This is a genomic window from Corynebacterium sp. H130 (assembly GCF_037572395.1).
In the GTDB taxonomy this organism is placed as follows: domain Bacteria; phylum Actinomycetota; class Actinomycetes; order Mycobacteriales; family Mycobacteriaceae; genus Corynebacterium.
This window is the reverse complement of record NZ_JBBHLA010000005.1, coordinates 1-57671: the sequence shown is the minus strand read 5'-3', so window position 1 is coordinate 57671 and position 57671 is coordinate 1. Positions and strand designations below refer to the sequence as shown.

Genomic DNA, 57671 nt, shown 5'->3' with positions numbered 1-57671 from the left:
GGTTACGGGAGATGTTCCAGTCGCGAGCCCCCTCCAGCCACTTACCGAACTGACCGTCGCGGATGTGAGACGGCATCCAGTCGATGCCCTCCTTGTTCAGCTCCACCATGCGGTCACGGAACTTGGTCACGGCAACGAACCAGGATGGCAACGCCATGTAGATCAGTGGCTCGCCGGAACGCCAAGAGTGCGGGTAGGAGTGCTCGATGGTCTGCTGACGTACGACTCGGCCAGCAGCCTTCAGATCCTTGATGATCTGCTTGTTCGCGTCGAAGATCAGCTGGCCCTCGTATGGCCCCGCCAGCGAAGTGAACTTGCCGTCCATGCCCACCGGGATCACCGGATCGATACCGTACTCGGCGCAGGCAAACATATCGTCTTCACCGAAGGCAGGTGCCTGGTGAACGATACCGGTGCCGTCCTCGGTGGTCACGTAGTCGGCGACGATCACCTGGAATGCATTCGGCTGATCCAGGAAGAAGTCAAAGATCGGGGTGTACTCGACGCCCTCGAGCTCAGCGCCCTTGAAGGTCTGCTCAACTTCGTACTCGCCCAGTTCCTTAGCGTAAGCACCTACCAAAGCCTCAGCCAGCACGTACTTGGTTCCGTCCTCAGCCTTCACCAGCGCGTAGTCCACCTCAGGGTGAACTGCCAGCGCCAGGTTAGAAGGCAGGGTCCACGGCGTGGTCGTCCAGGCCAGGAGGTTGGCGCCCTTCAGGGCGTCGTTAAGCTCGCCGCCCCGCTTGCCGACGACCGGGAAGGTGACAGTCAGTGTTGGGTCCTGGCGCATCTTGTAGGAGTCATCCAGGCGGGTCTCCTGGTTGGACAGCGGCGTCTGCTCGGCCCAGGAGTATGGGAGGACGCGGAAGCCCTGGTAGATCAGGCCCTTGTCGTAGAGCTCCTTGAAGGCCCACATGACGGATTCCATGAAGTTCAGGTCCATCGTCTTGTAGCCGTTGTCGAAATCGACCCAGCGAGCCTGGCGGGTAACGTACTGCTTCCACTCCTCGGTGTACTTGAGTACGGAGGTTGCGCAGTACTCGTTGAACTTGGCCAGGCCCATGCCCTCGATCTCGCCGGTCTTGATGCCAAGCTGCTTCTCTGCCTCAAGCTCGGCAGGCAGGCCGTGGCAGTCCCAACCGAACACACGGGCAACCTTCTTGCCGCGCATGGTCTGGTAGCGAGGGATGATGTCCTTGACGTAACCGGTCAGCAGGTGACCGTAGTGAGGCAAGCCATTGGCAAACGGAGGGCCGTCGTAAAAAACGTACTCAGCGCTTGATTCGCGATTATCAAAAGATGCCTGGAAAGTCTGATCCTTGGCCCAAAAGTCCAGGACATTGCGTTCCATTTCTGGGAACTTATTTGACCCGCCTGAAAGGTCTTCGCGCGGGTAAACGCGGCCGGTCTCGGTCATTGTTGGGGCTCCTCGCAGCTCGATTCATTTGGCTGCCGGGACGCCCAATGTGGACGCGGTACCACCCCGCTTGGACCCTTTTGAAAGGCCCCGCTTCATTTGGTCTAGAAGGTCTGTCACGGTCCCACCCGCCCGGTTCTACTGAGCCCATTTAAGGCCGTTCTTCCGGAAAGCTCCCCGGTGATAGCCGGATCATTGCTCATGTGGGCTCGATTATATCCGAATCGACAAAGCACCGGAAATAGGTTGCTCAGGTCGAGGGGTATTTTCGGGGAAACCCCGAGTTTAGGAAACTGAGTTTCGGGGCTTTGCTCGGCAAAATTCCGTGATTTGGCCCGAAACTCGGGTTCCTAAAATCCCCCTTCATCCCCTATTTCCGCTTGCTGCGCAGATCCATGAACCACACAATGAGCCCCACGATGGCGAAGATAACCACCAGCATGTACCACATAGGGTCACCGGTAGAGACTCCGGCGACGAAGCATGCAAATGCTGTCATGGCGAGCAGCATGGAGATCACGGTCATGTGGTGATCCTTTCATTGGACAGCACAACTCCCCCTCAGCGGAATCAGTGCTGAGAGGGAGTGTGGTTTCAAAATGCTACTGCTGGTCTGGGTTGCCAGCTGGTGCGGCAGGGCCACGGGAGACGAGCTCTTCGAGCTGGGTCTCGAGGAGCGTCTTCATGCGGGTGCGGTACTCGCGCTCGAAGGTGCGCAGCTCGGAGATGCGGCCTTCCAGGACGGACTGCTGCTGCTTGACCGTTGCCATGATCTCAGTGTGCTTCTTCTCAGCGTCAGCCTGCAGAGCGTTGGCCTTGTCCTCAGCCTGCTTGAGCTGGGTCTGGGACTGAGTGGTGGCGTCGGCGATCATCTTCTCGGAACGCTGGGTGGCGTCGGCAATCATTGCCTTTGCCTTCTGGTCAGCGTCAGCGGTCATCTTGTCAGCCTTGGCGCGTGCCTCAGACAGGGTGGCAGCGGAAGCGGAGTTTGCATCGTTGATGGTCTTCTCTGCTGCTGCGCGAGCCTCGTCGAGCATGGACTTGGACTCTGCACGAGCCTCGGAGGTGAGGCGATCGGACATTTCCTGAGCCAGGCCGAGGACGCGGGCTGCCTGCATGTGAGTGTCTGCGGTTGCGACGCCAGCAGCGCCTGCACCAGCACCGGCAACTGCTGCGGCAGCGGCTGGGGCGGCAGCAGCAGCCGCTGGCTTGGAGGAAGCAGCCTTCTTGGCCTCTTCCTTCGCAGCCTGAGCTTCCTGGCGAGCCTTGTTTGCCTCATCCTGCAGCTTCTTGTTAGCAGCTTCAGCGTCGGCAAGCTTCTTCTCAAACTCTGCGCGGACCTTAGCCTCAGCGTCGGCAGCAGCCTTCTTCTCAATAGCTGCGGTATCGACGGCAGGAGCTGGGGTTGCTACTGGAGCTGCAGTTACCTTGCCACCGGACTTCTCAAGCTCGGCGACCTTCGAACGAAGATCCTCGTTCTCTTCCTGGAGCTGTGCCAGCGTGTCCTCAACGAGGTCGAGGAACTGATCTACCTCATCCTCGTTGTAGCCACGCTTGCCGATTGGAGGCTTGCTAAAAGCGACATTGTGCACGTCAGCTGGAGTCAGCGGCATTGACGGTTCCCTTCGCGATACTTTGCAACCTCCAGCGGGTTGTGGAGGCACGCTGTAGATGATTCCACAGCAAATTTCTTTACAGTCTAGTTAATTCTCCCAAACAACGGTAGCGAAACCCCGATTCACACCGAGAATTCTTTGCGCTTGCTGAATGGAATTTGACATCTAATTTAGCATTTTCCACTAAATCGTGCGGAATGAGCTGCAGTTTCTAAAATGCAGCCAGCAAACCAATAGCAAATTGCAGGCCAATAAAAAGCACCAGAATTGACACATCAAGTGCTACCCCACCCATTCGAATGGGTGGAATCAGTCGCCGCAACGCCTTCACAGGCGGGTCCGTCACCACGAAAATAGGCTCAGCGATCATCGCGAACCATGTCGGCGGCCGGAATTGCCGCGAAAAGGACTGAATCATCTCAATCAGGATGCGGGCGATGAGCAGATACAAATAGATCTGCAGTACCAGCATGAGAATCGAAGTAATAGTACTCACCCGAAAAACCTTACGTTATTGGGGGAAATCTTTCCCCTATAGGGGCACGCCGTCCTGGGGAAACGCTGGAAAACCTGTCTAAAGACGGGAAAGATTTCAGGAAAAGGGAAATCTTTCCCCCATTTGAACCACCCATCCTGGGAAAACACCAGAAAACCTGCCCAAAGGCGGGAAAGATTTCATCCCGCCTCCAACTGGGGAGACGGGATGTTCTAGATAGAGCCGCTGCAGGCCACAGGGAATCCGCGGGGCTTAGCCCAGGCGTGCTGCTCGCTTGAGCTCGTAGCCGGTGATGTTGGCGTTTTCTGGGACGATGGCGAAGACGCGGGTGTCGAGGCGCTCCATGCGTCCGCGGAGTGCGAAGCACAGGCCGGCTGCGAAGTCGACGACACGGCGCGCGTCGGAGCCTTCGAGGTCTTCCAGGTCGAAGACGACTGCGTCGCCGTCGCGGAATGGCTCGCCGATCAGGTTAGCTTCGTCGTAGGCGCGGACGATGACGGTTTCGATGGTTGGCTCGTAGGAGCGTGGTGCTGGCTCGTATGCGCGGGCGGTTGCCTCGGTGGAGTATGCAGGAGCTGCGTCGTAGCGACGCTCATCGCCGTAGTATGCCTCATCTTCGCCGTCGTATGGGGTAAGGCCGAAGAACTCGTTGAACTTTTGGAAAACTGCCATGGTGGTTTCCTTTGCGTCGGTGGTGTGCAGCGTGTTGTGTTTTTTACGGTAATGGTCTAGACCCGAGAATTGCTGTTCCGACACGCACGATTGTAGATCCACACGCAATTGCTTCCGTCATATCGCCACTCATCCCTGCGGAGAATTCCATGGGGCGCCCGTAGGTGTTTGCAAGCTGTTGGTGCACCTCGGATGCTTGGGAGAAGGCATCGCGAGGCTCCCAGCCCAGGGGTGGCACGCACATGAGCCCGGCAAGATGCAGGTGGGGTGCGGACTCGATGGCGTCGGCAAGCTTGGCGACGTCCTGGGCGGCCACTCCCCCGCGCGCAGCATCCCCGTCGAGGCTGAGCTGAATGAGGCAAGGCAAGCTTTCCTCGGACCGGTCGCCGCGTTCGATGGCCAGGCCGACGCCACGGCTGAGGGCGTCGGCGAGGCGGATGGAATCGACGGAGTGCACACAGGAGGCCCATCGGGCTACGGAATTGGCTTTCTTGGTTTGGATCTGGCCGATCATGTGAAATGCCATGTCTGGCAGGGATTCGGCCTTACTACGCGCTTCCTGCTCGCGGTTCTCCGCTACCTCAGTGACGCTGAGCTCATGGAGAAGGGCGATATCGGAGGCCGGATGAAACTTGGTGACCGGCAACAGTTTGACCGATTTCGGATCCCGGCCTGCGGCTTCGGCTGCCTCAACGATCTGAGCCTGAACTTGAGCAAGTCTCGTGGCTAGTTCCTCTTTGCGAGTCATGGCAACCACACGATGCCTGCCTGGCGACCAGTGGTTCCTTCCCTGCGGTAAGAGAAGAAGGATTCGTCATCGATGGTGCACCTCGGGTCAGAATCGATGGCTTGAACTCCTAGGGACAGCAGTTGGCGGATGAGACCTGCGCGGATATCGAGCCCCCAGGTGCCTTTGGTGGTGCGGACCTTCGAGCCGGGAAGGCGGGCCTCGACATCATTGGCCATTGCTTCGGGAACTTCGTAATTTTTGCCTGACGCTGCAGCTCCCATCAGGGCGTGGATTTTCGCCGGGCGAGCTCCGAGCTCCACCATCTTCTCCACGGTCTTGCGCACGATGCCGTTGCGAGCGCCCATTCGTCCCGCATGTACGGCGGCCACCACGCCCGCTTCATCGTCCGACAACAGCAGCGGAACGCAGTCAGCAGTTAGCACCACGAGCGCCAATTGACGCTGGGTGGTGACCAGCGCATCGGTAGCTTCGACAGGTTGGTCGCACGGGCCATCGACCACGGTCACGTTAGGTGAATGGATCTGTTCCATCCACACCAGCCGGTCCTCTGGGAGCTCGAGAACATGGGCGAGTCGTTGCCTATTGGCAGCGACCGCAGCTGGGTCGTCGCCGACGTGGTCCCCCAGGTTGAAAGACTCATATGGGGATGCAGAAACCCCGCCTGCACGGTTGGTAAAAACCTTGCGGACGGGGCGGAAATCTTTAGTCAGGGCCATGCCCCAACAGTTTAGCGGAGGAAGCTAGGTGGCTCGAGATCGTCGCCGAAGTCGTCACGACGGCTGCGACGACCGTAGTCGCGGCCACGGTCACGGTCGCGATCCTCGCGACGGGTGAACATGCCCTCACGGTCGGAACGGAGCTGATCACGAACAGCCTCTTCGCGACGGTCGTACTCGGACTCTACATGTGCAACCGGCTCAGCTGCTGGTGCTGGCGCAGCGTCCTGGAACAGGCCACTGGAAGCAGGTGCAGGAGTAGCAGTTGCAGACTGTGGCTGAGCAGGAGCTGCAGCCTGTGCGTTGATCTGGGCGGTGTTGTTTGCAGCACCGTCAAAACCAGCAGCCACGACGGTGACGCGAACTTCGTCGCCGAGGTTGTCGTCGATGATGGTACCGAAGATCAGGTTGACCTCTGGGTCAGCCTGCTGCTGAACCATCTCGGCAGCCTGGTGAACTTCAAGGAGGCCCAGGTCGGAACCGCCAGCGAAGGACAGCAGCACGCCCTTTGCGCCCTGCATGGTGGACTCAAGCAATGGAGAGTTAATGGCCTGCTCAGCTGCGTTGACAGCACGGTTCTCGCCACGAGCAGAACCGATACCCATGAGAGCGGAGCCAGCGTCGGCCATCACGGAGCGAACGTCAGCAAAGTCAACGTTGATCACGCCAGGCGTGGTGATCAGGGAGGTAATGCCCTGAACACCGTTGTAAAGGACCTCGTCAGCGGAACGGAACGCGTCCATCATGGACAGGGATGCGTCGCCAAGCTGCAGCAGGCGGTCGTTTGGAATAACGATGAGGGTGTCGCAGACCTCGCGCAGTGCCTCGATGCCTTCGATGGCTTGCTTGGTGCGACGCTGGCCCTCGAACTTGAATGGACGGGTAACGACACCAACGGTCAGCGCGCCCTGCTTCTTCGCGATGTTAGCCACGACTGGAGCGGCGCCAGTACCCGTGCCACCGCCCTCGCCTGCGGTAACGAAGACCATGTCTGCACCCTTGAGGGTCTCCTCAATTTCAGACTTGTGGTCCTCAGCGGAAGCACGGCCAACCTCTGGGTTAGCACCAGCGCCGAGACCGCGGGTGGCCTCACGTCCGATATCAAGCTTGACGTCTGCATCAGAGAACATCAGAGCCTGGGAGTCGGTGTTGATGGCGATGAACTCGACACCCTTCAGGCCTTCCTCGATCATGCGATTGACAGCGTTGACGCCACCGCCGCCGACGCCGACGACCTTGATAACGGCCAGGTAGTTGTTCGGTGAGGTCATGTGCTTTTCTCTCGCCTTTCGAAAGTTGTGAAGAAGTCCATTGCAACAAGGGCAACGCAGGTGCGTTCGTGCTTTCCATCTTCACGCACTTTTGCGGAAAACAGTCGGACATTTTGCCCCGCGTGTCGGTACCCTAAACTAAAGGTTTAGGGTTTTGACGTGCTCTTTCCCACCCCAGTTTAAGGGATGAGCGTGACCATGCCAGGCGCACTGACGTTCCAGCGCTGCCCTTCGCGTTGCAGCACGGTAGCCGTCGCGCGAGCCTTGTCATGGGTCTGTTCAGCGGAGCCCCAGTACACTTCCTTGCCACCAGCAAAATACAGCTTTAGCTCGTATTTGCTTGGGGCTTCAACACGCTCAAGCTGGTCTCGAACAGGAAGATCAAGCGCACCGACAACCTTGGCAACGTCAGCAAACACAGCCGGATCATCCTGGGAAGTGCCCGTGACTTCTACCGTGCCGATCGGTGGTTGCTCGATCACGAAGGGGCGGCCTGTGTCGTCGAAAAGGTGCGGCCCATCAGCGCGGTTGGCAAATAGCGTCGCGCGACGCTCCTGCACCGTTACCTTCACAGTGTCAGGAAAACTGCGATCGACGTTTACCTTCGACACCCACGGCATGGTGGCGATGTTTTGGGCCGCCTGCTGCGTATTCACCCGCACCAAAGGGGCACCCTTGACCACGCCACTGGCTGCATCAATATCTTCCGCTGCAGTGTGGACATTGCCTTCAACGCTCACCTTTGCCACCTGGAAGGCGGGCACAAAAAGCAAGGTCAACGTCGCAATAACCGCGAGCAATACTGCTACGCCGGCAGCTCCAAGAATCGCTTTTCCACGTAACTTCATAGGGCTTAGGCCAATTCGAGAAGGATTTCCGAAGCCGCATGCGTCACACTACCCGCGCCCATGGTCAGAATGAGATCGCCTGGGCCAGCGACGGATCGCACAGCTGCTGCAACCTTGTCAAAGTCCGGGACAAACTGAACTGGCTTGGTCACCTTGCCAGAGATGATCTCGCCGGTCACCCCGTCGACTGGTTGCTCACGCGCGCCGTAGATATCCAGGACGATGACCTGATCCGCCAACGACAGTGCCTCAGCGAACTCGTCAGCAAACTCAATGGTTCGCGAGTACAGGTGTGGTTGGAAGGCCACGATGACCTTGCCACTCCGCTCAGCTGCGACCTTCTGCTGCGCCGCGCGAAGAACAGCCTCAACCTCAGTCGGGTGGTGCGCGTAGTCGTCAAAGACGCGCACGCCCTCAAACTCGCCCGAGGTGATGGTGCCACGGTGCTCAAAACGACGACGCACACCGGTGAACTCGCCGAGCCCCTCCGCGAGCTTGTCGACGTCCCCGCCCACCAATCGGCCAGCCAGCAACGCTGCCGCCGCGTTCAAAGCCATGTGAGCACCTGGGATGTGCAAATCAACGGTGAGATCACGCTCTTCGATGCGCATGGTCACGGTCGAGCCGAACTCGGTGGACACGCGATCGGTTATTTCTACTCCGACCGGGATCTCTGGGTGTTGTTTCGCAGCAGCGGTGGTGCCATAGCCCAGCACCCGAATCCCCCGTTTCAGGGTGCGCTCGCCGAGCGCTGCAGCGTGGTCATCATCGAGGCAGACAACCAACGTGCCCGTGTCCGAAATGCGGTCAGCAAAATCATCAAAGACCTGGAAGTACGCCTCGCGAGTCTTGAAGAAGTCCAGGTGATCAGGCTCAATGTTGGTCACCACAGCCACGGTTGGCTCGTAGCGCAACAGCGAAGCATCGGACTCGTCGGCCTCGGCAACGAAGGCATTCCCGGTGCCGTGGTGAGCGTTGGTTCCGGACTTGCTCAGCTGACCGCCGATGGCAAAGCTCGGATCCAGTCCGGCAGCCTGCATGGCCACAACCGTCATGGAGGTAGTGGACGTCTTGCCATGGGTACCAGCCAGCAGCACCTGCTGGTAGCCAACCATCAGTTCAGCCAACAGGTCAGAACGGCGAATAACAGGAATCCCCGCTTCGCGCGCACCCACCAATTCCGGGTTGTCCTGTGGAATCGCAGCGAATGAAGTCACCACGACGGTAGGAAGCTGACCCGACAGCTCCAAATTCTCTCGGGCATGCCCGATTGCAACCTTCGCACCAGCGGAGGTGAGGGAGAAGATAATGCGGGAATCCTTGGCATCGGATCCCGTGACGGTCATGCCACGGTCAAGCAAGATACGTGCCAGGCCGGACATGCCGGCACCGCCAATACCAATCAGATGAACTCGGGAGAGGTCAATGGAAGCAGTCACGATGATCAAGGATCCTTTACGTTTTTGAAATTTAGTTCTTTGCCAGGCCAGCGACGATGCCGGCAATTTCGCTTGCTGCGTGGCCAAAGCCGGTAGCTTGGGCGGCTCGCACCATGTGTGAGCGCAGATCGTCGTCGCGAAGCAATGCGATGACGCTTTCGCCGAGCCGTTCGCCGGTGAGTTCAGCGTCGTCGATGAGTTGCGCTCCCCCGGCCTCGACGACGGGCACGGCGTTGAGTGCTTGCTCGCCGTTGCCGTGCGGCAGCGGGACGTAGAGCGCAGGGATGCCAGCAGCCGTGACTTCAGCGACGGTCATCGCTCCGGCGCGACTCACCACCAAATCGGCGATGGCGTAGGCAAGGTCCATGGTCTCGATGTAAGGCACCGCAACGTAACCAGGGAACATGCGCGGTTCCTTATTCTTCTTGCCGTAGGCATGCAGCACCTGGAAACCAGCCTCGACGATCTCCTCGATACAGTCGGCCAGAGCATTGTTGATTGAACGCGCGCCCTGGGAACCACCCGTGACCAGCAAGGTGCGCTTCGCAGGATCAAGACCCCACTTTGCGTAGCCAGCGGTCTTCTTTTCCCACGACTGCTCCTGTGTCAGGCTCGCCTTGATTGGCACGCCTACAACCTGGCCCTTCATGCCGGAACCGTCAACCGCGTTGAGGCCGAGTCCGCCGAGCTTCACGCCAAGCTTGTTTGCCATGCCAGCGCGGGCATTAGCCTCGTGGACAACAAACGGCACCTTGTTGAGCTTGGCGGCAATATAAGCCGGCGCCGACACATAACCGCCAAAACCGACGACAACGTCGGCTTCGATCTTGTCCAGAATCTTTCGGGTCTGATTCACAGCGCGAACTACTCGAGACGGCAGCTTCACCAAATCGATGCTTGGCTTGCGCGGAACAGGAACTGGATCAATAAGTTCGAGTGGGAATCCACGTCCTGGCACCAGCTCGCGCTCCAAGCCCTTCGGAGTGCCCAGAGCAGTAACCGTGGCGCCGTGCTCTTCTACCAGTGCGTCAGCCACCGCAAGCGCAGGCTCAATGTGACCTGCTGTTCCACCGCCGGCAACGAGAACCGACAATCCTTCATGCGACATTTCTAGCTGTTCCTCCTGCGCTCCGGACGGCTACCGGGTTGTGGCGGAGTCTGCCGAGTCCGCGACCGCTGCCGATAAGCTTGCCGACGTTGTTCACTTCTTTGATCGACGCTACCACCGCGGGATGCCCTCGCGTCCGACCGTTCGGTGCTGCGACGTCGCACCACTGGCTCTCGACGCGGCGACTGCTTCGTGGCCGGTTGGCTCGTCCGAATCGGTTCAATGTCGGAAACATCCGGCTCTCGCAGCATCAACATGCGATCGACGGTTGGGCGACCATAAGACTGCATCGCGGAAATGGCCTCTGGCTCATGGCGTGCGCAGCTAGCGAGCAAGCCCATAGAGCCCAAGGTGATGATCGCGGACGTACCACCCGCAGAGATCATCGGAAGCTGAATGCCCGTAACTGGAAGCAAACCAATGACGTAGCCGATGTTGATGAATGCCTGCGTAACCACACCAGCGGTGAGCGAAGCAGCCATCAAAGCCATGTATCGGTTGTGCGACTTCAGAGCGGTTTGAGTGCCGTAAAAAGCCAGGCAGAGGAACGCCAACACAACCAGTGCGCCGCCCCAAAGCCCCAGTTCTTCACCAACAATGGCAAAGATGAAGTCGTTTTTCGCCTCCGGCAGGTAGAACCACTTTGCGCGGGACTGGCCCAGACCGACACCAGTCGCCGAACCATCGGCCAGAGAAAGAAAGCCCTGATAGGACTGGAAAGAACTCGAGCGAGTGTCGTGGAACCTACCGAACAGTGCGTCGAAGTACACCGTGAAGCGCTGCGAACGGAAACCACCGCTCATAATCAGGTAAATCAGGCCCAGGACCAGGACAATGCCCATGGCAAAGATGTAGTAGAGCTGCACGCCAGCGAAGAACAGGACAAAGGCGACCATGATCAGGAAGGTCAGGCCCATGCCGATGTCGCCTTCCAGAATGATCAGGCCGGTCATGATAGCCGCCACCACGGTGAATTTGAGGAATCGCGAATCCTCCGCGATCTTCTCATCACTTACTCCGAGGAAGGAAGCACCCCACACTGCGATCGCAACCTTTGCCAGCTCGGAAGGCTGGAAGCGCACCGGGCCAAAGGCAATCCAGGACTGCGAACCAACTTCCTCGCGGCCAGTACCGATACCGGGAATCAGCACCGCAATGAGCAGCACGATGGCGATAAGCATCAGCCATGGAGCAAGCAGACGCACTGTCCCCGGCCGGGCACGCATCGCTGCCCACATGGCGATAAGGCCTGCGATCACCATGGCGGCCTGCCTGGTCGCCATGCCCCACACCGAGCTGCCTTCGACAACAGACCAGGTCATGGAGGAACTAAACACCATCACCACGCCAAGGACCGTCAGGAAGCTCACCGCGATGAGAATCATGGTGTAGTTGGCCAGTGGTCGAGAGTTGAGGTCTGCAAACGCCCCAGTTATCTTGCGCCACACACCCTCGCGTTGCGATTTCTCCGGCGTTGTCATGATCTCACTCCCCTCGAAGTTTCTTTAAGTGTCCAGATTACGGGCGGCTTCCGCGAACATGTCGCCTCGCTGCCCCATTCCGGTGTACATGTCTAGCGATGCCGCTGCTGGCGCCAACAAGACCACGTCTCCTGGCCCCATAACACCTGCGGCTGCTGCCACAGCCTGCGTCATCGCCTCTTGCGGATCCGTTGACTCAACGAGCGTGATCGGAATGTCAGGCCGAACTGCGCGCAGCGCGTCGGAAAGCACGCCCTTATCGACACCCAACAGCACCGCATGCTTGATGCGCGCGGCATGCGCCCGAACCAGGTCAGTCACGTCAGCGCCCTTGAGCTGCCCTCCGGCCACCCAAACGATGCTCTCAAGGCCGCGCATCGCGGCATCTGCAGCGTGAGGATTCGTTGCCTTTGAGTTATCGACAAAGCTCACGCCTGCGATTTCGTGAACAACCTGTCCGCGGTGTCCGGAAACCACAAAGCTTTCTAGTGCCTCGGCGATAGCAGTTGGTTCAGCGCCCATCGCGCGGGCCATGCCGGCAGCTGCAAGCGCATCTAGTTGGCCTGCAGGTCCGGCCGGTGAAATTCCGGTCGCTGGTGCGAGCACGACGTTGTCGCCGAAAGCCCGGTCAACGAGCATGCCGTCCTTGATGCCGAGTTGGCCTACTGCCGGCTCCGCCAACGTGAAGCCGACCAGAGTCGTGTCGGTCAGCTGCCGGGAGGCCTCCAAACGCTGCACTTGTTCACATACCGCGGGATCATCCGCGCCGTAAATAGCGACCTTACCTCGAAGGACTTTGGCCTTTGACTCGGCATATTCTAGGAAGCTGCCGTGCCAGTCGATGTGGTCGTCAGCCACGTTGAGGAGGCAACCGACCGCTGGGCTGAGCGAAGCAGACCAATGCAGCTGGAAGCTCGACAGCTCAGCGACGAGAATGTCGATGCGCCCCTGGGCTTGCAACGCATCGCCCACCGCAACGCCAATGTTTCCAACTGAGGCAGCTTTCATCCCTGCAGCTTGCAACATGGCGGTGGTCATGGCCGTCGTGGTTGTCTTGCCGTTGGTGCCGGTGATCGCCACCCAGGTGTGTGGTTCCCCGAAGGCTCCAGCCTGGTCTAGACGCCATGCCAATTCGACATCGCCGATCACTGGGATGCCTGCCATGTGGGCGTCGATAAGCACGGGGGTGCGTGGCGCCCAACCGGGTGAGGTGACCAGCATGCTGAATTCGCGAAGTTGCTCGCGTGCCTCTGCGACGCTCATTTCCGCGATCCCGCAAGCTTCGGCGAGTCGCAGGCGCGCAGTTTCATTGTCGTCCGCCACCGTCACTTTCACGCCGAGTTCACTGAGCATGCGTGCGCAGCCTGCGCCCGACACTCCCGCTCCTGTGACAAGGACGTGGCCTTGAAGTTCGTGTGGAAGCGTGAAAGTACTCATGGATTACACTCCTGAGGCTGCAAGCCAGTCGCTATAGAACAACGCCATGCCAACCATGCAGGCCATTGCTGTGAGCAACCAGAAACGAATAACAACGGTGGTTTCGGCCCAGCCGCCATTTTCAAAGTGGTGGTGGAACGGAGCCATGCGGAAGAAGCGGGTGCCTCGAGTACGGAAGACGAGAACCTGGATCACAACCGACGCTGCTTCAATAACGAACAGCGCGCCGATGATCACCATGAGAAGTTCGGTGTGCGAGGTGACAGACAGACCTGCGACCAGGCCGCCCAGAGCAAGGGACCCAGTGTCACCCATGAAGATCTTTGCCGGCGCAGCATTCCACCACAGGAAGCCTGCACAAGCACCGAAGCCCGCTACGGCAAGAATGGCGAGATCAAGTGGATCACGAACAGCAAAGCATCCTGGTTCAACGGTCACGTCGCAGGAATTACGGAACTGCCAGAAACCGATCAGGGTGTAGCAGCCCATCACCATCGCCGTCGTGCCGGCAGCCAGGCCGTCAAGGCCATCGGTGAGGTTGACGGCGTTCGACCATGCAGAGATGAGCAGGTACATGAACACCAGGAAGATAATGGTTCCGAGGATTCCCCCGCCCACCGCAATGTCGAAGGTATCAATATCGCGGGCAAAAGAAAGATGCGTAGAGGCCGGAGTTTGGCCACTGGAATCCGGGAACTGTAGCACCAAGATGCCAAACGCCAGCGCGACCACAAGTTGGCCAACCAGCTTGGCGGTCTTATTCAGGCCCAGATTGCGGCCCTTGGCCAGCTTGATGTAGTCGTCGGCAAAGCCCAGGATGCCCAAAGCCACAGTCAGACCGAGCACGATCAGACCAGATGCGGTAAACGCCTGCATGCCATTGGTCAGGGCGTACAGGTTGGCGCACACATACGCTGCCACGATGGCGACGAGGATTGCGATTCCACCCATGGTCGGAGTGCCACGCTTACGCATGTGCGAACGTGGGCCATCCTCGCGAATCTCCTGTCCCAGCCCCTCCGCGCTGAAGTAGCGGATGAGCAGTGGTGTAAGGAAGATAGCCACCAAAAAGCTAACCGCACCGCTAATAATGATCTGTGTCACAGTTGTCTACTTATCCTTTAATCTTTGCTGCCACGCCTCGTGACAACTTCACCACACGGCCGCTAGCGGTCCGAACCCGGTTTGCCCAACAATCCCTCAGCAACTCGCCACAGACCTGCAGCGTTGGAGGCCTTCACCAAAACAACATCGCCTGGGGAGAGCTCTCGATCCACCGCATTGATGGCTGCGTCTACTGAGTCGACAGTCAACGTAGTTATACCTTGCTCGTGGGCCGAAGTGGCCAAGGCATGACTGTTGACGTCTGTACCAACTACGATAAGCCTGTCGACCTGCATCTTGACCAGCTCGCCGGCCAGGGCTTCGTGCTCCGCAACTGCATCGTCGCCAAGCTCACCCATTTGTCCCAAGATTGCCCAGCTGTTTACGTCCGCACGGCCATGAGCGGTATAGGACAGCGCAGCGATACCAGCCCGCATAGAGTCCGGGTTGGCGTTGTAGGAATCATTGATAATGGTGACGCCGTCAGCTCGGGTCTGCACGTCCATGCGGTTTGCGGACGCACTTTGGTGCTGCGACAGCGCCTTTGCGACGTCAGCGGCACTCAATCCTGCTTCCAGGCCAACCGCTGCAGCCGCCAATGCATTGGACACTTGGTGTTCGCCAAATACTTGGAGCTTCACTGGGTAGCTCACCTGATCACCCTTGAGACGCAGCTTGAAGCTGGCTCGAGCGACCTCATCAAGGCGGATTTCGGTGGCATAGAGGTCGGCACGTCCCTTGGCTGAGGTGAAAACCACACGGGCCTTCGTGCGACGATCCATGTTGCGGACGAAGTCGTCGTCGGCGTTGAGCACCGCGAGCCCCTGCGCTGGCAGAGACTCCACAAGTTCGCCCTTTGCCTGGGCGATGTTTTCACGGCTGCCGAACTCGCCCAAATGGGCCGAGCCAACGTTGAGAACTACACCGACGTGTGGCGGTGCGATCTCAGCGAGGTGCGCGATGTGCCCAATACCGCGGGCGGACATTTCCGCCACGAGGAACTTAGTGGTCTCAGTGCAGCGCAACGCCGTGTATGGGTGACCGATTTCGTTGTTAAAGGAACCAGGAGGGGCCACGGTTTGTCCGACTGTGCTGAGGACGGTAGCCATGAGGTCCTTGGTCGACGTCTTTCCAGCCGAACCGGTAACACCCACCACGGTCAAGCCGTGCTCTGCTACGCAGGTGTCAATGACGAAGCGAGCCAGCTTACCCAGCCCAGCCAGCACCGACGCCATATCCTGTGCCTTCTCCCCTGCCATCGCGAAAGCGTCAGCATTTGAGGCTGGAACATCTGTGACTGGCACGATGACGGCCGGAACTCCGACCTCACGAGCAGCAAGAACCGCTACAGCTCCCGCTTCCACTGCAGCTTCAGCAAAGTCGTGTCCATCGACACGCTGTCCCGGGAGCGCAACGAACAAAGAACCAGGAGTGAGTTTACGAGAATCGAACTCCACGCTCCCGGTCACAACAGCTGCCGGATCAGCCCCGCCGGCAAGCGTGCCGCCGATGGCCTCCGCTATCTGGGCAAGAGTCAGATTAATCATTCTTGTGCTCCACTTCGTTTTGCACGGGCACGCAGGGCGTCGCGCACATGCTCACGATCATCAAATGGGTGGTTGATGTCCCCAACGAGCTGGCCGTTCTCATGTCCCTTGCCTGCAACAATAATCGCATCTCCGGTGCGTGCCCATTCGACAGCGGCAATAATTGCAGCGCCACGGTCACCGATCTCCTCGATCACCGGGCTGTGGCTGACCATTTTCTCTGCTTCCTTCGCACCAGCCAACACCGCAGCGCGAATCTTCGCAGGATCTTCGGAACGAGGATTGTCATCGGTGATGACCACGTAGTCAGCCAGCTCGACGGCTGCCCGGCCCATCAGTGGACGCTTGGTTGCGTCACGATCGCCACCAGCACCCAAAACAACTGCCACTCGGCCATTGGTCTGCGCCTTAACGCTTTCCAGAACTGCGACCACAGCGGCCGGCTTGTGGGCGTAGTCAACCACAGCGAGGAAGTCCTGGCCTTCATCGATGCGCTCCATGCGGCCTGGCACACCTACCTTGGCGATGCCGTCGATAAATGCGTCGATGTTCGCACCAGCAGACGCGGCCATTGCGACGGCGAGCGAAGCATTCGCTACGTTGAACTGACCGGGGAGAGTGAGATGGACATTGTGGCTCTTGCCATCAATGACAACATCAAACTCCTGGATACCGGCCGGGGAAACGCTGACCTCGCCGATGGTGATGTCGGCAGGCTGGGAGCCGGTGCTCACAGTCACGCACTCCGATCCAGCGATGGTGGTCATTTTCTGGCCCCATTCGTCGTCGACCATGATGACGGACTTTTCCGCACGCAGTGGTGAATCTGCGCGGAAGAAACCGGCCTTGGCTTCGAAGTACTCCTCCATGGTGTTGTGGAAGTCGAGGTGATCCTGGGAGAGGTTGGTGAAACCACCGACGGCGAAACGGGTGCCGGCGATGCGCCCCAAAGAAATAGCGTGGCTGGACACTTCCATCACCACGTGGGTGCAACCCTCATCGCGCATCAGGGCGAAGAGTTCCTGCAGTTTTGGCGCTTCAGGAGTGGTCAATTTGGTAGGAACAGCCTCACCGTTGATGCGAGTGCCGGTAGTACCAATGATGCCCACCTTGTGGCCTTCCGCCATCAAACCAGCTTCGAGCAAGTAAGTAGTGGTGGTCTTGCCGGAAGTTCCGGTGACACCAATGACGGTGAGATCCCGAGAAGGATGTCCGTAGACCGCAGCGCTCACGTCGCCCAGCACCTTACGAATGTCCTCGACTTCAATAACAGGGCGGGTGTCGCCCTTCTTGTGGAGGATCTTATGACCGGCGTGGTCGGTGAGAATTGCAGCGGCTGGAGTACCCTCGGCATACTCGGCGCCATGCGCATGCAGACCCGGCAATGCAGCGAACAGCGATCCCTCTCGCAACTCGCCCGAGTTAAGGGTGATGTGGTCAAAAACCAGCTCCGCCGGCGACGTGCCACACAAATGGCCACCGCTGAGGGTTACGAGCTCGGTGAGGGTAATGGACATGATTCTCCTAGGGTTATTTTATTGTGCTTGCAAGACTAATTGGCCGTCGACAGGTCGCGACAACGGCACGTTGTCCCTGTTCAGCAGCCACGATCCGATGTCGTGGAAAAGCGGAGCGGCGGTCTGTCCACCGTCACCGTGCACACCGCGTTCTGGCTCATCGAGCATGATGGCAATGACGAAACGTGGGTCATCTGCAGGCGCGATTCCGGCGAAAGTAATCCAGTACTTGCTGTTGGAATATGCCTGCGTAGTCGGGTCGACCTTCTGAGCGGTACCGGTCTTACCGGACACTTGGTAGCCCTCGATCCCCGCGCCGACGCCAGTACCCTGCTGTACACCAGTCGGATCCTTTTGGATCACGGACCGGAACATGTCAGTGACTACACGCGCTGTGTTTTCGCTGACCACCCGGGTCTTAGCTGGCTCAGGTTGTTGTTGCTCGGTGCCATCAGGATTGGTGACCTTCTTGATGATGCGAGGCTCAATGCGCTCGCCACCGTTCGCCAACGTCTGGTAGATGCTTGCCATTTGCAGCAGTGTGACAGACATGCCCTGGCCGATCGGCAAGTTAGCGAAGGTACCGCCCGACCACTGGGAACGCGCCGGAAGGAGGCCTTCCGATTCGCTCGGTAACTCAACGCCGGTGGAGCGACCGAGACCAAATTTGTCCAGGTATTGCGCAAAAGAATCCTCGCCCACGCGCTCAGCCAGCATCAGGGTGCCAACGTTGGAGGACTTACCAAAGATGCCCGTGGTCGTGTACTTCACATCGCCGTGCTCCCACGCGTCGCGAACGGTAACGCCGGACATGTGGATGGATCCTGGCACGGTGTGCACTTCATCGGGCGTCGTCAAGCCATTTTCGATCGCAGCAGCTGCGGTGATGATCTTCGCTACCGAGCCCGGCTCAAACGGGTGCGTCACTGCCGGGTTGTCGAAGCTCTTGCCCTTTTCCACCTGCTTTGCGACGTCACCTGTCGGATCAATCGTGTCGGAATTGGCCATCGCCAACACTTCGCCGGTCTTTGCGTCCAGTACGACTGCGGAGGCTTCCTTCGCCTTCGAGTTGACCTTGGCCTGTTCAACTTGCTGTTGGACGTAGGTCTGAAGGTCGAGGTCAAGGGTCAGCTCGATCTTAGAGCCGTCGGAGGCTGGAATTTGATCGCGAGTGGTGCCTGGGATGGCTTGGCCATCGGCGGAGAAATCCTGGGTGAGGCGGCCGTCAACGCCTGCCAACAATGCATCGGAACTGGACTCCAGACCAAACTGGCCTTCGCCGTCCATCGAAATCTTGCCGATGATGTTTTCTGCGATTGCCCCGTTTGGATATTGGCGAATGTCCTGATGGTCTGCTGCGACGCCTTGGAACTTCTGCGCGATGGTTGCTGCAACATCTGGATCGACGTTGCGCACGAGCACCTCATAATGAGTGTCTGCACGCAGCTTGTTCTTGATGTCATCACCATTGACCTTGGAGGTCGAGCCACCGGATTCGCTGATGATCTTCGGGATCTCCCGCGCCATTTCCTCGATCTTCTCATCGAGTTTCTGCTCCAGCACGGACTCCCGCTGTTCCTGCGGGATCGACGCCCACTGCCCCTCCAGCTGCAACGTCTGCTTGGCGCGTTCCTTAATTTCACCGCGCAGACGCTGTGGCGACACGGTCAGGGAGCGCGCTTGCATGGTGTACGCGAGGAGATTGCCTTCATGATCAGTGATGGAACCTCGACGAGCTGGATCGACGTAAACGTGGGTGCGCTGAGCTTCTGCCTTTGCTTGGAATTCTGGCCCCCAAACAATTTGAACCCACCCGAGGCGCGCCACGAGTAGGGCCGCAGCAGTAACAGCGATTCCACGAGCCAAGCGCATTCGAAATTGTGGCTCGTTTACCTTATCTGCCTGCCCTGGACGCATGCTCAGGCCATAGCGACGCTTTTCCCCGTTTCGCACCGGCTCGGAAGCAGGGCGACGTGCCTCAGCCTCGATCCGATCAGAGGACAGGTCCCGAGACGAGTAACCCCTCCCCGTTGGGGAGGCGTTCCTGGAATGAGACCGTCCTTTGCGAGGCGGGGTCATCTAACTCCTTGATCCTTCTCGTTTCCGTCAGTTAGCGCGTGCGCGGAGCGTATGGAGCTACTGCAGGCACGGAAGCGTTATTCTGCGGAATCGGTTGAATGTTGTCGGTGACGTCCTTGATTTCGTTCGGGTTCGTCGAAGCCTGCTCTGGTCGAATCGGGGCTCCGTTCACATCAATAATAGGACGGGTGGCCACTGGATCACTGGGACGCTGCTCCGTAATGGCCCCATCTTTTTCTACAGCGAGGATTCCTGGCATCTCTGCCACAACCATGCGATTGTCGGCAGCAACGCGAGCCACCTCTGCAGCAGCTTTTGCCTGCTCAACGTCACGATTCAACGTCTCCAACTGGTTGTCCAGCTGCTGCTCCTGGGCGGTGAGTTTTTGCAGTTCAAAGGCCTGCTCCGTGGAAATGCCCGACAGGCCCATGATGCCCGCGATGGAGACGAACAGCATGAACAAAACACCAATGGCAAGGCGGATGCGGTGCGGATCTGCCTTCTGCGTGGTGACCCGGCGACCACGCACCGAGACAACCTGCTGGGACCCAAGCTTGCGCTGGAAGCGACGCGTGCGGTCCGGCTGCACTTCAAGTGGTCGCAGGCCACGGCGTGGTTCGACGGTACGCCCTGGCTGCTGGGTGCGCTGTGGACGCTCAAGCAGCGCCTGGGCTGCGCGACGTCGCGGGGTCTGTGGCGGGGTGATGGTGCTCATGAGAAGTCTCCTCCGTCATTAAGTGCGATGCGTTCGGCAGCCCGCACTCGGACAGGTGCGGAGCGTGGGTTTTCAGCGATTTCAGCTTCGGTTGCGGTCTCTGCTCCGCGGGTCACCAAAGTGAACTTTGGAGCGGTGCCAGGCAGATCCATTGGAAGCCCCGGCGGGGTCTTCGATTGAGTGAGGTCAGCCAGTGCCTTCTTCACGATCTTGTCTTCCAGCGACTGGTAGCTCATGAACACCACTCGCCCACCAAGCGCCAAGCGGTCGCAAATCATCGGGATAACGTTCTTCAACGCGTCCAATTCCCCGTTGACCTCGACACGAAGTGCCTGGAAGGTTCGTTTCGCCGGATGCCCACCGGTGCGGCGAGTCGCCGCCGGGATGGTGGCGTACAGCAGCTCTACAAGCCTTGCCGACGTAGTGAAAGGCTCCTTCTCGCGTTCTCGCAAAACTGCGGAGGCAATCTTTCCAGCAAAACGCTCGTCGCCATAGGCTTTCAGCACATGCGCAAGCTCACCGTGCGAGTAGGTGTTCAGCACGTCCGCTGCGGTAATGCCCTTAGTTGGATCCATGCGCATGTCCAGTGGCGCGTCCACCTTGTAGGCAAAGCCTCGTTCCGGCTGATCCAGCTGCATCGAGGACACCCCAAGGTCAAACAACGCGCCCGCGATGCCATACTCGCGAGCGCGTTCCATCACGACGCCCTCTTCCTGCTCAATTGCGTTCGACAGGCCGTCGAAACGCGTTTGCACAGGCTGGAACCGATCGCCGAACGGCCGCAGACGCTCGGTCGCGCTTGCCAGAGCGTTCGGGTCACGGTCAATGCCGATCACACATGCCTGCGGAAAAGTCTTCAGGAAATGCTCGGTGTGTCCGCCCGCGCCGAGGGTGCCATCGACGATCACGGCGTTCTCCCCCAGCTTCTCGACGGCCGGGCGCAGCAAATCCGCCATGCGATCGCGCATCACCGGAACATGTCCGTGATTAGCTTCGATGTCAAAGTTTTCCATGTGATCGTCTCACCCCCTCGGGTCGTTGTTTGGGTTGTCCGATACGTATAGGGCCCTGCTTGAAGCGAATCGATCTGATGTCGGGGAAGTACACCAGAGCGTTAGACCTCCAAGCAGAGTCCTTACACGCACCGCGCTTTACTTAAAGGAGCCCGCCCAGAATTTCGCCCTCGGCACTAGAGAACGAATCTTCCGTTTCGGCCTGGTAGGTGGCCCATGCTTGTGCATCCCAGATCTCAAGGAAATCAACCGAACCGATGACGACACATTCCTTCGTCAGCCCCGCATATTGACGGTGCGGTGCCGACAAGGTGATTCGCCCTTGCGCATCAGGCCGCTGCTCATCAGCGCTAGCTGCCAAGTTACGAATAAACGCACGAGCTTCCGGATTCGTACGAGATACCTGCGCCGCCTTGCGAGCACGTTCCTCGAACTCAGCCTTCGGGTAGATCGCCAGAGAGTGATCCTGCCCTTTAGTAACCATCAGCCCACCAGCCAGGTCCTCGCGGAACTTTGCTGGCAGCGTCAATCGCCCCTTGTCATCCAACTTGGGCGTGTAGGTACCAAGGAACATGCCCGGACCTACCTTCCCTCATGGATATTTCCTTGCGGTCTTGCAGTACACCGTCCCCCGCGACTAATTCGACACAAGAGACACATACCCCAACTACCGACACCCACCTTACCCCACTTTCCCCCACCTTCAACCCCCGACGCCCCACTTTTCCACCACCGAACATTGTTAATGCAGGTAGAGATGAAAAACTTAGCAGAAACTTATTTTGCCACTTTACGGTCGCTTTTTCACTTTAGTCACATTGGCAACATTGGCACCACTGGCTGCTATTTACAGGCCACTAGATTTTGCATGAAAACCGCAGGACACTGTCACCACAAGCAAAAATTGTCGACAAGGTGGGGCAAAGTGGAGGGCCGTGTGGGGACAAGTGGGGGATGTGAAATCTTTCCCGGCTTTGGGCAGCTTTCGGGAATTGGTTGGCGGGCTGGGGTTGAGGTGCCAACTCTCGGGAGGGCGATAATCCGCGTTAGATAATGGGCCTGTAGCACTTTTGAAGTGGGCAATATGCGACGGGGAATATCGTTGTCACGAAGCACGACACGAACAGCCCAATACCCCGCCCCCCCCCCCGGCATTGAGCTTGTTTCCCCATTCAGCGGCGCAACATTTTTACGCAATCAGAAAACGCAATCAGAAAACGCAAAAAGGGGCACACACCCACTTGGTGTGCGCCCCTACTTTGTCAGGGATCTTCTATTGCCCGTCTTCGAAGCGGCTGCGGAATCGTTCGTCCATTCGCCCTGCAAATCCGTTTCCACGCGGAGAGTCCACGCGAGCGGACCGCACTCGAGGTCGAGCCGAGATGTTTGTTTCACCGTTGCGCAACATCCATATGCCGGCACCGAGCATCAGCAGAAATCCCGCGACACTGAGGGCAATGAACCACATAGTCATCGGACTCAATGCGATTCCCCCGATAAGCAGGACGAGACCAAGCACACCGAGGGCGATTCCCTTGAGGGAGAAAACCACGCGAGTTTCCCCAACTGCGCCAGAGACGGCGGCGCCGAATTTGGGATCGTCAGCCAGCAGCGACTGCTCAATTTCTCGCAGTGCCCGCAACTCTTGTTCAGAAAGCGACACTGTTTCCTCCGATCGATCTTTATGACTGGTTCATAGTGTGTAACGCCCAGAGTATCGCGAAAGTTCCCAAAGATCGAAAAGTTTCCTAATAATTAGGCTGCAGCCTTACCCTGCACTCCACCTGATTCGACTTCATCCAAGAAGTGCTGAGTGAGCTCGATGAGATCGGCCACCAATGCTGGGTCAACTTCGTTATCCAAACCGCTAATGAGTCGAGAGCGCTTCTTGGAAAATGGCGCAAAACTTGAAGCCCATGCCACCCCATCGCTGCCCGCGAGCGCAACTCTGCCCCATGCCCCCGCGGGCAGCCGTCGACGCTTTGCCACAGAGGTTCCCGCGATGTACGCACCAGCAGTACGAAGAGCAGCTTGATAACCCAGCTCCATAGCATCGACATAGTTGCCTCGCCCATATTCCCGGACGGCGTCGCGAAGCAAGATGGAAGCACGGCGTATGAACGCAGCTTGCTTCGATCCGGCCCCACCGAGCGCTCGCGTCGTTGCAGAAACTACAGTTGCCATGACCTTTACCTCACTTTTGTTTAGCTCCTTCACTGATCCGTAGCCTAAACCGACCGCCGGACACCTAAATCCAAAATTAGAACACCAGTTCTAATATCTATGCATATTACCTAGTCAAAGCATATTTTACTCTTCACTTACCCAGTTTTTGCTCCGAAGTGAACAAGTTCATGATTCGATAGAGTTGTGCCAATCATGATCCGACATCTTGAACGAGCTGAATTCGTCTATCACACCCCACAGCTGGTGGATCTGTACATGAGCGCGATGGGTTATGCCCCCGACCTCCGCGAATCCTGGATCACGTCATGGCGTCGCAATGCAATGAGCGCCGGCTTCAAGGCTCTGGTTGCGCTCGATGAGGGGGGTGTCGTTGGAGTCGCGTACGGGCACACTGGCACCCCCATGCACTGGTGGCATCTGCAGGTTCAAAAGGGCCTTATCCTCGCCGAAAAGTACGAGGAGAACCGGCAGATGCTCAGCAGCTATTTCGAGCTGTCGGAAATTCACGTCTCCCCCGAAGCACAAGGGAAAGGCGTCGGCAGCATGTTGCTAATTGAGCTTCTCGAAGCGACCAATCGACCCTTCACACTTCTGTCCACGCCGGAAGTAGAAAATGAGGCAAACGGGGCTTTTGGTTTGTACCGCAAGTTCGGCTTCGAAGATGTACTGCGGAACTTTACTTTCACCGGGGATGACCGGAAATTCGCCATCCTAAAGGCAGAGTTGCCACTAGCCCCACGCAGGGGCCAAGCCTAGGTTGTGCAGCACTTCTTGGGTGGCCTTGGCAAAGTTCATGGTCATGAAGTGCAGATCAGGCACCCCTTCAGCCACGAGGCGTTCGGCCATTTCCGTCGAAATGCGGATGCCTTCTTCGCGCACAGCGCCGTCACCGCTCAGGGCCGCCTTTTCCAGACGCTGCCCCACTTGCGGGTTCATCGTCGCGCCCGAAAGCTCGATTTGGCGGTGCACCGATCGGAGCGAAGTGATCGGCATGATGCCTGGAATGATCGGCTTGGCGCCATGTTCAGGGTCTGCAGCTGCCAGGCGATCTCGAAGACGGAGGAAATGATCGACATCGAAGAAGACTTGCGTGATGGCGTATTCCGCACCACCTCGCAGTTTTTCAAGAGTAACTGAGGTGTCCTCGTCAAGTGACCCGGCGCGATGGTGACCTTCCGGGAAGGCAGCGATTCCGATATCGAAATGGCGGGCTGCAGGAATAGACTTGGTCAGCTCGATGAGCTGCGAGGTGTATTCCAATCCCTCAGGCGCCTTGATCCATTCTCCCAATGGGTCGCCTGGCGGATCACCGCGAAGGGCAAGGAGGTTGCTCAGCCCCGCGCGAGAATAGCTTTCGATGATGTCGACGAGCTCCGCTTTGCTGTGCTCAACCAGGGTGAGGTGGACGAGCGTGGTCAACGGCAATTCAGCCAAGCGTTGGGCGATGCGGAAGGTGCGCTCACGGGTTGACCCCCCGGCCCCATAGGTCACCGAAACAAACGAGGCTCCGAGGCCCTTAAAGGTTTCGGCTGCGGACCACAGGCGTTGCTCGGCGGCATCGTCACGCGGTGGCATGAACTCGACAGAGAACATGACGTCGTTGCTTTCGCGGAGCAATTCGGAAATGGGCTGCTGTCGTGTGAGAGTCATGGCTAGGTATCTTATTGTTAAAGACGTGCCCGTTGGCTGTTTTTGAAAATTTTTTGAGTTCGACGTCGAGTTAAGGATGTTTCACCGTGGCTGTATCTGATGTGCAGAATCCCAAGCTTTCGGAGTTCCCCGCAGCGGTAACGTCCTGCTTGCAGGAGTTTTTCGACTCCAAGCGCGCCCAAATGTTGGACATCGACCCGGTCGTTTCTCAAGCAGTCTCATTTCTTGAAGACATGGTCATCGGGGGTGGCAAACGCATGCGTCCAATGTTTGCGTGGAACGGCTATTGGGGCGCCCACGGTCATGATGACGAAGATCCTGCCGCAGTTTTGCGCGCGGTGTCTGCCCTGGAATTCATTCAGGCGTGCGCCCTGATCCACGATGACATCATTGATGCTTCCGATACTCGCCGAGGCTCCCCGACCGTGCATCGTCGCGTCGAAGCAGTCCACAAGACCGAGGGGTGGAACGGAGACGCCGCTGATTTTGGCGTCGGCGTCGCCATTCTTGTTGGCGATTTGGCCCTGTCCTGGGCAGAGGAGATGCTCCAAACTTCAGGACTCAGCCTCGCCGCGCTCCAGCGTGTCACCACCCCATGGAGCGCCATGAAGACCGAAGTCATCGCAGGCCAGATCCTTGACATCACCGTCGAAAGCTCCGGCAACGAAGACCCTGCGATCGCCGAAAAGGTCAATCGCTTCAAGACCGCGGCCTACACGATCGCCCGCCCGCTGCACATCGGCGCAGCGCTTGCCGACGCCCCACAGCCACTCATCGATTCGTACCTGGCGTTTGGCCACGACATCGGCATTGCTTTCCAGCTCCGCGACGATCTTCTCGGAGTCTTCGGTGATCCCGAAGTCACCGGTAAGCCTGCCGGCGATGACCTGCGTGAAGGCAAGCGCACGGTGCTGTTCGCCGAAGCGCTAAAAATCGCCGATGCGTCCAAGCCTGCCGATGCGCAGCGTCTCCGAGAAGGCATCGGATCCACTGCGGATCCTGTCGAACTCGCGGAACTTGCTGGCATTATCAAGAAGTTGGGCGCGGAAGAGGTCGTCGAAAAGCGCATTGCCGAACTCACCTCGGCGGGCCTGGCGCACCTCGATGACACGCCACTTCCTGACCACATCCGCACCGCTCTTCACGAGCTAGCCGTGCGCGCAACGAATCGTGCGGTTTAACGTGGCAGATCTTCGTAGGCTGACCTGGCTTGGGGCAATGGCGTCGCTGGCCATCGCACTAGCCTCATTCGGCGCAGGCGCCATCCGCAATCGCGGTGGCGTTTTGGAAGCCTTGGGGCTGTCGGTGCTGTCCTATGGACACGGCGCGGGAGTGTCCAACACCATTCTCTGGCTGGGACTATTCGGTTTCATCGCAGTGTGGGCAATGCTTGGAAACGCCCTGCGCCACACCCAGGTCACACTCGGACGGCTCTACCGCATGACATTTTGGTGGCTGCTCCCGCTGCTGATTGCTGCGCCCATTTTGTCGCGCGACGTGTACTCCTACCTCATGCAGGGAGCAATGCTTCGCGACGGCTTCGACCCCTATACCCAAGGCGCTGCCGTCAACCCCGGCCCAATGTTGCTGGAAGTAAGTCACGACTGGCGCAACACCACCACGCCCTACGGTCCGCTGCACCTGTGGCTAGGCGAGATCATCACTTCGATGGTCGGTGACAATGTTACCCTCGGTGTGCTGCTGTACAAGCTAGTTTCGATTTTCGGTTTCGTGCTCATCGCCTGGTCGGTGCCACATATTACGAAGGAACTCGGCGGAAACGAGACCTGGGCGCTGTGGCTCGGCGTAATGAACCCTGTCATGGTGTTCCACCTCATCGGTGGCATGCACAATGAGTCCTTGATGGTCGGCCTCGTGTGCATCGGCTTATGCTTTGCCGTGCGCAGGAAGTTCGTCCTGGCGGTCATTTGCATCGCCGTGTCAGTGTCGCTCAAAGCCACTGCTATTTTTGCTTTGCCGTTCGCAGTATGGATGGCAATGAGGTCAATGGTTAACGGTTGGAGTGCCCACGATGTTCGACGCAAGCTGATCGCATTTGTGCTCTGTGGCTCGTGGATGACGGCTCTGACGATTGCCGTCGTGGGAGCGGTGACCTGGGCATCGGGCGCATCGTGGGGTTGGGTTTCCCAGATTTCCGGCAACTCCAAAGTCATTAACCCGCTGGCGTTCCCATCTCTCGTAGCCAGTTTGATGACGCCAGTAGGCGAAGTCATCAATGAAAACCTGGAATACAACAGCTTCCTGTCAGTCACACGCCCGCTTGCGCAAGCGGTCATGTTGATCGGGCTGGTCACAGTCTGGTGGATCTACCGCCAAGATCGGGCGCGCGCCATCATGGGCACAGTCGCGGCCTACGCCGTCGCTGTGGTTTTTAACGCGGTCACGTTGCCGTGGTACTACACCAGTTTGTTGAGCCTGGTGGGAACGTATCCTGCGACGGACAAACTGCACAAGATTGTGACGTTCTTGTCCATCATCGTCGCTGCCTCGTTCGCGGGCAGCGGAAACCACATGCTGTATAACCCGGTGTGGATGTCGCTCGTGGTGATTGGGGCGTGGCTCGCAACGAGCTACGTGTTCCGAGCCCGCCCTCAAGCGGACTAAATAGCCATCGACTGGGCGCGACGCATGACCTCGCGTGCGAGATGCCCGTGCAATGCGTCAACTGGGCGACCAGGCAGGGAATCATCCTCGGTGAAGAGGTAGCGGAAAATTTCCTCATCGGAGTAGCCGCCGTCGGAAAGCAGAGCGATCACGCCGGGGACGAATTTGATCAGGTGGCCATCGTCCGCGAGGAAACGCTCGGGAAGACATTTAACACCATCTCGGGTCACAGCAATCAAATGATGATCGCGTAGCTGGTGCATGACTTTGGTGACCACAACGCCCATGCGCTCGGCAAATTCAGGAACAGTCAGCAGTGGTTCATCTGCAGGAAGCACGTCTTGTGCGGATGGAAAAGAGCTCACAATTGCTGAGTTTACCTGGGTCGGATAGCACTTTCCTCCTTCGGTACGCAATACTGTTGTGCATGAGCTATGTACAGGTCGGGGATGTCCTTGATGGTCGCTATCGGCTAGATGCCCAGATTGCCAAGGGCGGCATGTCGACGGTGTTCCGTGGCGAGGACCTTCGTCTGGGACGCCACGTCGCGGTGAAGGTCATGGACGACCGGTACCTCGACGACGCCATCTTCAGCAGTCGCTTCGTCCGAGAAGCGAAGTCGATGGCCCAGCTCAGCCACCCCAACATTGTCGATGTCTACGACTTCAATTCCGCCGGCGACCACGCCTACCTCGTCATGGAATTCATCAGCGGTGGCACCCTGCGGGAACTCCTCGCCGAGCGTGGCCCTATGCCACCCCACGCTGCGACTCAGGTCATGCGTGGCCTACTCACCGGCCTGTCGGTCGCACACAAGCAAGGCCTGGTCCACCGCGACATCAAACCTGACAACGTACTGATCAACGCCGATCATCGGGTCAAGCTGACAGATTTTGGCCTCGTTCGGGCAGTTGCACAATCGGAGCGCACTTCGGATCAAATCGTCGGCACGGTGTCCTACCTGTCTCCCGAGCAGGTCGCAGGCGAGCATATCGGCCCCGCTGCTGACGTGTACTCCGCCGGCATCCTCCTCTTCGAGCTTCTCACCGGCACCACCCCATTCGCAGGCGACACCCAGCTCGCGCATGCCATGCAGCGTCTTCACGCAGACGTGCCCGCCCCAAGTTCGCGCATCGAGGGAGTTCCGCCGCTTTTCGACGAGCTGGTCGCCGCGGCTACTCATCGCGACCCATCCGATCGTTTCCCCACCGCAGCTGAGTTCCTCGCCGCTCTCGAAGACGTTGCCACGGAGCTGGAGCTGCCTTCCTTCAAGGTGCCGGTCCCGCTCGATACGGCTGTCTCCCGAGCTACAGAAATAGTCACCGCTGAGCAACCACAGCCAGCCCAGTCGACCAGCATTTTGCCACAGCCCAGCGCGCAGCCGGAGCCGCCTACCACGGCGTTTCCGCCAGTCGCACCGGCGCCTGAGCCCCAGACCTCGGCCTTCCCTCCTGTGGCGCCCTATCAGAACACCGAGGTGGCGTTGCCGGTACAACAGGCACCTGCCACCCCAGCTGAGATTTCCTTTGAGCAACCAAAGCCGATGAGCAACCGCTCTCCTATCAAGTTGATTGCCTGGCTGTTGGTGGTAGCGCTATTGATTGCTGCCGTCGCTGTAGGTGGTTGGTGGTTCGGTTCAGGCCGCTACGGGGAAATTCCCCAGATCGTCGGTTTGGACAAGAGTACGGCGGTCTCGCGGGTGTCGACGGCGGGTTTCAAGCCGGTTGTCAGCGAAACGTATTCTGATGACGTGGCCGTCGGCAAGGCGGTGGGAACGCAGCCCCCTTTTGGCCAGCGAGTGCCGCGCTCTAAAGAAGTCGCGGTACTCATTTCCAAGGGCCAGCCAACTGTTCCAGCGGTCCCCGTTGATGGTGATGTGCAGCAATATCGCCAGGCGCTGTCCGAGCGCACTCTGAAATTGGAATTCGGCGCTGATGCCTATTCGGACACGATCCCTGTCGGTGGCATCGCTACGGTCTCTCCTGCAGCTGGCGTCACCGTGCGCACGGGCTCCACTGTCACTGCGCAGATCAGCAAAGGTCCAGCGCCTGTTGACGTCCCTGATGTCAGTGGCAAGGACGAGGCGACCGCAAAGAAGATCCTCACTGACGCGGGATTCACCATCCGGTCCACCACCTCTGCGTTCTCCGCAAAGCACCCTGCGGGTGAAGTCATCTCTACCAACCCCGGCCCCGGCACAAAGCTCAAGCGCGGCTCCGACGTGGAACTGAAGGTATCCAATGCGATTAAGGTCCCGGACTTGGTCGGAATGACCTACGACGAGGCAGTAGCGGCCCTCGGCGACGACATCACCATTTCCGTCGAAGAGACCAATGCAGCGGGAGACAAGCCTCAGGAGATCGTCGGTATGAGCGAGAAAGCAGGCGCACTGATTAACCCTGAAGGGGCACACATTTCGCTGCAGGTCGCAACGCGGATTAAGGTGTCATCTGTGATTGGAATGAGTGTTAATGAAGCTACCCAGACTCTTCAGGAGCAGGGTTTGAATGTCACCCTTCGTCGTGAAGGCGACACCGTGCTGATGCAATCCCCACGCGCAGGTAGCAAAGTTGATGTGGGCAGCACGGTTGAATTGACGGCCATCTAATGCTCAAGAGCCGAAACATGCAGGTAGTGTTCCTGTTACTCGCCGTTGGTGGCGTGATTCTCAGCCGAATCCGGGCAATTCCCCCGACCTTCAAATGGCCCATCGACCTCGAAGTTTATATCGGTGGCGGACGCTTTATTCTAGACGGCCAGCCTTTATATGATCATGGCGTCGCCACCAGCGGGATCGATCTCCCCTTCACTTATCCGCCATTCGCCGCGATCCTCTTCGCCACCTTCTCCTGGCTCCCCCTGCCAGTCATCATCATTGGTTACCAGCTGGTGACGCTGTTCTTCGCCTACCTGATTGGCCGCTGGCTGGGACTTCCAGCATTCCTCATGCCGGTGCTCATGCTCTGTACGCAGCCTGGCTTTTCGACGCTTTCCTTCGGGCAGATCAACATCTTCCTGCTCACTCTGATTGTGGCCGATGCCCTGGACAAACGACCATCCTGGCTGCCTCGTGGCTCACTAATCGGTATCGCAGCCGCCATCAAGGTCACCCCAGCGATTTTCGTGCTGTACTTCCTGGCAAAGCGGGACCTCAAGGGCGTCCTTGGGCTCATTGGTGGTGGCGCCGCCGCTACTCTGCTGGCTGCCGCGCTGCGTCCGCAGGACACGTGGGAATACTTCACTGTGGCCCTCCCGAACGCGAATCGCGTGGGCGATCCCGCCTACATTCACAACGCCTCGATCAACGGCGTCCTGAGCCGACTGGGATTCGAGGCTGCGTCTGATGCAGTGGCCATTGCCTCCGTGGCCCTGGCGTGCTGGGTGGCGTACCGCGCATCCAAGCAAGGCAAAGACCTCGTCGCCTTGTGCGCCGTTGCTTCCGCAGGCTTGTTGTTCAGCCCGATTAGCTGGACCCACCACTTTGTCTGGCTGCCGATCATTGCAGTGGTTGCGCTGCGCGAAGGCATGCCCAAAGCCTTTGGTTGGTGGGTTGGCATTGCGACAACGCTCGGGTTGACGCTCACAGCCTTCAACTTCTGGCTCGCTGATGTGGCAGGAGCGCAGTATGCGCTCATCCTGATTGTGTTCCTGCTGTACTTCGCAAAAACTGGCGCCGCCTCCAATAAGGAAACGACGCCAGCACTTGCACCAAACAGTGTTTAATTACTGGTTGCGGAGCATCTCCGCAACCAGGAAGGCAAGTTCGAGAGACTGTTGGGTGTTCAGGCGTGGGTCACATGCGGACTCATAACGGCCTGGCAAATCAACATCAGTGATGTCCTCTGCTCCACCCAGACACTCCGTGACGTTTTCGCCCGTGAGCTCGATGTGAATGCCACCTGGGTGGGTTCCCAGCGCACGGTGGACCTCGAAGAAGCCCTGAACCTCATCGATGACCTTGTCAAAGTGGCGCGTCTTGTAGCCATTGGACGAGGTGTGGGTGTTGCCGTGCATTGGGTCGGACTGCCAAATGACCTTGTGCCCAGTGGCTTCCACGGCCTGAATGATGCCAGGAAGAACGGTGCGTACCTTGTCGTGGCCCATGCGAGCCACCATGGTCAGTCGTCCTGGTTCGTTTCGCGGATCCAGCTTCTCCACGTATGCGACGGCTTCTTCCGGAGTAATCGTTGGGCCGATCTTGATGCCAACTGGGTTCGCGATCATCGCCGCGAAGTTCACGTGGAAGTCTTCCAGACCGCGAGTGCGCTCACCAATCCAGAGCTGGTGCGCAGAAACATCCCAGATCTGCTCCTGGCTTTCATCCAGGCGCAGCATTGCACGCTCGTAGTCCACCAGCAGGGCCTCGTGGGAGGCGAAGATGGTGGCCGATCGCAGGCCTGGGTCGTCGACGCCACAGGCGTCCATGAAGCGCAAACCCGATTCGATTTCGCGGGCGAGAGCCTCGTAGCGCGCACCAGCAGGTGAGTTCTGTACGAATTCGCGGTTCCACTCGTGCAGGCGTCGCAAATCTGCGGTTCCAGAGCTGGTGAGGGCACGCACCAAGTTCATCGCAGCCGAGGAATTAGCGTAAGCGCGAATCATGCGTGCAGGATCGTGGCGACGAGCCTCGGGGGTCGCCTCCACGCCGTTGACGATGTCACCACGGTAGTTCGGCAGGCCGTTCGCATCCAGGTCAGAGGAGCGTGGCTTCGCGTACTGTCCAGCGATACGAGCCATCTTCACAACTGGCGTCGACGCGCCATACGTCAGCACCACTGCCATCTGCAGCAGCGTCTTGATATTGGCCTTGATGTGTTGCTCAGTGTTGCTCTCAAAAGTTTCGGCGCAGTCACCACCCTGCAACAGGAAGGCTTTGCCCAGGGCAACGTCGGCAAGCAAGCTCTTGAGGTCGAGGATCTCTTGTGGCACCACGATCGGTGGCACAGTTTCGAGGATGCGTCGCACAGCAGCAGCTTGCTTGGTGTCCCAGGTTGGCTGTTGATGGGCGTCCCGAGAGATCACATCGCGCCAGGTTTCCTCGATTCCAGGAGGCAACGGAGGCAGGCTTGGCAATTCGTGTACGGGGATATCAACTGTCCAACTCACACCTCAAAAACTACCCTATCCGGCAGCGTTCTTGGAGCTTAGGGGTAGAACTGCCATGCATGCCTTGAACTTCGCGAGATTATGGCGGGCGTCGACAAGCGCGTCATGAGCTCCCGACGGCAACGGCGGCAACTTCGGATGACCAGCCATCTCCCAATACTGCTTCAGCTCCCGGGTGTAACGTGGCAGTTCCTTCGGCAGCCCGGACATGTCGCCCCAGAGTTGTGCAAGAACGACGTGGTCGTACGCCCCGACCCACGCCCACAACTGGGGTGCGGTGCTTGCCGACGTCAAGAACTCGAATACTTCACGCCTGATCGTATCCCGGGATTTCCAGGCACTGTCGCTTGGATTCGGCAGCTGAGCGAGGACATTGGCTCTTACCCAAGGATTGGCTTTGCTGGCGTTGAATTCGGTAGACACTGCGTAGTATTCGCGCCCGTCTTCAGCGACGATGCCGATGGACACGAGGTCGATGGAATTACCGTCTTCGATGAATTCTGTGTCATAGAAGTAACGCACGGCCCGGCTTTCTAGGGTTTTAGTGTTTAGTTACCTTAGACAGTAGTCGGGGGCGAGCATCGGCAGTCTTTTGCCCCTGTGATTTCGGGAAAACGGCCGGCGGTTTCACGCTCCAGCCAAGCACGGGCACCTTGGAGATGCCGTGGAAAACCGCACCACCAATGAGGCTGAACGCAACGCAGGCCCACACCCACACGCTGGCATTATGCAGCGGATTGCTGTGGCCGATCTCGAAATTCACGCCACTGAACAGAACATGGTAGTTAAACAGAATCGTAAGCCCGAAGCCGTGCCCGATGTACAACACGAGAGTGTTGCGTCCAAAGAAGCGCAGCACGGGGAACACGACCGGAATTTTCGTCAGCGCGATCGCGAGTGTCAGAGCTGCCGGCAGCGTCAGAATGCGAATGAGAACGCGGACTAGCAGCTCGGAATCGTCAAAGCCCAGTGTGGTTATTCCAGGCACCACCCATCCGGCAAAGTCAACACCCCATTGGGTCTCCCACGCATGAGTTACTCGCCACTGCAACCAATACGTCAGGGCTGTGAACGCAAGACCCAACGGGTGCAAAGCGCGCTCTGCAAAGGCTGCAACGAGCTCCTTGAGCCTGACTCCGATGACGAAGATTGGCAGGTACAGAAGCACGTGGTTGAGAATGGACGGGCGTTCCGGATAGATGAGCAAAACCAGTGGCAGGAAGCTGGCTAGAACTGCCATCGGCGCGTTTAGGCCGCGGGTTGCCCACGCAAAAAAGGTCACGATGACCAGGCAGTAGAGAAACCACAGCAGCGAGGCACCTTGGAGGGCGGCCTCAAGAACCATGTCGATGGTCGGTTCTGGATCATCCAAGAACGTGTGCCACTCAGCGTATTTGAGCCACAGCTCGATCGGTGCCCACACTGCATACGGGACGGCAAGGAACCACAGGCGCTTCCAGATCAATTCTGCGAAGGAAAACCGGAGAATTTTTGCAGCGAGAAACCCGCTGACAAGAAAGAACAGGGGCATTCGGACGGGGTCAAGGAAGGCGTTGATTTTCGCGGGGATGCTGTATTCGCCATTGGGCACTGCCAAGGTTGCGTGCAGAAAGAGAACTCCAAGAATGGAAAGACCTCGGGCGGCGTCTGGCCACTCGAGGTACTGTTTCTGCTGCACTTTCGATATTCTCCTTCACCCTGGGATGTTGCCATCCCAGCAACATGAGGATTCAGACTATCGAAAATGCCGGAAATAGTTCAAATTAGTTAAGGGCGGGCGCCTTCTGGGTATCCCTTGCCAGCTTCCAACGACGCCTTCACTTCCTTGGCATACATATCGACGTATTTCTGCCCGGACAAGTCTGCCAGGGTGTGCATGACGTGATCGGTAAGTGCTCGAAGCGTGCCGTAGTCCTCTGGATCCAAACCTCGATCGCACGCAAACTTTTCCGGATCGATGGGAGCCCCCACCCTGATGCGAACCTTTGCTGGTCGTGGCACCCAGGTTCCGATTGGGTTTGCGTTCCTCGTGCCGATCATGGCAACTGGGACAATGGGAGCCTTCGTCGCCATCGCAATGCGAGCGATACCGGTCTTTCCGCGGTAGATTCTGCCGTCTGGCGAGCGGGTCCCCTCTGGGTAAATACCGAACACTTCCCCACGATCGAGCACGCCCTTGCCTGCGAGCAGGGCTGCCTGCGCTGCGTCGCCGGAGCTGCGGTCAATAGGAATCTGGCCAACGCTTGTGAAGAACCACTTCTGGATCTTTCCCACAAACCCCTCGCCGGTGAAGTACTCCTGCTTTGCAGGGAACTGAATCTGACGCGGGCAGAGCAACGGCAGGTAGAAAGAATCCATCACTGCCTGGTGGTTTGAGGCCAGAATAACGGGTCCATCAGTGGGAATGTGCTCCAGACCAGAAATCGTTGGTCGGTTGTAAACCCGCAGGATTGGCCCGAACAGGACGTTCTTGAATAGCCAGTACCACTTGTTTTGCATCGCCAACCTGCCTTTGAAGTCGCTTCGGTAACTTGTCTCACTTTACCTTGTTGAGGTCCCCCGGGCGACGTTATCCACGCCAAGCGAGGTGCGCCGCGCCAATCATTCCTGCCTCGCCACCGAGGCGCGCAGGCACCACCGAAGGGAATGGTCGGTGGCCTGCACCAACCACCATGCCACGCGCCTTATCGACGCCTTCGGCAAGGAAAAGGTCATGGTCGTTGGCTACTCCGCCGCCGATGACAACGAGCTCTGGATCGAGCATGTCAACCACTATGGATAGTCCTACCCCAAACCATTCCGCAAATTCGGCGATAGCCCGCTCCCCGATGCATTCTCCGCAGCGAGCTGCTTGAATAACGCTTTCTCCCGTCCACAGTTGTTCGGGAGCACCTTCTGCTACCGCGATTTCTTGGGCGGTTGCAGCGAGCGCAGTTCCTGAACAGTAGCGCTCTAGGCAGCCTCGCTTTCCGCACGGACACGGACGCCCACCCGGCACCACTGGAAGGTGTCCTAGTTCTGGGGCGGTGCCGAACGCTCCGCGATAAATCTCACCGTCATGCATCAGTGCTGCACCGATTCCGGTTCCGATGGACATGAAGACCCAAGTCTTGGTTTCTGTTGCTGCGCCGAATGCGTATTCACCGATGGCGGCGGAGTTGGCGTCATGCTCCAGCACAACGGGGACGCTGAGGCGCGAGGATAGTCGCTGTTTGAGCGGAGCGTCACGCCAAGGTAAATGCGGTGCAAAGCGTACGGTCTCTTGATTCTCGTCCAAGAAACCTGCCACTGCGATCCCGACTCCGCAAACGTCATGGGTGCTCATTAGGCGTTCGGTGAGCTCGACGATGTCGTCTTCCATGCTTTGAGCGGTGCCTTGTGATTGCTGCTGCAACCGGTCGATAATGCGTCCGTCCTCAGTAATGACCGCTGCCCGCACATTTGTGCCGCCGATATCGAAGCCAATGGTCACCGGGACGGTTTGTTTGGACATCAAAGTTCACTTTCTAGAAAAAGTCGCAGCAACATAGCTGAGTCGGAAATACACAGTATATCTGCTAGGTAAAAAGGGTTCTTCTGAACTCAGTGCCAAGCTGCTCCCACGTCCATTGTTCGGAGACATAGTTCCTGCCCGCTCGCCCAAGTTTTTCTCGTAACGAGGGGTTCGCTAGCAACTTCACCAAGGCAGCTTCGAGAGCATCCGAACTGCGCCCGCTCACGACAAGACCGGTGTCTGGCGTGACCGTCTCCGGGGCCCCGCCAGAGTCACCAGCAATCACCGGCAATCCAGCAGCTTGGGCTTCCAAATAGACGATTCCCAAGCCCTCAACATCCAGTCCTTTTCCGCGGGTACGCGCAGGCATGGCAAAAATGTCACTCAGAAGAAGCAAGTCAGTCCGGGCCTCATCAGTGACTCGACCCGTAAAAACAACTCCTGCGAGCCCATCGGCTAACTCCCGCAGCCGTTTCTCATAGCTGCCCTCCCCCACGATCACCAGCTGAGCATCCGGGAATCGCTGCAGAATTCGTGGCCACACTTTGAGCAACTGATCCTGCCCCTTGCGAGGAACCAGCCGAGCGATACATAGAACTACCGGGCCATCGTGGAGACCATAGGCCTGGCGTGGGCGTGCCGGAGGACGTCGATAAGCGCTGGCATCGACGCCGGACGGCAGGTGAACCCACATGGCCGCGGCCCCAAATGGGCGCTGGAGACGCCCCAGGGTGTAGTCCGAAATGTAGGTGACCGCGTCACAACGAGTACCGATGGAGCGAAGGACGCTGCGCCCTCCGGGGAACATCGACCAGCCCACTTCGTGGCCATGCGTGGATGCCACGACCCGGACGCCCGTCAAGGAATGCGCCAACAACGCGAGCGGAGCTGCGGATGGGAACCAGACGGTGTCGATGTTGTGCTCGGCGACCAGCTTCTTCATCTGTGCTGCGACATCTGGACTTGGCAGCATGATGCGGTGCGGATAGCGCACTACCTGGTAGCCAGCGTGCGCATCCCATGCCCGAGCCGCTTGAGCGTCTTGGGTAGAGGCAAAGACAACAATGTCTTCGGCCGGGAGCTGCGCGAGAAAATCACGCACATAAGACTGAATCCCGCCGATGGTCGGCGGGAAGTCATTAGTTACTACGAGAAGTTTAGGCATCAGCCATCATCGTAGTTAGTATCGGCGGGCTCCGTAGAACGGCATGGAATCCATGTTGACCACTTGGAGCGGAATGCCGTAGTCGGAGGCGTGCACGATCTTGCCGTCACCTGCGTAAATACCGACGTGGGTCGCGCCTGGGTAGAAACCAACGACGTCTCCCGGCTGCAGGTCTTCCTTGTTCACCGGCATACCACCAGCCATTTGTGCCTGGGAGGTACGAGGCAAAGTCTTGCCCTGTTGCGCGTAGGACCAGACCACGAGACCGGAGCAGTCAAAAACATCTGGGCCAGCTGCTCCCCAACCATATGGGGCGCCAATCTTGGTCATGGCAGCTTCCAGCGCCTTCATACCCTCGGCGTTGGTGGAGGTAATGCCCACAAGGCTGTGGGTTACCGGACCGTTCTTGTTCTCCCATGCCTGGCGAACCTCAGGCGGAAGCTCATCGATGCGCTTCTTGATCGCATCGATCTTGCCCTTGAGCTCCTCGTCCTTCTTCTCAAGATCCTTCTTCTTGGCGTTGAGCTCGTTTACGTGGAACTGAGCCTCAGCTTCCAGCTGAGCTGCCTCACTCAGCAAACGACCGGCCTCCGCAGACTTCTCCCGCTGCTCATCAAGCGCCGCCTGAGCCTTACGAACATATGCGGAAATGTATGCGGAACGGTCAATTGCGTTCTGAGGGCCATCGGCATTGATCACCGTCGTCAGAGGATCCACCATCGACCCGCGGTACTTGGACGCTGCCAGCTTATCGACGACTTCCTTAGCCTTCCGCTCGTCCTCGCGGGCACGGTTGCCAGCTTCCTGAGCAGCCCGAGCCTGTTCCTTGATCCGAGCGAGATCCTTTTCCTTGGCCTCAATATCGACCTGGAGCTGCTTGAATTCTTCGTTTTGGGCTTCAACCTGGGTCGAAGCTTCATCAAGTTCCTTCAGTAGACCGTCCAAGCCAGCAGGAGCTGGTGCGGTCGTCGGAGCTGGATCAGCCAGTGCAGTTGGCAAAACCTGTGCGGACAACGCAGAACTAGCGACAATAATGCAGCCAACGACTGCACGGGAAAGCGATGTAGATTTCACAGGTCAAAGAGCCTTTTCGATGTAAACTTCGAGGAAGTAGAATGCACTAACTCGTATTGATTTCTAAGCATACTTTAAGAATCAGCAATTGGCGAATGCTGTGGTAAAAACGAAAAAATCCAGCCGAACAATACTGTACCGGCTGGACTTTGGAAGAATAAATTAGAAACGCACTGCAGAGTGGTATGGCATGTAATCGAGTGGGTGCTCGGACAATGGCGTGCCCTCGTTCAGCGCGTGAATGATGGTGCCGTTACCGGTGTAGATACCAACGTGGGATGCGCCATCGTAGAAAGCGACAATGTCGCCAGCCTGAAGCTGATCACGAGAGACTGGGGTGCCCTGAGCAGCCTGAGCGAAAGAGGTGCGTGGGATCTGCTTGCCGACCTGAGCGTATGCCCAAGAGGTCAGACCGGAGCAGTCGAATGCGCTTGGGCCCGCTGCACCATAAACATATGGGGATCCAATCTTGGAACGCGCAGCATCGACAATTGCCTGACCGTTGGAGGCCTGTGGAGCAACTGCAGGGGCCGCAGCAGCGTTGACAGCGTTGTAGCTGACTACATCAGCCTGACCTGCGAGGGATGGGACCCACTGCTGTACGCCAGGAACGTTGGCAATGTTAGGCACGTTCTCAAGGCCAGCAACCTCGAAGGAAACGCCGGTGTTAGGCACGAAGACTTCAGCAGCCTGTGCTGGCTGAGCCATGGTTACTGCAGCGCCGAGAGCGACGGCAGATGCGGTTGCCTTGGTAGCAAATCGGGTGTTCTTACCCATGAATATTCTCCAAATCTTCCCTTGTGCCGGCCGGGTTAGCTGACGGATTAGGAAACGGAAGCTTCCTCTCCACGCTCTGCCTTTAGGAAAGGCTCTCGCAAGGAGTTCACCCCAGAACTAGGTGGTTCCCCGACTCGAACTTGCTGGCGCAACTTCGATTAGGCGTTATTTGAGTTTCTATTCCAGGTATCGGCCAATTGGATTGGCACGCCCCGTAATGTCTCGACAAGATTACGAAATCGCAACGGCAGATGTCCAACGCCACGCCCGGCTCACAGCTTGTTATCAGCTTGTTACATATGGCGTTACTTTTGTACATAACCCATAACGAATTGTGTCTACATCAACAGCCGATTCGAGCTAACCAGGGGTTTTGCGCAAGCTAGCACTAGCTGCCCAAAACGATAGAACCGCCCATTCTTCACTTCTTCACAAGCTTCAGAGTCCCTATGTGACCTTACTCACACACGTTTCCTGGCAGCCAAATCAGGCAACATCTATCACAGTGGCAACACTGTCGAGAACCGCAATTGAACCCTGATTCGCGGCAAAATCGACTTGCGATAGACGTGTAGAGGCCTGTCTTGCGCTCCCAAAGGCGCGCAGAGGCCCTCACCCTGGCTTCTGGATAGCGCTTAGCCCTGTAGACAAACTAAAGGGGCGGCCCCGTCCGGGAGCCGCCCCTTTATATATAGGGAGTCGCAGTCAGTTTGACTTAGAAGCCCTTGTCCTTATCCTCTGCGCGAATTGCATCCTGCAGATCCTCGAACATGCGGGTTTCTTCCTCGTGGTTCTCGTGCGCGAGAGCGTTCTTCTTAGCCACGATCTCATCGGAGTCGGACTTGAAGGCGGAACCGTGGCTGAGGGCATCAGCGAAGCCGAGCTCGTTCATCTGCTTTGGAACCTTAGCGCCTGCGTACGGCAGAGGGATTGGGTGTCCGTGCTCGTCCACTGGGCCCAGAGGCTGGTGAACCTCGATGAAGGAACCGTTGGAGAGCTGGTGGATAACACCGGTCTCGATACCGTGCTCCAGGACCTCACGGTCGGAGCGCTGCAGACCCAGGCAGATGCGGTAGGTGATGAAGTAGGTGATCGGAGGCAGGATGATCAGGCCGATACGACCAACCCAAGTCATCGCGTTCAGCGAGATCTGGAAGTGGTAAGCGAAGAGATCGTTACCACCGGAGAGGGTGAGCAAGAAGTAGAACGTCAGAGCCATGGCGCCCAGTGCGGTACGAACTGGGACGTCACGCGGACGCTGCAGCAGATTGTGGTGTGCGTCGTCGCCGGTCATCTTCTTCTCAATCCATGGGTAGGCGAAGAGAAGGACAACCAGAATACCGAGCATCACAGCTACCCAGAACACTGCTGGGATGGTGTAGTTACCCAGGTAGAGCTCCCATGCTGGCATGACACGAGCTGCACCGTCAGTCCACAGCATGTAGATGTCCGGCTGGGAACCAGCGGAAACCTGTGCTGGGTTGTATGGACCCAGGTTCCAGATGGCGTTAATGGTGGTAACACCGGCCATCAGTGCGAGGACACCGAAGGTGAACAGGCCGTAAGCTACGGACTTCACTGCGAACACTGGCAGGATTCGGACGCCAACAACGTTGTTCTCAGCGCGACCCGGCCCAGGGAACTGGGTGTGCTTCTGGTACCACACGATTGCGAGGTGAGCGGCGATCAGCGCGAGGATGATGCCTGGGATCAGCAACACGTGCAGGATGTAGAAGCGGTCCAGCATGAGATCGGATGGGAAGTCGCCACCGAAGATCGCCCAGTGCATCCAGGTGCCGATAATTGGCAGGGACACGACGATCGCGGACATGATTCGCAGGCCGACACCGGAGAGGAGGTCGTCAGGCAGGGAGTAACCCATGAAGCCTTCTGCCACGGACAGCAGCAGGAGGATGCAGCCGATGATCCAGTTTGCTTCACGTGGGCGTCGGAAAGCACCGGTGAAGAAGATACGCATCATGTGAACCATGATGGAGACTGCGAACATCAGTGCTGCCCAGTGGTGCAGCTGGCGGATGAACAGGCCACCGCGAACCTCGAAGGAGAGGTTCAGTGCGGTCTCGTAAGCGCGGGACATCTCCACACCGTTGAGTGGTGCGTAGGCGCCGTCGTAGATGACCTTGGTGATCGATGGATCGAAGAACAGGGTCAGGTAGATACCGGACAGCAGCAGGATGATGAAGCTGTACAGTGCGACTTCACCAAGCATGAAGGACCAGTGCGTTGGGAAGACCTTGTTGATCTGGGTACGAACCATTCCGGAGATGGTGTACCGGGAATCAATGTTATTGCCGATTTCAGCGAGTTTGTTGCTCATTATGACTTACGCTCCCAGAATGCAGGGCCGACAGGCTCAACGAAGTTGCCTGCAGCAACGAGGTAGCCCTCTTCGTCCACGGTGATTGGCAGCTGTGGCAGAGCACGGGCCGCCGGACCGAACAGTGGCTTGCCGTGGCGCAGAGCATCGAACTGCGACTGGTGGCAAGGGCAGAGAATACGGTTGGTCTGTGCTTCGTACAGGGAGGTTGGGCAACCGATGTGCGTACAAATCTTGGAGTACGCGTAGTAGTCGCCGTAGTGGAAGTCCTCCTGGCCTACGCGCTCGACAACCTTAGCGGCATCGGAGCTGCGGAGACGGATCAGCATGACGGCGTTGCGTGGGCCGTGGATGGAGTGCATGTGCATCTCGTACACGTCGCGCTTCTCGTCGTACTTGTCGCCGTCGTTGACGTCCTCTTCGTACAGTGGGAAGACGGTTTCCATTGCTGCAGCGGAGAGGTCCTCTGGGCGCATACGCACCAGGCGGGTAACGCCAACGGTGCTGTAGTGCTCGCCGTGCTTTTCAGCAATAGCGGAGGTGTCGCGACCGAGGTAAACCTTGGTTCCCTCGTTGGCCTTGGTCCAACCGGAGGTCCAAAGGGTGCCGTCGCCGAAGTAGTCCAGCGGGCCTTCCTTCTTCTTCCATGGGTTCTTGATCATGCCGCCGAGCGGGAAGATGATTGCGAGGCCAGCGAGTGCAGCGGAGGTAGCTGCCAGGCCCTTCAGCATCTTACGACGGCCGAGGGTGGAAGTCTCCCAGGAGTCGTTCAGCAGTGCAACGAGGGTCTGACGATCAACTTCGTCGGAAGGACCGTCGTGGCGACGCTGTACCGAGATCTCCTCAGGAATAAACTTCTTCTGGAAGAGTGCCAGTCCCATGCCGAGGCTCAGGATGGACAGGCCCATGGTCAGGCCGAGGAGTGGGGTGTACAGGGAGTAGACGCCGAGGCCTTCCTGGCCGTGACCCTTGTACTCCCATGGCCACCAGATGTAAACGGCCATGAACGCAAGAGCGAAGATTGCTGCGAGTGCGAACCAAATGGTAACGGTGCGCTCAGCACGCTTCTCTGCTGGATCGCCTTCAACTGGGAAGCGCTCCTTGCGGAAAGCGACGGTAACTTCGTCCAGCTCGGTGCCAAGGCGTGCGAGCTCTTCGTTGCTCATACCTGCCAGTTCCTTGGCAGTGTACTTCTTTACTTCGTTATTGCTCATGAGCGAGATCCAATCCACAGCGCAGCGCCGATAACCGCGGCGATACCAATAAGCCACATCAGCATGCCTTCAGCCACTGGGCCGAGGCCACCAAGTGCGTAGCCACCTGGGCTTGGGGTCTCCTTGGCGTTCTTGATGAAGGCGATGATGTCCTTCTTCTCTTCTTCCGTCAGCTGACGGTCAGAGAACTTAGGCATGTTCTGCGGGCCGGTGAGCATTGCCTGGTAGATTTCCTGCTCGTTTGCAGGATCCAGGTATGGTGCGTACTTACCGGAGGACAGTGCGCCACCACGACCGGTGAAGTTGTGGCAGGATGCACAGTTCAAACGGAACAGTTCGGAACCGCGTGCAACGTCTGCAGGGTCGATCTGGCCGTCGAAGTTCTTACCGCGGAGGGATTCCATAGCAATGGAACCGTCTTCGTTGCGGACGATCTCTGGGCCGCCACCGTTAGCGTTAACGTAGGCAGCGATTGCCAGGGTCTGGTGCTCGTTGTAACGAGCAGGCTTGCGGGCTGCCTGCGCTTCGTTGCGCAGCATTGGCATACGGCCGGAGTGAACCTGGAAGTACACTGCGCCTTCGCCCACACCGATCAGGGAAGGTCCACGACCTTCAACACCCTGGAGATTAACACCGTGACAGGTGACACAGGCGACGTCGTAGAGGTCCTTACCCTCTGCAACAAGTGCCTTGTCGTCAACATTTGCAGTGACTACCTGTGCGTCTGGCGTGAAAGCGGAGGCCAGGAAGCCTGCGCTCGTGAGGCCAAAGGTGAGCGCCAGGGCGCCGGCAAGAGTGCGACGTACCTTTCGGCGGCTCTTGGCCTTCTTAGCAGTGGTCGCGGCGTCGGCCACGATCCCCTGCTGCTCTTGGTTGGTATCCATCATTTCCCTTTTAGCTCGTGTTCGGAAAGTGAAGGGCTGTAGGCCGAACTGATCGGCCGTTACGGCCTACTGAATGAAGTAAATGGTGACAAACAGGCCGATCCACACAACGTCAACGAAGTGCCAGTAGTAGGACACTGCCATTGCTGCGGTTGCCTGTGCCGGGGTGAACTTGGACTTCGCGATACGAAGCATGACGACCACGAATGCAAGCACGCCTGCGAGGACGTGTGCGGCGTGGAAGCCAGTCGTAATGAAGAATGCAGAGCCGTAGACGGAGTTCTGGATGGTAAGTCCGTGCTCTACGAGGTGGTAGTACTCGTAAGCCTGGCCGATGAGGAAGATCGAACCCAAAAGGATCGTGATCGCGTACCACATACGGAGCTTAAAGACGTCACCTCGCTCTGCTGCGAAGACACCAGCCTGGGCCGTAAAAGAAGAAGACACCAGAATCACGGTGATAGTCAATGCGTAAGGAACGTTGAGGTGAGAAGTACCCCAGTCCCACGCTTCTCCCTGGCCGTTCGCGCGAGACACAAAGTACATCGCGAACATGCCAGCGAAGAACATCAATTCCTGAGACAGGAACACAATCGTGCCGACACTGACCATGTTTGGTCGGTTCAGTGTCAGGGCACGCTGTGGTGCTGCCATACCTGTATTTCCAACTGCGCTCGTCACGCGTTCTAGTATGCCGGTTATCGTCATCTAAGTCACTTTGTATCCCCCCGAAGATTCAACGCCGACGAATTTGTACCGCCATTGAGCAGCACAGATAAAAAGAGGAAATTTTAGTTACCCCCGCGGGAACTTTTAAAGCCACTATACGACACAGCCATTTTCCCAGGTCAGAAGCTTGATCCCCATTTTTGCCCTCCCCCAAGGGCATCGCTTCTGAACACTATATCGGAATTTTTCACGCGGTCCAGTTCTTTGATCAGTTCCCAGAAGAGATTCATCTCACATTACGCGGATGTCATTTTCCAATGTTTTACAACTTTGGGTTGACCCCCTCCCCTAACGCACGAAAAACGGCCCGTGAAAGGTCACGGGCCGTTTTTAGCGGAATTACCTTAGTGCTTTTCGCGAGGAATGCCGTACTGAAGGTTCAGCATGGTGCCGGACCAGATCAGGAGCATTGCACCGAAGGCGATCAGCCAGTAGTGCATGAAGACGATACCGAAGCCGAGGACTGCCACCGCGCCAGACATGACAGCTGGCCAAACGGAACCCGGGCTGAAGAAACCGAGCATGCCGGTGCCGTCTTCGATTTCTGCCTCTTCCCAGTCCTCAGGGAGCAGGTCCATGCGACGCTCAGTGAAGTGGAAGTAGCCACCAAGCATGAAGCAGAGGCCGGTTGCAAGAACGAGACCGGTGCCACCAGCCCACTCGATGCCTTGAATGTTGCCGCTGTCTGCAACGTGTGCAGTTGCGAGGAAGTAGATCACGGCCATGATGAGCATGAAGGTGCCCAGACCGTACATGATCTTTGCGCTAGATTTCATTGTTCTTGACGCCCCTTCTGATTACTTTGCAGTCGCGTTGAGATCGACGGTGTTCTCGCCATCGCGAGTGCCGAGACGATCGGACACGAATGGAGAGGTGGAGGTTGCGTAAGGCTCTTCACCGATGGACTTGAGAGCCTCGGAGTTTGGAGCGGTTGGGTTCTCGTTGCGGAACTTCATGTAGTCCTTGAACTTCTCTGGAGAGACAACGCGGATCTCGAAGTTCATCATAGCGTGGTAGGTACCACACATTTCAGCACAGCGACCAACGAATGCGCCTTCCTTTTCGATCTTCTCTACCTGGAAGACACGCTGAGACTTGTTTGCTTCAGGGTGTGGGTAAGCGTCGCGCTTGAAGAGGAACTCTGGAACCCAGAAGGAGTGAGCAACGTCAGCAGATGCGAGGTTGAACTCGATTGGGGTCTGAGATGGCAGAACCAGAACTGGAACCTCGTCAGTAGTACCTAGGGTCTCAATCTTGTTGAAGTGGAGGAAAGAGACGTCGGACTTGGACTTGCCGTGAATTGGGCCGCCGATGCCGTATTCTTCCTTGAAGGCTTCGTCAATCTTGGAATTTTCAGCCTTTTCCTGACGCTCCTGGTCTACTCCGTTGTATTCGGAACCGGTTGGAGACAGATCAGAAGCAACGTTGGCGTAGCCGAACTTCCAGTTCCACTGGTATGCAGTGACGTCAACGGTGACCTTTGGGTTCTTATCCAGGGCAGTAACCTTGTCCTGGGTTGGAACAGTGAAGAAGAACAGAGCCATGACGATGATGATCGGCATGATGGTCAGCACGAGCTCGAGTGGTACGTTGTACTGCAGCTGATTAGGGAATTCATCCTTGCCAGCCTTGGCAGCCTTCTTTGCGGAGAAAGCACCCATGGAGTAAATCATCAGGCCCCACATGATGATGCCGATGATCCATGCGGTTACCCAAACCCATACCCAGAAGTTGCCCATTGCGTGAGCTTCTGGAGTAATGCCCTTTGGCCAACCCATGCGGAGGGCGTCAAAAAAACCATTCTCTGGTGGCGCTACGTCACAACCAGCAAGTGCGAGGCTTCCCGCGCCAAGTACGCCGGTGAGCAGCGCTTTACGTTGAAAGCTGCGCTTGTTTCGCTGTTCCACGTGTGTCTACCTTCCTGTTCCACACAACCTAAGGACACATAAGTTCCCATTCCTAACTGTGCAGAATATCGCACTTTGGAACTAATTCCATGTTGAGGGTCGACATGGGGTTAACCAAAGTTGCCCCTCCAGGTAAAACGCAGTTGCCATATTCAGCATTAACCGACCATCGCACGACATTAAATAGCTCACACTAGTGACTCAATTCACATTTTATGCTCCCCTAACGGGGGTTTACTAATGGTTGATATGCGAATCGCCACCAGGCATTAATGCATTTTTCAACCTCAACCCCGTAGAGTTGCAGTGTTAACGCCTCCCAAACGAACCACGAGGGGACTTTTTATAATGTGTGGCCTTCTCGGCATGCTCACTAGCAGCAGCAACGCGGAAGATTTTGATTCCGCCATTCGCGACGCCCTGCCCTGCATGCGACACCGCGGTCCTGACGACGCGGGCACCTGGCATGACAACGACGCAGTATTTGGATTCAACCGCCTGTCAATCATCGACATCGCCCACTCCCACCAGCCGCTACAGTGGGGACCTGCAGAGCAGCCGAATCGCTACGCGATGACGTTCAATGGCGAAATCTACAACTACGTGGAACTTCGCCAGGAACTGCAGGAACTTGGCTACACCTTTAATACTGAGGGTGACGGCGAACCTATCGTTGTCGGTTTCCACCACTGGGGCACCGAGGTTGTAAACCACCTTCGCGGCATGTTCGGCATCGCGATTTGGGACAGCGTTGAGCGCAAGCTCTTCCTCGCCCGCGATCCTTTCGGAATCAAGCCACTGTACGTTACAACCACCCCAGCCGGTACGGTTTTCGCTTCTGAAAAGAAGTGCATCCTGGACATGGGACCAAAGATCGGCTTGAGCAACGACCTTGATTTACGCGCGATCGAGCACTACGTAGACCTGCAGTACGTTCCGGAGCCAGAGAGCCTCCATGCAGACATTCGACGCCTGGAATCTGGCTGCTTCGCCGTCGTCGAGCCAGGTGGCGAAGTAAAGGCTCAACGCTACTTCGAGCCTAAGTTCGTGACTCAAAAGGTCAGCAACGAGCAGGATCTGTTCAATCGCATTGCCAAGGCCATGGAAGATAGCGTCGAGAAGCACATGCGCGCAGACGTGACCGTCGGCTCCTTTCTGTCCGGCGGCATCGATTCCACCGCGATCGCCGCGCTTGCCAAGCGCCACAATCCAAACCTGCTGACGTTCACCACCGGTTTTGAGCGCGAGGGTTACTCCGAGGTCGATGTGGCCGCGGAGTCCGCCGAGGCGATTGGTGTGGAGCACATCGTGAAGATTGTTTCTCCTGAGGAATACGCCAACGCGATCCCGAAGATCATGTGGTATCTCGACGATCCCGTAGCCGACCCTTCCCTCGTCCCGCTTTACTTCGTCGCCGCTGAGGCCCGCAAGCACGTCAAGGTGGTCCTCTCCGGTGAGGGCTCCGACGAACTCTTCGGTGGCTACACCATCTACAAGGAGCCATTGTCGCTGGCACCGTTTGAGAAGATCCCTTCCCCACTGCGTCGCGGTCTGGGCAAGCTCGGCAACGCGCTTCCCGACGGGCTAAAGGGCAAATCCCTGCTCCAGCGTGGCTCCATGACCATGGAGGAGCGCTACTACGGCAATGCCCGCTCCTTCAACTTTGAGCAGCTCCAGCGCGTGATTCCTTGGGCCAAGGAAGAATGGGACCACAAGGACGTGACTGCACCGATCTACGCCAAGTCCCGCAACATGGATCCGGTAGCCCGCATGCAGCACCTGGACCTTTTCACCTGGATGCGTGGCGACATCCTGGTCAAGGCCGACAAGATCACCATGGCTAACTCTCTGGAGCTGCGTGTGCCGTTCCTGGACAAGGTGGTCTTCGATGTCGCGGAATCCATTCCATATGACATGAAGATCTCCCACGGCACCACCAAGTACGCGCTGCGTCGCGCCATGGAGGGCATCGTCCCTGATCACGTGCTGCACCGCAAGAAGCTCGGCTTCCCTGTTCCGATGCGTCACTGGCTGGCCGGCGACGAGCTGTTTGGTTGGGCTCAGGACACGATCAACGAGTCTCAGACCGAGCGGATCTTTGACAAGAAGGCCGTGCTGGCGATGCTGAATGAGCACCGCGACGGCGTTTCCGATCACTCCCGTCGCCTGTGGACTGTCCTTGCTTTCATGATCTGGCATGGCATCTTCATGGAAGGCCGCATCGATCCACAGATCGAGGAGAAGGACTACCCGGTAGAGCTGTAACTCGGCTGGATTTGGTTGTGCAGACTGACGAGGGCGCCGATTCCCTACAGTTTGCATAACCACATTCGACATCAAGATCTAAAAAACCCCGCCACCATTAACTGGCAGCGGGGATTTTCCGTTTGGACTCTTAGTTGAAGGAGTCACCACATGCGCAAGAGCCGGATGCATTCGGGTTGTCGATGGTGAAGCCCTGTGCCTCGATGGTGTCGGAGAAATCGATACGTGCACCGGAAAGGTATGGTGCGCTCATCTTGTCTACAACAAGGCGTACGCCACCAATGACGTCGACCTTGTCGCCATCGAGTTCGCGGTCGTCGAAGTAGAGCTGGTAGCGCAGGCCTGCGCAGCCACCAGGCTGAACTGCAATGCGCAGTGCCAGGTCATTGCGACCTTCCTGGTCAAGCAGTGCCTTTGCCTTTACGGCTGCAGCGTCGGTCAGGATCACACCGGTTGAGGTTTCAGGTGCAGTCATTGTGCTCCTCCTTGGGGCTTTAAAGTCTTTTGTGACACCACCGTACTCTGTTTTGTCGCCGAGTACACATAGCCTTCAACGCAACTGCAGACATGTTTGTTCCCGCGCGCGGGGTACAAGGTAGCCTGATAGACGTGACTGCAGCAGATAATGAACAGCTCCCAAAGGGTTACACGCCAAAGAAGGGTCGTCCGACCCCAAAGCGTGATGAGGTTGAGCGTGCACGTGGCATTCGCCGTGGCCCAGCTCCTACCGGCTTGACTCGCGCTGAGGAAAAGGCACGCGAGAAGGCTCTCAAGGAGTCGATGACCAAGGCGGAGTACAAAGAATACAAGAAGAAGCAGCGCGAGGAGCGTAGCCGTCAGGCTAAGTCGGTCCAGGCTGCGATGGATGCCGGCGACGAGCGTTACCTGCTTCCACGTGACAAGGGACCTGTCCGTGCTTTCGTGCGTGATTGGGTTGACGAGCGTCGATTCTTCTCTGAGCTCGTCATGCCTGTCGCATTGTTCTTGCTGGTCGTGATGTTCATTGGCCAGACCTACCCAGAGATCGCAGCTACTTTGTCCATGGTCGTCATGGTCATCATGCTGGCCTTCCTGATCGAAGGCATCATCATCGGCCGTCGCGCGAACAAGGCAGTCCGAGAGAAGTTCCCTGACACCACCGATACCGGCTTCGGCCTCGGCTTTTACGCCTACTCCCGCGCGTCTCAGCTGCGTAAGCTGCGCACTCCGAAGCCACGAGTGAACGTCAAGAAGTAAATGCTGACCCTGGTCCTCGGTGGTGCCCGCAGTGGCAAGTCGGCGTGGGCGGAAGCTCTCTTCCCCACTGACGCGGAGGTATTGTACATCGCAACCGCCAGGCCATGGCCGGGTGACGAAGACTTCGAGGAGCGTATCAAGGCCCACCAGGACCGTCGCCCAAGCCATTGGGTGACGGAGGATAGCACCGAGCTTTGCGACGTCATAGGCACCTCTACAGCGGACAACATCCTCATCGATGACCTCGGAACCTGGCTCACCCACGCCATCGATTCGATTGACGGGTGGCAACGGCCGAGGGGATCGATTGCTCCGGCCGTCGACAAGCTGCTGGAGGCGCTGGCACACTCACAGGCCCGCATCGTGGCAGTTACCCCTGAGGTTGGCATGGGGGTTATTCCGGAAAGTGCTGCTGGCAGGCTGTTTCGGGACGAGTTGGGGCGGCTGAATGCGCAGGTCGCGGAGCTTGCAGACGAAGTAGTGCTCGTTGTGGCGGGTATCCCGCTAACCTTGAAATCCTAAGCTTGAACAACTACTAGGAGACGTGTGATGGTACCTGCTGAGATCTTTGCCCGCGTTGAGGCCCCGAGCGCACAAGTTCGTGCTGAAGCTCAGGCGTATCAAAACACGCTGACAAAGCCTGCGGGATCGCTGGGGCGCCTCGAAGAGGTCGGCGTCTTTATTTCCTCTTGCCAGGGCCAGGTCCCACCTCGCCCTATTTCGCGGCCTCGGGTCGTGATTTTTGCGGGCGACCACGGCGTTTCCAAGTATGGCGTTTCAGCATTCCCATCTGAGGTGTCATTGCAGATGGCGGAAAATATAAGAGCAGGCGGGGCTGCCGTTTCCGTACTTGCAGAGTCTGCTGGCGCTTCAGTGCGCGTTGCTGACATCTCGCTCGACCACGAGGCCTGGGGCGACGAGCGTGTTTCCCGGTCGTGCGGCGCCATTCACCTTGAGGACGCGATGGATGAGGAGCAGGTCATTCGAGCACTGGAGATCGGCAAGCGGATCGCCGACCAGGAAGTTGATTCTGGGGCTGACCTGCTCATTGCTGGTGACCTCGGCATCGGAAACACCACCCCAGCAGCTGCGTTGATTGGTGTTGCGACCCGCAGCGAACCTGTCGCAGTTGTCGGGCGTGGCACGGGCATCGATGACGAAGGGTGGAAGCGCAAGGTGTCCATCATTCGCGATGCCATGTTCCGCGTCCGTACCTTCCGCGAAGACCCAATCCGCGTTCTGCAGGCAATCTCCTCTCCTGACCTGGCTGCCATGGCGGGTTTCCTGGCACAGGCTTCGATTCGACGCACCCCTGTCATCCTCGATGGCGTGGTTGTCACCTCTGCTGCCCTGTGGGCCACGCGACTTGCACCAGGCGCCCGAAACTGGTGGCTCGCCGGCCACCAATCCGCCGAACCAGCCCACTCTTTCGCGTTGCAAAGTCTGGAGCTGGAACCGATGGTGAAGTACGGGATGCGACTCGGAGAAGGCTCCGGCGCGCTTACCGCGCTTCCACTGGTCAAAGCTGCAGTTGACATCATGGCAAACATGGCGACCTTCGAGTCCGCCGGAGTCTCCGAAAAGCACTAAATGTCGGGCAAAGCAGGCGTTTCCGGTTCTGGGGAGCACGGCAACGCGCTCATCGAAGGCGTATCGACGGCGCTCAGCTGGCTCACTGTGCTCCCCTTTCGGGGTGCGAAGTCCTTCGACCGAACCACGGGCGCCCGCGCAATGGCCGCACTACCTGTTGCAGGTCTTGCGCTCGGACTTCTCTCAACACCGTTAGCGTTCCTACCGACCACTCCCCTAGTCATGGCGGTGCTCGCCGTGATCGTGTGGGAACTCGGCTCACGCATGATGCATATCGACGGCCTTGCCGACGTCGGCGACGCCCTCGGATCCTATGCCCCACCAGAACGCGCCCAAGAAATCCTTGGCGACCGCTACACCGGCGCCCTCGGCATGGGCGCCGTCCTGCTGACATTGTTCGCCCAGGTCGCTAGCCTAAGCGTCGCACTCGAAACCTTTGGCTGGAGCTGCCTGATCTTCCTGCCAGCCCTAGGACGAACCTGCGCAATGATCGGTTGCCACCGCACTTTCTCACCATTCTCCACCACCGGATTCGGCTCATTGATAGTCGGCACGGTCCAAACCTGGTGGGTAGCAATTTGGCTAATTGCGCTGGTAGCAGCATTTTTCACATGGAGTGGACTCATCGCAGCTTCCACGGCAGTGCTGATTTCCATCATGTTTGCCAAGCACTGCGCGCGTCGTTTTGGAGGGCTCAACGGAGACACAACAGGCGCACTCATCGAGATTGCTGTCGCTGTTGCGGCCATTGTGTTGGCAGTGGTTAACGTTTAGTGGGCTTGTCTGTTTGGCAGACGGGCTGCGGAATCTGCACCCTGCAAAGCAGAAAAACATAGGCCCAAACGCGATACGAGGGTGCAGATTCTTCAAGCCCACCAAATCTGCACCCTGCAATACAGAAAAACATAGGCCCAAACGCGATACGAGGGTGCAGTTTCAACCGCCACACCAAATCTGCACCCTGCAATACAGAAAAACATAGGCCCAAACGCGATACGAGGGTGCAGATTCTTCAAGCCCACCAAATCTGCACCCTGCAAACGAGCAATCAGGAGGCTGCTCCAGCCCTTCCTTTCGTATGCTCTTGAGGAACTGCGATCCTGGTTTTCGAGCTGCATTAGTGGTGAATTCGTAGTAGCTTGGTGGAAATTTGCCGACAGTGTCTAGAGATAGGATGTCTATGCAATACCAAGCCACTCAGCCAGGTCTTTTTCCACCGACCATTGACGGACTTTCCCTTCCCGAAGGTAGCGTGCTCAAGTTTCCCGACGGCACCGAGACGGACCTTTGGATCAGTACCTCAGGGATGAGGGTTGCTGAGGCTGATGTGCTGCAAGAAGGCTCAGTAAGGCTTTTCGCCACGACGGGTTTGTGGCCCGTGATGGTAGATCCGGAGGACACTCGAGATTTTGATGAGATCTGTCTGGAGGGTGCTTCGATTACTATTCCCGAGTCCTTTGATGTTTCGGCCTACTTCCACCGACGAGCACAGGATGAGCTGTCATCATCTGATCTCGACCGCAAGCTTGCAAAAGTGCTCAAAGATTTTGATCCAGATCGGCCGGGGCCCTTTGAACCATCGTCTCCAGATGAAGTGACATACATCATTGGCCAAGATTTCGTCCACTTTGGGCTTGCCAAGTGCACTCGACCAGCAGATATCCCGGCAGCTATCGGCTGGGCAGGTGCAGCAAATTACGATCTCGATGGTGGCCAGATGTCGATGATCCTCCGGAGCTGGGAGGACCGATTTGGGGTGCTTCTCAGCGGATTGGGAAGAGAAACTATGAGCTTGAGCGTGCAACACTTGAGCCCGTCTAGTCAGCTGCAGCTAGCTGCCGAATTGTACTTGGTTTGCCCAGATGTGGTGGAACAAGGTGTCGGCAGCTTTGGCGCGTTGCAGAAGTTCCTGCGCTCTATGCACGGCGCCCTGCTTTGGTGGGACTAACTTGGCGTAAAGAACCACCCGCGAGACGAGCAATTTCACGGGTGGTTGTCAAGGCCTAAGAGCTACACCAGCCTCAGCTTCCAGCCATGCTTGTCTTCCACGCTTCCACGCTGGATTCCAGTCAGGGTTTCGCGCAGCTTCATGGTGATTTCTCCGGTGGCTCCACCCGATACTTGGAATTCGCCATGCGCAGACTTCACGGTCCCGACTGGGGTGATCACGGCTGCGGTACCGCAGGCGAATGCTTCAGTCATCTCACCGGACTTGGCGGCTTCTTCCCACTCTCCCTTTGACACAAGGCGTTCTTCCACGGACAGTCCGAGGTCTTGAGCTACTTGCAGCAGAGAGTCACGGGTGACACCCGGCAGCAGGGAGCCGGAGAGTCGAGGTGTGACAAGTCGTGCATCAGAACCGGAGCCGAAGATGAAGGCGAGGTTCATGCCACCCATCTCTTCGATGTAGTTGTGCTCGATGGCGTCGAGCCACACAACCTGGTCGCAACCCTTTTCCACTGCCTGAGCTTGGGCGAGCAGGGAGGCTGCGTAGTTGCCGGCGAACTTCGCAGCACCGGTTCCTCCTGGGGCAGCGCGAACGTAGTCTTCGCAGAGCCACACAGACACTGGCTTGATTCCACCAGCGAAGTAGGCGCCTGCAGGGGAGGCAATGATGATGAACTTGTAGGCATTCGCAGGGTGTACGCCGAGGCTCACCTCGGTAGAGATCATGAAGGGGCGCAGGTACAGAGATTCTTCTCCGCCTGCTGCAGGGACCCACGCCTGATCGACGTCGACAAGCGCGCGAACTGCTTCGATGAAGTCCTCTACTGGCAGCTCCGGCATCGCCATGCGACGCGCGGAGTCTTGCATACGCTTGGCGTTGGCTTCTGGGCGGAAGGTTGCGATGGATCCATCTGGCTGTCGGTATGCCTTGAGGCCCTCGAAGATTGCTTGGCCGTAGTGGAAAACGGTGGTTGCCGGGTCCATCTGCAGTGGGGCGTATGGAACGACAGCGGCGTTGTGCCAACCGTCTTTTTCGGTCCAATCGATGGTCACCATGTGGTCGGTGAACTTCTTGCCAAAGCCTGGGTTCTCGAGGATTTTGGCGATTTCAGCAGCTGGCGTCGGGGTGGTCGACTTTTCGATTCGGAATGTAAGTGCGCTCATGCATTCAACCTACACCCATTTTTGGGAAAGTTGTCCCAAAAAATTCCGTTTTGGTCTTTTGACACCCGCATTCGAGGTGTCACGTACTGTAGAAGAAACTACACATTTTCACTTATTTGGAGGACTTTATCGTGGCCAAGAAGCCGTCCCTTCCTGCAGAAGGACTCGTACCAAGCCTCAGCATTTCTGCCAAGCTTCCTAAGAAGGCAGAAGCGATTTTGATTCCTGTGTTCCAGGGCGCCGAAGGCCCTGAAATCGCCGCGACGGGTGTCCTTGGTACCGCCGTGGAAATGGCCGTGCTCGAATCCCTCACCGCGCTGGGTGCTCAAGGCTCCCCTAATGAGGTCACGAAGCTCGCGGGCATCCCAGGCTCCGATGTGCCACTGATCATCGCTGTTGGCCTGGGCGATTCCGACGACTTCGATGCCGAAACCCTTCGTCGTGCAGCCGGCGTAGCAGCACGATCACTCACCGGAATGGGCAAGGTCGCCAGTGCTTTGGGCACCTTTGGGCTTGCCGACGCAGTCCTGGGCTCCGCTCTCGGCGCCTACGCATTCCGTGGCCAGAAGTCCAGCGAACTTGAGGCAGCCAAGACTCCGGTCAAGGAACTGGTTTTCCTGTCTGACAAGAAGGACGAATTCGATGCTGCCGTCATCCTTGCGGAGTCGGTCGTACTTGCCCGTAACTTGGTGAACACTGCGTCCTCTCACCTGTACCCAGAGTCCTACGCGAACTACGCAGCCTCCCTGGCAGCTGACTACGGCGTGGATGCGGAAATCCTCGACGAGAAGGACCTGGCCAAGGGCAACTTCGGTGGCATCTTGGCAGTAGGTAATGGTTCGGCCCGCAAGCCTCGCCTGCTCCGCCTGACCTACAAGGCGAAGAAGTCGGCGCCTGCAGTTGCGATCGTCGGTAAGGGCATCACCTTCGACACCGGCGGAATTTCCCTCAAGCCAGGCGCCAAGATGGACGACATGATCTCCGACATGGGTGGTTCCGCTGCAGCAATCGCCTCGATCTTCGCTGCAGCACGCCTCGGCCTGAAGGTCAACGTCACCGCCACCATCCCGATGGCGGAGAACATGCCGGACGGCGAGTCCTACCGCCCAGGCGACGTCATCACCCACTACGGCGGAAAGACCTCCGAGATCCTCAACACCGACGCCGAAGGACGCCTCGTGCTTGCCGACGCCATCGTCCGCGCCTGCGAAGACAAGCCTGACTACCTCATTGAAATGGCAACTTTGACGGGCGCTCAGCTCGTCGCACTTGGTTCCCGCACCACCGGTGTCATGGGTTCCGATGAATTCCGCGACCGCGTCGCAGAACTCGGCCGCGAAGTTGGTGAGCCTGCTTGGGCTATGCCAATCGTGGAGGAAATGGCTGACGAGATGACCTCCGATGTGGCTGATCTTCGTAACTCCGGCAAGACCCGTTTCGGCGGGATGATGCAGGCGGGCTACTACCTCTCCCAGTTCGTGTCCGAAGGCATCCAGTGGGTCCACATGGATATCGCAGGACCGGCATACAACACCAGCGGCACCTACGGCTACGTGACTAAGCGAGGCACCGGCGCGCCAGTTCGCACTGTCGTTGCTGTCCTCGAGGACATCGCCAAGTCCTAATTCTCTGGCAGCTCGCCGCGTTCGAATGCAGCGCGGCGAGCTTGCTGTTCCTGGCGCTTTCTAATGATGCGATCCCGCTCAATGCGCTCGCGCATACGCTGCGGATAGCCGGTCTCTTCCACGTCGTAAAGCGGGATGCCCAGCTTGGAGGCCACAACATCGATGCCTTTGGGGCCACCGATGCGGCGACGGGTGAACTCGCCTGTGACGTCGACAAGCACAACGCTCATCTCGTTGACCAACGTTTCAGGCTCGACAAAGCCTTCAACCATCGCCCGCCCCGCTACCCACTGCGAGAGGTAGTCGAGATCTTCGGCGCGGATGGTGTCGCCGGGCGCGCGGGGTGGCTTAATCCCGGGCTTGGCCTTGCGAGATCCGAACAGATTGAACACAAAAATTTATTGTATGTGGTCTTTTTCAGAAAGCACACCACCTATCGGCGACACGGAAGGTCGCGAACCGGTACGCTGTCTAAGTATCAACCGTGTTTTTTAGATCCATACGTTTAGGAGTCCTGCACAATGGCGTTTTCTGTCGAAATGCCCGAGCTCGGTGAGTCTGTAACCGAAGGCACCATCACCCGTTGGCTGAAGCAGGTCGGCGACACCGTTACCGCTGATGAGCCACTTCTCGAAGTATCCACCGACAAGGTCGATACCGAGATTCCTGCCCCAGCATCCGGCGTGCTGACCAAGATTCTGTTCGAAGAAGACGACACCGTGGACGTCGGCGAAGTTATTGCCGAAATCGGCGAAGAGGGCGAAGCAGCTGCCCCTGCCAAGGAAGAAGCTCCACAGGCTGAGGAGCCAAAGGAGGAAGAGGCTCCAGCAGCTCCAGCTTCCTCCGGTGAGTCCACCGACGTGAAGATGCCTGAGCTCGGCGAGTCCGTCACCGAAGGCACCATCACCCGCTGGCTCAAGTCCGTCGGCGACAAGGTAGAGGTCGACGAGCCACTGCTCGAAGTCTCCACCGACAAGGTCGACACCGAAGTTCCTTCCCCAGTCGCAGGCACCATCGTTGAGATCCTGTTCCAGGAAGACGACACCGTAGACGTCGGCGAAGTCATCGTCCGCATCGGCGACGGCTCCGCACCAGCACCAAAGGCAGAAGCAGCTAAGGAAGAAGCTCCTTCCGAGGCCGCTACCAAGGAAGCTGAGACCAAGGAAGACAACGCCACCGTCGAAGAGGCTGCTCCAGCTTCCTCCGGTGAGTCCACCGACGTGAAGATGCCTGAGCTCGGCGAGTCCGTCACCGAAGGCACCATCACCCGCTGGCTCAAGTCCGTCGGCGACAAGGTAGAGGTCGACGAGCCACTGCTCGAAGTCTCCACCGACAAGGTCGACACCGAAGTTCCTTCCCCAGTCGCAGGCACCATCGTTGAGATCCTGTTCCAGGAAGACGACACCGTAGACGTCGGCGAAGTCATCGTCCGCATCGGCGACGGCTCCGCACCAGCACCAAAGGCAGA

At 57.9% G+C, this 57671-nt stretch carries 54 protein-coding genes and 1 riboswitch (1 of these 55 running past the window's edge); of the genes, 13 read left to right on the top strand and 41 right to left on the bottom strand.

Annotated features, from left to right (window positions below; all coding sequences use genetic code 11):
- The 22 genes from ileS to WG939_RS10020 all read right to left on the bottom strand — a co-directional run.
- Positions 1-1417 carry the beginning of an isoleucine--tRNA ligase gene (gene ileS / locus WG939_RS10125; protein WP_339985370.1) on the bottom strand. It extends 1712 nt beyond the left edge of the window, so 1417 of the gene's 3129 nt are visible here — the first part of the coding sequence; its start codon is at positions 1415-1417; the stop codon falls past the left edge of the window.
- Between the two features lie 370 nt (positions 1418-1787).
- The gene (locus tag WG939_RS10120; RefSeq protein ID WP_339985368.1) at positions 1788-1943 is read right to left on the bottom strand and encodes a hypothetical protein; all 156 of its coding nucleotides are present in this window, start codon (positions 1941-1943) and stop codon (positions 1788-1790) included.
- A 76-nt stretch (positions 1944-2019) separates the two neighbouring features.
- A complete protein-coding gene (locus tag WG939_RS10115) occupies positions 2020-3030 on the bottom strand; it encodes a DivIVA domain-containing protein (RefSeq protein WP_339985366.1) in 1011 nt (336 codons plus the stop codon).
- A 214-nt stretch (positions 3031-3244) separates the two neighbouring features.
- The gene (locus WG939_RS10110; RefSeq protein WP_339985364.1) at positions 3245-3529 is read right to left on the bottom strand and encodes a YggT family protein; all 285 of its coding nucleotides are present in this window, start codon (positions 3527-3529) and stop codon (positions 3245-3247) included.
- 252 nt (positions 3530-3781) lie between these two features.
- A complete protein-coding gene (locus WG939_RS10105; RefSeq protein WP_339985362.1) occupies positions 3782-4201 on the bottom strand; it encodes a cell division protein SepF in 420 nt (139 codons plus the stop codon).
- Between the two features lie 43 nt (positions 4202-4244).
- The gene (locus WG939_RS10100; protein WP_339985360.1) at positions 4245-4949 is read right to left on the bottom strand and encodes a YggS family pyridoxal phosphate-dependent enzyme; all 705 of its coding nucleotides are present in this window, start codon (positions 4947-4949) and stop codon (positions 4245-4247) included.
- Positions 4946-5668, bottom strand: coding sequence for a peptidoglycan editing factor PgeF (gene pgeF / locus WG939_RS10095; protein ID WP_339985358.1), 723 nt, complete (start codon positions 5666-5668; stop codon positions 4946-4948). The genes WG939_RS10100 and pgeF overlap by 4 nt, the downstream gene beginning before the upstream one ends.
- 11 nt (positions 5669-5679) lie before the next feature.
- Positions 5680-6939: a cell division protein FtsZ gene (ftsZ, locus tag WG939_RS10090; RefSeq protein ID WP_339985356.1), complete on the bottom strand. Its 1260-nt coding sequence runs from the start codon at positions 6937-6939 to the stop codon at positions 5680-5682.
- Between the two features lie 179 nt (positions 6940-7118).
- Positions 7119-7787, bottom strand: coding sequence for a cell division protein FtsQ/DivIB (locus tag WG939_RS10085; RefSeq protein ID WP_339985354.1), 669 nt, complete (start codon positions 7785-7787; stop codon positions 7119-7121).
- A 5-nt stretch (positions 7788-7792) separates the two neighbouring features.
- The gene (gene murC, locus WG939_RS10080; protein WP_445227905.1) at positions 7793-9169 is read right to left on the bottom strand and encodes a UDP-N-acetylmuramate--L-alanine ligase; all 1377 of its coding nucleotides are present in this window, start codon (positions 9167-9169) and stop codon (positions 7793-7795) included.
- 88 nt (positions 9170-9257) lie between these two features.
- Positions 9258-10334, bottom strand: coding sequence for an undecaprenyldiphospho-muramoylpentapeptide beta-N-acetylglucosaminyltransferase (gene murG, locus WG939_RS10075; protein ID WP_339985350.1), 1077 nt, complete (start codon positions 10332-10334; stop codon positions 9258-9260).
- A 2-nt stretch (positions 10335-10336) separates the two neighbouring features.
- Entirely contained in the window at positions 10337-11815 is a 1479-nt protein-coding gene (locus tag WG939_RS10070) for an FtsW/RodA/SpoVE family cell cycle protein (protein ID WP_339985348.1), read from the bottom strand.
- A 24-nt stretch (positions 11816-11839) separates the two neighbouring features.
- Entirely contained in the window at positions 11840-13252 is a 1413-nt protein-coding gene (gene murD / locus WG939_RS10065; RefSeq protein ID WP_339985346.1) for a UDP-N-acetylmuramoyl-L-alanine--D-glutamate ligase, read from the bottom strand.
- A 3-nt stretch (positions 13253-13255) separates the two neighbouring features.
- Positions 13256-14356, bottom strand: a complete 1101-nt coding sequence (mraY, locus tag WG939_RS10060; protein WP_339985344.1) for a phospho-N-acetylmuramoyl-pentapeptide-transferase — start codon at positions 14354-14356, stop codon at positions 13256-13258.
- 62 nt (positions 14357-14418) lie between these two features.
- A complete protein-coding gene (locus WG939_RS10055) occupies positions 14419-15903 on the bottom strand; it encodes a UDP-N-acetylmuramoyl-tripeptide--D-alanyl-D-alanine ligase (RefSeq protein WP_339985342.1) in 1485 nt (494 codons plus the stop codon).
- Positions 15900-17420: a UDP-N-acetylmuramoyl-L-alanyl-D-glutamate--2,6-diaminopimelate ligase gene (locus WG939_RS10050; protein WP_339985340.1), complete on the bottom strand. Its 1521-nt coding sequence runs from the start codon at positions 17418-17420 to the stop codon at positions 15900-15902. The genes WG939_RS10055 and WG939_RS10050 overlap by 4 nt, the downstream gene beginning before the upstream one ends.
- Before the next feature lie 18 nt (positions 17421-17438).
- Positions 17439-19292, bottom strand: coding sequence for a peptidoglycan D,D-transpeptidase FtsI family protein (locus WG939_RS10045; protein WP_339985769.1), 1854 nt, complete (start codon positions 19290-19292; stop codon positions 17439-17441).
- A gap of 238 nt (positions 19293-19530) precedes the next feature.
- Positions 19531-20214 carry a hypothetical protein gene (locus WG939_RS10040; RefSeq protein ID WP_339985338.1) on the bottom strand — a complete coding sequence of 228 codons (684 nt, stop codon included), beginning with the start codon at positions 20212-20214 and terminating at the stop codon, positions 19531-19533.
- Positions 20211-21227 (bottom strand): 16S rRNA (cytosine(1402)-N(4))-methyltransferase RsmH, encoded by a 1017-nt coding sequence (rsmH, locus tag WG939_RS10035; RefSeq protein ID WP_339985336.1) that lies wholly within the window; start codon positions 21225-21227, stop codon positions 20211-20213. Before rsmH ends, WG939_RS10040 begins: the two co-directional genes overlap by 4 nt.
- A 142-nt stretch (positions 21228-21369) precedes the next feature.
- Positions 21370-21801, bottom strand: coding sequence for a division/cell wall cluster transcriptional repressor MraZ (gene mraZ, locus WG939_RS10030; RefSeq protein ID WP_339985334.1), 432 nt, complete (start codon positions 21799-21801; stop codon positions 21370-21372).
- A 699-nt stretch (positions 21802-22500) separates the two neighbouring features.
- Complete coding sequence (locus tag WG939_RS10025; RefSeq protein WP_339985331.1) at positions 22501-22890, bottom strand: DUF3040 domain-containing protein; 390 nt, start codon at positions 22888-22890, stop codon at positions 22501-22503.
- Between the two features lie 92 nt (positions 22891-22982).
- A complete protein-coding gene (locus WG939_RS10020; protein ID WP_339985329.1) occupies positions 22983-23411 on the bottom strand; it encodes an SAV_6107 family HEPN domain-containing protein in 429 nt (142 codons plus the stop codon).
- 195 nt (positions 23412-23606) lie between these two features.
- Between WG939_RS10020 and WG939_RS10015 the strand changes: the two genes are divergently transcribed.
- Positions 23607-24170: a GNAT family N-acetyltransferase gene (locus WG939_RS10015; protein WP_339985327.1), complete on the top strand. Its 564-nt coding sequence runs from the start codon at positions 23607-23609 to the stop codon at positions 24168-24170.
- On the opposite strand, the gene WG939_RS10010 is transcribed toward WG939_RS10015, so the two are convergent.
- On the bottom strand, positions 24144-25064 hold the full coding sequence (locus WG939_RS10010; RefSeq protein WP_339985325.1) for a methylenetetrahydrofolate reductase: 921 nt from the start codon (positions 25062-25064) through the stop codon (positions 24144-24146). The genes WG939_RS10015 and WG939_RS10010 overlap by 27 nt on opposite strands.
- 86 nt (positions 25065-25150) lie before the next feature.
- Here WG939_RS10010 and WG939_RS10005 point away from each other — a divergent pair, with 86 nt between their 5' ends.
- Both WG939_RS10005 and WG939_RS10000 read left to right on the top strand, forming a co-directional pair.
- On the top strand, positions 25151-26245 hold the full coding sequence (locus tag WG939_RS10005) for a polyprenyl synthetase family protein (RefSeq protein ID WP_339985323.1): 1095 nt from the start codon (positions 25151-25153) through the stop codon (positions 26243-26245).
- Between the two features lies 1 nt (position 26246).
- Positions 26247-27689, top strand: coding sequence for an alpha-(1->6)-mannopyranosyltransferase A (locus WG939_RS10000; protein WP_339985321.1), 1443 nt, complete (start codon positions 26247-26249; stop codon positions 27687-27689).
- Here WG939_RS10000 and WG939_RS09995 read toward each other — a convergent pair.
- On the bottom strand, positions 27686-28054 hold the full coding sequence (locus WG939_RS09995; protein WP_339985319.1) for an Rv2175c family DNA-binding protein: 369 nt from the start codon (positions 28052-28054) through the stop codon (positions 27686-27688). The two genes, WG939_RS10000 and WG939_RS09995, sit on opposite strands and share 4 nt — an antisense overlap.
- 62 nt (positions 28055-28116) lie before the next feature.
- Here WG939_RS09995 and pknB point away from each other — a divergent pair, with 62 nt between their 5' ends.
- Positions 28117-30297: a Stk1 family PASTA domain-containing Ser/Thr kinase gene (gene pknB, locus WG939_RS09990; protein WP_339985317.1), complete on the top strand. Its 2181-nt coding sequence runs from the start codon at positions 28117-28119 to the stop codon at positions 30295-30297.
- Positions 30297-31412, top strand: coding sequence for a glycosyltransferase 87 family protein (locus WG939_RS09985; protein ID WP_339985315.1), 1116 nt, complete (start codon positions 30297-30299; stop codon positions 31410-31412). Before pknB ends, WG939_RS09985 begins: the two co-directional genes overlap by 1 nt.
- Here the strand turns inward: WG939_RS09985 and WG939_RS09980 are convergent, their stop codons facing one another.
- From WG939_RS09980 to ctaC, 14 genes are all read right to left on the bottom strand, one after another.
- Complete coding sequence (locus WG939_RS09980) at positions 31413-32795, bottom strand: class II 3-deoxy-7-phosphoheptulonate synthase (RefSeq protein ID WP_339985313.1); 1383 nt, start codon at positions 32793-32795, stop codon at positions 31413-31415.
- Positions 32796-32810: 15 nt separating this feature from the next.
- Complete coding sequence (locus tag WG939_RS09975; protein ID WP_339985311.1) at positions 32811-33317, bottom strand: polyadenylate-specific 3'-exoribonuclease AS; 507 nt, start codon at positions 33315-33317, stop codon at positions 32811-32813.
- A gap of 19 nt (positions 33318-33336) precedes the next feature.
- Positions 33337-34473: an acyltransferase family protein gene (locus WG939_RS09970; protein WP_339985309.1), complete on the bottom strand. Its 1137-nt coding sequence runs from the start codon at positions 34471-34473 to the stop codon at positions 33337-33339.
- An 89-nt stretch (positions 34474-34562) separates the two neighbouring features.
- Positions 34563-35294, bottom strand: coding sequence for a lysophospholipid acyltransferase family protein (locus tag WG939_RS09965; protein ID WP_339985307.1), 732 nt, complete (start codon positions 35292-35294; stop codon positions 34563-34565).
- A 70-nt stretch (positions 35295-35364) separates the two neighbouring features.
- Positions 35365-36288 (bottom strand): ROK family protein, encoded by a 924-nt coding sequence (locus WG939_RS09960; protein ID WP_339985305.1) that lies wholly within the window; start codon positions 36286-36288, stop codon positions 35365-35367.
- A 64-nt stretch (positions 36289-36352) separates the two neighbouring features.
- Positions 36353-37453 (bottom strand): glycosyltransferase family 4 protein, encoded by a 1101-nt coding sequence (locus WG939_RS09955; RefSeq protein ID WP_339985303.1) that lies wholly within the window; start codon positions 37451-37453, stop codon positions 36353-36355.
- Between the two features lie 15 nt (positions 37454-37468).
- Positions 37469-38527, bottom strand: coding sequence for a C40 family peptidase (locus WG939_RS09950; RefSeq protein WP_339985301.1), 1059 nt, complete (start codon positions 38525-38527; stop codon positions 37469-37471).
- A gap of 162 nt (positions 38528-38689) precedes the next feature.
- Positions 38690-39304 (bottom strand): C40 family peptidase, encoded by a 615-nt coding sequence (locus WG939_RS09945; protein ID WP_339985299.1) that lies wholly within the window; start codon positions 39302-39304, stop codon positions 38690-38692.
- A gap of 11 nt (positions 39305-39315) precedes the next feature.
- Positions 39316-39479, bottom strand: a riboswitch (cyclic di-AMP (ydaO/yuaA leader).
- 540 nt (positions 39480-40019) lie between these two features.
- Complete coding sequence (gene qcrB / locus WG939_RS09940; RefSeq protein ID WP_339985297.1) at positions 40020-41642, bottom strand: cytochrome bc1 complex cytochrome b subunit; 1623 nt, start codon at positions 41640-41642, stop codon at positions 40020-40022.
- Positions 41642-42856 (bottom strand): cytochrome bc1 complex Rieske iron-sulfur subunit, encoded by a 1215-nt coding sequence (gene qcrA, locus WG939_RS09935; RefSeq protein WP_339985295.1) that lies wholly within the window; start codon positions 42854-42856, stop codon positions 41642-41644. The genes qcrB and qcrA overlap by 1 nt, the downstream gene beginning before the upstream one ends.
- Positions 42853-43743, bottom strand: a complete 891-nt coding sequence (gene qcrC / locus WG939_RS09930; protein WP_339985292.1) for a cytochrome bc1 complex diheme cytochrome c subunit — start codon at positions 43741-43743, stop codon at positions 42853-42855. The genes qcrA and qcrC overlap by 4 nt, the downstream gene beginning before the upstream one ends.
- A gap of 63 nt (positions 43744-43806) precedes the next feature.
- On the bottom strand, positions 43807-44421 hold the full coding sequence (gene ctaE / locus WG939_RS09925; protein WP_339985290.1) for an aa3-type cytochrome oxidase subunit III: 615 nt from the start codon (positions 44419-44421) through the stop codon (positions 43807-43809).
- 392 nt (positions 44422-44813) lie between these two features.
- Positions 44814-45245, bottom strand: a complete 432-nt coding sequence (gene ctaF, locus WG939_RS09920) for an aa3-type cytochrome oxidase subunit IV (RefSeq protein ID WP_339985288.1) — start codon at positions 45243-45245, stop codon at positions 44814-44816.
- A gap of 21 nt (positions 45246-45266) precedes the next feature.
- Positions 45267-46376, bottom strand: a complete 1110-nt coding sequence (gene ctaC / locus WG939_RS09915; protein WP_339985286.1) for an aa3-type cytochrome oxidase subunit II — start codon at positions 46374-46376, stop codon at positions 45267-45269.
- Positions 46377-46724: 348 nt separating this feature from the next.
- Between ctaC and asnB the strand changes: the two genes are divergently transcribed.
- Positions 46725-48641, top strand: a complete 1917-nt coding sequence (gene asnB / locus WG939_RS09910; RefSeq protein WP_339985284.1) for an asparagine synthase (glutamine-hydrolyzing) — start codon at positions 46725-46727, stop codon at positions 48639-48641.
- A gap of 130 nt (positions 48642-48771) precedes the next feature.
- Here asnB and WG939_RS09905 read toward each other — a convergent pair whose 3' ends face one another.
- Positions 48772-49116, bottom strand: a complete 345-nt coding sequence (locus WG939_RS09905; RefSeq protein ID WP_339985282.1) for a HesB/IscA family protein — start codon at positions 49114-49116, stop codon at positions 48772-48774.
- Between the two features lie 134 nt (positions 49117-49250).
- Here WG939_RS09905 and WG939_RS09900 point away from each other — a divergent pair, with 134 nt between their 5' ends.
- From WG939_RS09900 to WG939_RS09880, 5 genes are all read left to right on the top strand, one after another.
- Positions 49251-49877: a DUF3043 domain-containing protein gene (locus WG939_RS09900; protein WP_339985280.1), complete on the top strand. Its 627-nt coding sequence runs from the start codon at positions 49251-49253 to the stop codon at positions 49875-49877.
- Positions 49878-50399 carry a bifunctional adenosylcobinamide kinase/adenosylcobinamide-phosphate guanylyltransferase gene (gene cobU, locus WG939_RS09895; RefSeq protein WP_339985278.1) on the top strand — a complete coding sequence of 174 codons (522 nt, stop codon included), beginning with the start codon at positions 49878-49880 and terminating at the stop codon, positions 50397-50399.
- A gap of 27 nt (positions 50400-50426) precedes the next feature.
- On the top strand, positions 50427-51467 hold the full coding sequence (gene cobT / locus WG939_RS09890) for a nicotinate-nucleotide--dimethylbenzimidazole phosphoribosyltransferase (RefSeq protein ID WP_339985767.1): 1041 nt from the start codon (positions 50427-50429) through the stop codon (positions 51465-51467).
- Positions 51468-52241: an adenosylcobinamide-GDP ribazoletransferase gene (locus tag WG939_RS09885; RefSeq protein ID WP_339985276.1), complete on the top strand. Its 774-nt coding sequence runs from the start codon at positions 51468-51470 to the stop codon at positions 52239-52241.
- 406 nt (positions 52242-52647) lie between these two features.
- Positions 52648-53415, top strand: a complete 768-nt coding sequence (locus WG939_RS09880; protein ID WP_339985274.1) for a DUF4253 domain-containing protein — start codon at positions 52648-52650, stop codon at positions 53413-53415.
- A gap of 62 nt (positions 53416-53477) precedes the next feature.
- Here the strand turns inward: WG939_RS09880 and WG939_RS09875 are convergent, their stop codons facing one another.
- On the bottom strand, positions 53478-54578 hold the full coding sequence (locus WG939_RS09875) for a branched-chain amino acid aminotransferase (protein WP_339985271.1): 1101 nt from the start codon (positions 54576-54578) through the stop codon (positions 53478-53480).
- Between the two features lie 131 nt (positions 54579-54709).
- On the opposite strand from WG939_RS09875, the gene WG939_RS09870 reads away from it, so the two are divergent.
- Positions 54710-56203 (top strand): leucyl aminopeptidase, encoded by a 1494-nt coding sequence (locus WG939_RS09870; protein WP_339985269.1) that lies wholly within the window; start codon positions 54710-54712, stop codon positions 56201-56203.
- Here the strand turns inward: WG939_RS09870 and WG939_RS09865 are convergent.
- Entirely contained in the window at positions 56200-56595 is a 396-nt protein-coding gene (locus WG939_RS09865; RefSeq protein ID WP_339985267.1) for an oxidoreductase, read from the bottom strand. The two genes, WG939_RS09870 and WG939_RS09865, sit on opposite strands and share 4 nt — an antisense overlap.
- Before the next feature lie 129 nt (positions 56596-56724).
- Between WG939_RS09865 and WG939_RS09860 the strand changes: the two genes are divergently transcribed.
- Positions 56725-57671: biotin/lipoyl-containing protein (locus WG939_RS09860; protein WP_339985265.1), on the top strand; the 947-nt coding region annotated here is incomplete at its 3' end.

Coding starts and splice junctions, on each gene's coding strand:
- WG939_RS10120 (WP_339985368.1), bottom strand. CDS start 1,943: ATGACCGTGATCTCCATGCTGCTCGCCATGACAGCATTTGCATGCTTC.
- WG939_RS10115 (WP_339985366.1), bottom strand. CDS start 3,030: ATGCCGCTGACTCCAGCTGACGTGCACAATGTCGCTTTTAGCAAGCCT.
- WG939_RS10105 (WP_339985362.1), bottom strand. CDS start 4,201: ATGGCAGTTTTCCAAAAGTTCAACGAGTTCTTCGGCCTTACCCCATAC.
- WG939_RS10100 (WP_339985360.1), bottom strand. CDS start 4,949: ATGACTCGCAAAGAGGAACTAGCCACGAGACTTGCTCAAGTTCAGGCT.
- pgeF (WP_339985358.1), bottom strand. CDS start 5,668: ATGGCCCTGACTAAAGATTTCCGCCCCGTCCGCAAGGTTTTTACCAAC.
- ftsZ (WP_339985356.1), bottom strand. CDS start 6,939: ATGACCTCACCGAACAACTACCTGGCCGTTATCAAGGTCGTCGGCGTC.
- WG939_RS10085 (WP_339985354.1), bottom strand. CDS start 7,787: ATGAAGTTACGTGGAAAAGCGATTCTTGGAGCTGCCGGCGTAGCAGTA.
- murC (WP_445227905.1), bottom strand. CDS start 9,169: ATGTCCGGCCTGGCACGTATCTTGCTTGACCGTGGCATGACCGTCACG.
- murG (WP_339985350.1), bottom strand. CDS start 10,334: ATGTCGCATGAAGGATTGTCGGTTCTCGTTGCCGGCGGTGGAACAGCA.
- WG939_RS10070 (WP_339985348.1), bottom strand. CDS start 11,815: ATGACAACGCCGGAGAAATCGCAACGCGAGGGTGTGTGGCGCAAGATA.
- murD (WP_339985346.1), bottom strand. CDS start 13,252: ATGAGTACTTTCACGCTTCCACACGAACTTCAAGGCCACGTCCTTGTC.
- WG939_RS10055 (WP_339985342.1), bottom strand. CDS start 15,903: ATGATTAATCTGACTCTTGCCCAGATAGCGGAGGCCATCGGCGGCACG.
- WG939_RS10050 (WP_339985340.1), bottom strand. CDS start 17,420: ATGTCCATTACCCTCACCGAGCTCGTAACCCTCAGCGGTGGCCATTTG.
- WG939_RS10045 (WP_339985769.1), bottom strand. CDS start 19,292: ATGCGCTTGGCTCGTGGAATCGCTGTTACTGCTGCGGCCCTACTCGTG.
- WG939_RS10040 (WP_339985338.1), bottom strand. CDS start 20,214: ATGAGCACCATCACCCCGCCACAGACCCCGCGACGTCGCGCAGCCCAG.
- rsmH (WP_339985336.1), bottom strand. CDS start 21,227: ATGGAAAACTTTGACATCGAAGCTAATCACGGACATGTTCCGGTGATG.
- mraZ (WP_339985334.1), bottom strand. CDS start 21,801: ATGTTCCTTGGTACCTACACGCCCAAGTTGGATGACAAGGGGCGATTG.
- WG939_RS10020 (WP_339985329.1), bottom strand. CDS start 23,411: ATGGCAACTGTAGTTTCTGCAACGACGCGAGCGCTCGGTGGGGCCGGA.
- WG939_RS10015 (WP_339985327.1), top strand. CDS start 23,607: ATGATCCGACATCTTGAACGAGCTGAATTCGTCTATCACACCCCACAG.
- WG939_RS10010 (WP_339985325.1), bottom strand. CDS start 25,064: ATGACTCTCACACGACAGCAGCCCATTTCCGAATTGCTCCGCGAAAGC.
- pknB (WP_339985317.1), top strand. CDS start 28,117: ATGAGCTATGTACAGGTCGGGGATGTCCTTGATGGTCGCTATCGGCTA.
- WG939_RS09985 (WP_339985315.1), top strand. CDS start 30,297: ATGCTCAAGAGCCGAAACATGCAGGTAGTGTTCCTGTTACTCGCCGTT.
- WG939_RS09965 (WP_339985307.1), bottom strand. CDS start 35,294: ATGCAAAACAAGTGGTACTGGCTATTCAAGAACGTCCTGTTCGGGCCA.
- WG939_RS09960 (WP_339985305.1), bottom strand. CDS start 36,288: ATGTCCAAACAAACCGTCCCGGTGACCATTGGCTTCGATATCGGCGGC.
- WG939_RS09955 (WP_339985303.1), bottom strand. CDS start 37,453: ATGCCTAAACTTCTCGTAGTAACTAATGACTTCCCGCCGACCATCGGC.
- WG939_RS09945 (WP_339985299.1), bottom strand. CDS start 39,304: ATGGGTAAGAACACCCGATTTGCTACCAAGGCAACCGCATCTGCCGTC.
- qcrB (WP_339985297.1), bottom strand. CDS start 41,642: ATGAGCAACAAACTCGCTGAAATCGGCAATAACATTGATTCCCGGTAC.
- qcrA (WP_339985295.1), bottom strand. CDS start 42,856: ATGAGCAATAACGAAGTAAAGAAGTACACTGCCAAGGAACTGGCAGGT.
- qcrC (WP_339985292.1), bottom strand. CDS start 43,743: ATGATGGATACCAACCAAGAGCAGCAGGGGATCGTGGCCGACGCCGCG.
- ctaF (WP_339985288.1), bottom strand. CDS start 45,245: ATGAAATCTAGCGCAAAGATCATGTACGGTCTGGGCACCTTCATGCTC.
- asnB (WP_339985284.1), top strand. CDS start 46,725: ATGTGTGGCCTTCTCGGCATGCTCACTAGCAGCAGCAACGCGGAAGAT.
- WG939_RS09905 (WP_339985282.1), bottom strand. CDS start 49,116: ATGACTGCACCTGAAACCTCAACCGGTGTGATCCTGACCGACGCTGCA.
- cobU (WP_339985278.1), top strand. CDS start 49,878: ATGCTGACCCTGGTCCTCGGTGGTGCCCGCAGTGGCAAGTCGGCGTGG.
- cobT (WP_339985767.1), top strand. CDS start 50,427: ATGGTACCTGCTGAGATCTTTGCCCGCGTTGAGGCCCCGAGCGCACAA.
- WG939_RS09885 (WP_339985276.1), top strand. CDS start 51,468: ATGTCGGGCAAAGCAGGCGTTTCCGGTTCTGGGGAGCACGGCAACGCG.
- WG939_RS09880 (WP_339985274.1), top strand. CDS start 52,648: ATGCAATACCAAGCCACTCAGCCAGGTCTTTTTCCACCGACCATTGAC.
- WG939_RS09875 (WP_339985271.1), bottom strand. CDS start 54,578: ATGAGCGCACTTACATTCCGAATCGAAAAGTCGACCACCCCGACGCCA.